Origin of the sequence: Streptomyces lunalinharesii (assembly GCF_039532155.1) — a bacterium.
In the GTDB taxonomy this organism is placed as follows: domain Bacteria; phylum Actinomycetota; class Actinomycetes; order Streptomycetales; family Streptomycetaceae; genus Streptomyces; species Streptomyces lunalinharesii.
The window spans coordinates 1-55,691 of sequence record NZ_BAAARK010000013.1 but is presented as its reverse complement, the minus strand read 5'-3'; the positions used below and the strand labels follow the sequence as shown (position 1 = coordinate 55,691).

Genomic DNA, 55,691 nt, shown 5'->3' with positions numbered 1-55,691 from the left:
ACCGCCGCGACGCCCTCGGTCCGCATCGCGCTGACCGCCGACGAACGCGGCCTTCAAGGCCGCCACGACCCCCGCGTGCTGCGCGGCGCACCCGCCGGCCCCCAGGACGGCGCGGACGACCTGCTCACCGCCGCCCGCACCGGTGGACCGGCGCCCGCCGTCCCGGAGCCGGCCGCCGCCGACACCGCGCTCATCAGTTACACCTCCGGCACCAGCGGCACCCCCAAGGGCGCCATCAACACCCACGGCAACATCAGCTACAACGCGGAACGGCAGCGCACCGGCCTCGGCCTCCCCGAGGGCGCCACCTACTTCGCCCTCGCCCCGCTCTTCCACATCACCGGCATGGTCTGCGAGTTCGCCGCCTGCCTCGCCACCGTCGGCACCCTGGCCCTGGCCTACCGCTTCGAGGCCGGCACCGTCCTGGACGCCTTCCTGGAGCACCGGCCGGCCTTCACCGTCGGCCCGTCCACCGCCTACATGGCGCTCATGGCCCACCCGGACGTCACCCCCGGGCACTTCGCCTCCTTCCACTGCATGAGCTCCGGCGGCGCACCGCTGCCGCCGGCCCTCGTCGAGAGGTTCCGCGCCGACTTCGGGCCCTACGTGCACAACGGCTACGGCCTGACCGAGTGCACCGCGCCCTGCGCCAGCGTCCCGCCCGGGCGCCAGGCCCCCGTCGACGAGGTCTCCGGCACGCTCGCGGTGGGCGTCCCGGGCCCGGACACCGTCGTGCGGATCGTCGACGACGCCGGCCGCGACCTGCCGTTCGGCGAGCAGGGCGAGATCGCGGTCCGCGGTCCGCAGGTCGTGCCCGGGTACTGGCGGCGGCCGGACGCCACCGCCGAGACCCTCCCGGACGGTGAACTGCGCACCGGCGACATCGGGTTCATGGACCGGGACGGCTGGCTCTACGTCGTCGACCGCAAGAAGGACATGATCAACGCGGCAGGTTTCAAGGTCTGGCCCCGCGAGGTCGAGGACGTCCTCTACACCCACCCCGCGGTGCGCGAGGCCGCCGTCGTCGGGGTGCCCGACCCGTACCGCGGGGAGACGGTCAAGGCGTACGTCAGTCTCCGTCCGGGCGCGTCGCCCGCCCCGGAGGAACTCGCCGCCTACTGCAGGGAACGACTCGCGGCCTACAAATACCCCCGCGTGGTGGAGGTCCTGCCGGAGCTGCCCAAGACCGCGAGTGGCAAGATCCTCCGACGGGAGCTGCGCCAGCGCGCATGACGGAACGCACGTAAGGAACAGGTGAGAGCGATGGCCAGCATCAAGGAAGGCGCCAGCGGCGGCGGCGCGGCGAAGCCCGTCGCGCAACGACTGCTGGCCACCGCCACCAGGCTCTTCGCGGAGCAGGGCTACGACCGCACCTCGGTCCAGGAGATCGTGGACGCGGCGGGCGTCACCAAGGGCGCCCTCTACCACTACTTCGGTTCCAAGGAGGACCTGCTCCACGAGGTCTACGGGCGGGTGCTGCGGCTCCAGCAGGAGCGGCTGGACCGGTTCGCGGACGCCGACGCGCCGGTGGAGCAGCGGCTGCGGGACGCCGCCGCCGACGTGGTGGTCACCACCATCGAGAACCTCGACGACACGAAGATCTTCTTCCGCTCGATGCACCACCTGAGCCCGGAGAAGGACAAGCAGGTACGGGCCGAACGGCGGCGCTACCACGAGCGGTTCCGGGCGCTGGTCGAAGAGGGCCAGCACACCGGGGTGTTCAGCGCGGACGTCCCCGCCGACCTGGTCGTCGACTACCACTTCGGTTCGGTGCACCACCTGGGCACCTGGTACCGCGAGGACGGGCCGCTGAGCCCCCAGCAGGTCGCCGACCACCTGGCCGGTCTCCTCCTGCGGGCCCTGCGGCCGTAACGGGCACGCCTTCGCCCGCGTAACGGGCACGGCCTCCTCCGCGGAATACCCCCGCCCCCACCCGGCGTTGTGGCCCCACAGGGGGCGCACCCGACCCCTACGGGGAGTGTTCGATCGCGCCCTACGGGTCCCAGCCTGACTGGCTACTACGTCCCGGTGGCGGCCGTGGGTGCCGTGGGTGCCGTGGGTGCGGTCGGGGTGTGGACATGTGTGGCGAGCCAGGAAAGCGCGTCAGAGAAGGCGCTGGCTGCCAACTGCCAGGTGTGGCCGCCTGGTTGGTAGTGCAGGCTGCAGGAGACGCCCTTTTTGCCGGCGGCGGCGCAGAGCTTCTGCGCGTCGGCCGTCTGACCGCCCATCCCATCGCCGGGGATGTCGCGTCCGCCAAAGCCCATGGGGCCCGAGCGGGACATGGTGCCGCCGTGCCTGTGCTGGCCTTGGTGTCCGCCCTGCCGACCGCCGGATCCGCCGTGACTGTTGTTGTTCGGGCCGCCCCATCTGCCCGGTCCGCCGGGCCCGCCGCTGGTGGAGTTGTCGAACCAGCCGGCGGTGTCGGTGTAGCGGGCGTGCGCTGCCAGCACGGTCAACGGGTCGAACTTCGCCCACGCTGCCTGGCTGCCCCCGTACAGATCCTTGATGGTCAGTTGCTTGGTGCCGACGATCGGACCCTCGTCGCCCGCGATGTCCTCGAAGCTGCTGAACAGCTCCGGGTGCATGACGGCGAGATCGACCGCGCAGGTGCCGCCCATGGAAAAGCCCACGACCCCCCAGTCAGCCGCGGCGGCCGAGGCGCCGAAGTGGGAAATGACGTAGGGCCGGACGTCTTTGGTGAGGTGGTCGGCGGCGTTGCCGCGCGGGCCGTTGACGCATTCCGTGTCGTTGTTGAAACTGCCCCCCGAGTCCGCGAACACCAGGATGGGGGCCTGTCCGTGGTGTGCCTTGGCGTAGGAGTCGATGGTGGCGATCGCACCACCGGTGCGGATCCAGTCGGCGGGCGTGTTGAACTCGCCCCCGATCATCATCAGCACCGGCAGCTGCGGATGGTGGGCCCCCTCAAACCAGGCAGGAGGCAGGTACACGTACTCCTCGCGGTGCGTGAAGTGGCTCGCGGTGTCCGGGATGTCCACTCCCACCACGCGACCGGTGGCCATCGTGTTCCCCTTGGTCTGCAACGCGCTCAGCTGCGAGGCGTCGACCTGGTCGGGCAGCGGTCCGGCGGTGATCTGCGACCACGCCTCCTGCACGGTCGGGAAGTACCCCACCCACTGGTTCAGCACCAGCCCCGTGCACAGCAGGCCCAGCGGGATCACCGGTACCGACAGCAGGCGCCGCCACCAGCGCGCGCCCCGCCAGCCCAACACCGCGACGGCCAGCGCCGCCGCAGTGATCCCGATCCACACCCACAGCGAGAACGGCGCCGGATCGGTGGCCAGCGCGTTGGTGTCCACGTACCACCACGCAAGCAGCGCGACGAGCAGCCCCACACCGGCGGAAACCGGTAGCCACAGCAATCTCCAGCGCCGGGTACGCCAGCCGACCACGACGACGAGCAGCGCCCCGGCGGTGATCTGGAGCGTCAGCGGCAACCAGCCGCCCAACAGTGATACGCCGGCATGCCAGGCAGGTGCGGGCGCGCTTCCATGCGATGGTGCAGAGAGGTACACAAGCAGCCAGCCTGCCTGTGTCCGACAAGCACCCACCATATTGACCGAATGAGGAACTGGTGAGAATTCCCTTTAAGTCGGGTGGCCGGGTCATGGCGCCATGACCCGGCCACCCGACTGGGCTCCCCGTCTTACGGGCCCTCGCCCCACAGGCAAGGCGCGCCCCGCCCGCAGCCCACCACCCCGTCCTACAGGTACCGCTTCAACTCGCGCCGTGCCAGCGAGCGTTGGTGCACCTCGTCGGGGCCGTCGGCCAGCCGCAGTGTCCGGGCGGCGGCCCACAGTTCGGCCAGGGGGAAGTCCTGGCTGACCCCGCCCGCGCCGTGCAGCTGCACCGCCTTGTCGAGGATGTCCACGACCGTGCGCGGGGTGGCGATCTTGATGGCCTGGATCTCGGTGTGCGCGCCCTTGTTGCCGACGGTGTCCATCAGCCATGCGGTCTTCAGCACCAGCAGCCGCAGCTGTTCCACCGCCACCCGGGCGTCCGCGATCCACTCCTGGACCACGCCCTGCTGCGCCAGCGGCTTGCCGAACGCGGTACGGGACGCCGCCCGCCGGCACATCAGCTCGATCGCCCGCTCCGCCATCCCGATCAGCCGCATGCAGTGGTGGATCCGGCCGGGCCCCAGCCGCGCCTGCGCGATGCCGAAGCCGCCGCCCTCCGTGCCGATGAGGTTGCCCACCGGCACCCGGACGTCGTCGAACACGACCTCCGCGTGCCCGCCGTGGTAGTGGTCCTCGTAGCCGTAGACCTGCATGGCGCGCTTGACGGTCAGGCCGGGGGTGTCCCGCGGCACCAGCACCATCGACTGCTGCCGGCGGAGGTCCGGGCCGTCCGGGTCGGTCTTGCCCATCACGATGAAGATCTGGCACAGCGGGTTCATGGCCCCGGAGATGTACCACTTGCGGCCGTTGATGACGTAGTCGTCGCCGTCCCGCTCGATGCGGGTCTCGATGTTGGTGGCGTCCGACGAGGCCACCTCCGGCTCGGTCATCGCGAACGCGGAGCGGATCTCGCCCGCCAACAACGGCTCCAGCCACCGCTTCTGCTGCGCGTCGTCGCCGAACTGCGCCAGCACCTCCATGTTGCCGGTGTCCGGCGCCGCGCAGTTCAGCGCGGTCGGCGCCAACTGCGGGCTGCGACCGGTGATCTCGGCCAGCGGCGCGTACTGGAGGTTGGTCAGCCCCGCGCCGTGCTCCGCGCCCGGCAGGCCGTGCTGGTCCACGAAGAACAGGTTCCACAGGCCCTGCCGGCGCGCCTCGGCCTTGAGGTCCTCCACCACCTGCGGGGTGTCCCACGGCGAGGCCAGCGCGGCCCGCTGCTCGTCCGCGACCCGCTCCGCCGGGTACACCCAGTCGGTCATGAACGCGTCGAGCCGGCCGCGCAGTTCCTCGGTGCGCGCGTCGAATGCGAAGTCCATCGGTGCCTCAGCCTTCCTTGAGGGTGGTCAGTCCGCGGTCGATGAAGACGGGCACCAGCTCGCCGATCCGGTCGAAGCCCGCGCCGACCGTCTGGCCCAGCGTGTAGCGGTAGTGGATGCCTTCGAGGATCACGGCGAGCTTGAACCACGCGAACGCGGTGTACCAGGCGATCCGTCCGACGTCCCGGCCGGAGCGCTCGGCGTAGCGGGCGATCAGCTCGTCCGGGTCGGGGTGGCCCGGTGCGCCGCTGGTGGTGCTGACCGGCGATCCGGGCAGGCCCAGGTCGGTGCAGTACATCGCCAGCAGCCCGAGGTCGGTCAACGGGTCGCCCAGCGTGGACATCTCCCAGTCCAGCACCGCGGTGATGGTGTCGCCGGCGCCCACCAGGACGTTGTCCAGCCGGTAGTCGCCGTGCACCACGGTCGGCGCGGGGGAGGCGGGCAGCGCCCGGCCCAGCGCCTCGTGGAGCGCGTCGATGCCGGGCAGGTCGCGGTTCTTGGAGGCCGCCAGCTGCTTGCCCCAGCGCCGCAACTGGCGCTCCAGGAAGCCGTCCGGGCGCCCGAAGTCGCCCAGTCCGGCCGCCGCCGGATCCACCGCGTGCAGCTCCACCAGCGTGTCGACGAGGGACAGCACCACCGCCCGGGTCCGCTCCGGCCCGAGCGGGGCCAGCTGTTCCACGGTCCGGTACGGGGTGCCGGCCACCAGCTCCATCACGTAGAACGGCGCGCCGATGACGGACTCGTCCGTGCACAGCAGCAGCGCCTCGGGCACCGGCACCGCGGTGTCGTGCAGCGCGCTGATCACCCGGTGCTCGCGCCGCATGTCGTGCGCGGTGGCCAGCACGTGGCCGAGCGGCGGGCGGCGGACCACCCAGGAGGCGGTGCCGTCGGTGACCCGGTAGGTGAGGTTGGAGCGCCCGCCCTCGATGAGCTGCGCGCCGAGCGGCCCGGAGACCAGGCCCGGCCGCTCCCGGTCCAGGTGCGCCCGCAGGCGCTCCGGATCGAGGCCGGGGGGCGCCTGTCCGGCGGCCGGCGGGGGCGGGGTGCCGTTGCTCATCGTGCTTCCTCCGTACGGAGTGGACGGTCGGACGGTCCAGGGCCGGCGGGCCCGTCCCGCCTGATCATGCCGACTAGTCGGTATGGCGTCCAGTGTCCGTCCGTGGGGCGTCGGTCACCCGATGCGTTTGCGCCACCCCGAGCCCACCCCGCGCCCACCCCGCGCCCGCCCCGGCCGGCTCAGGCGTGGCAGGCCGGCGCCACCCCGCCGTTGAACTCCGCCATCGCCCCGAACCCGGCCACCGCGTCCAGCGGCGCACCCGGCGCTGCCCCGTCCAGCTCCGCGTACGCCCGCAGGAGGTTGGCCACCAGCCGCTCGCGCTCCTTCAGCTCCGCGAACGCGCCCAGCTCCGCCTCCCGGGCCACCTCCAGTGGCGTCCGCCCGGCCGCCCGCCCGGCGCTGGCCAGCTCCGCCACGAACCGCAGGTACCGTTCGACCTCGTCGTAGACCTCCGGTCCGGCCACCGGCCCGTGTCCGGGCACGACCGTCTCCGCGCCCAGCGACCGCAGCACCTCGATCGCCCGCAGCGATCCGGTCAGCGAGCCCATGAAGAGGAACGGGGTGCCCCCGTTGAAGATCAGGTCCCCGGTGAACACCACCCGCTGCTGCGGCAGCCAGACGATGGCGTCGCCGGGCGTGTGCGCCACCCCCGGGTGGATCAGCTGCACCTCGACGCCGCCGGCGTGCACCGTCAGCCGGTCCTCGAAGGTGACCTCGGGCGGGGTCAGGACGATGTCGCCGTACGGCACCTCGGGCCACACCGCGTGCAGTTGGTGGCCGGCGGCCAGCAACTCCCGGCGGCAGGCCGCGTGTCCGATGACCGTCGCCTCGGGGAACACGCCGTTGCCGTAGGTGTGGTCGCCGTGGTGGTGGGTGTTGACGAGGGTCCGCGGGGTGGGCGCGCCGCTCTCCGCGATCCGGCGGCGCAGCAGCCGGGCCCGGGCTTCGGTGGCGGCGGTGTCCACGACCAGGGTGGCGGTGCCGTCGGTGACGAAGCCCGCGTTGTTCAGGCACCAGCCGCCGTCCGGCTGGATGAACGCGTGCACGCCCGGGGCGAGTTCGGTGAGGTAGGGCTCGGGGAGGCCGCCGTCGGTGTCGGCGGCGGTCTCGGGAGCCTGCTGGTGGTCCGTCATGTCCCGCTTTCGGGTGGGGGGTGGCTCGGTCCCGCGCGGACGTCGCGGCCGCCGGTCGGGACCGGCGCCGGCCTGGTGCCGCGCGGCCCCGCCGTGACGATCCGTCTGCCGCGCGGCACTCGTAACGGTACCTTCGGGCCCGACCTCACCGTCCCGGCGCCAGCAGTGCCGCTCCGCACACCGCGAGTGCGACCGTGCAGCCGGCCACCAGCAGGGCCGGGCGCGGCGCCAGGGCGGCCGGGCGGCCGACCGTCAGCGCCCGCATCCGGCGGTGCGCGACGACCGCGAACGCCCACCACAGCAGCGCCACCAGCACCATGAGCACCGCTTCGACCGGGCCCGGCGCGCCACCGCGCAGCACCTGCCGGCCGGCCAGCACCGCCGCCACGGCGGCCGACAGCACCGTCCGCCGCCACGCCAGCCGGGTCCGCTCCGGCTGGAGTCCAGGGTCCCGGTCCGCGGCCGGCGGCGGTGTCCCGCCGCCCCGCCCGGCTTCCCCGGGTGCGCCCACCGCCCCGGCCCCCGTCAGTCGGTCCGCCCGAGCAGCGTCAGCGCCACCACCGCCACCGCGAGCCCTGCGACGCACAGCGCCAACACGGTGGGGAAGCGGGAGAGCGGCAGGTCCTCGCCGCGCCGCATCGCGCGCTCGCAGCGCACCCAGTGGTTGACCGCCCGCAGCGCGCACAGCGCCCCGCCGACCAGCAGGACGACGGTGAAGGCGAGCCGCAGGCTGCCGTGCAGCCGGGGCAGGAACTGGTCGACCGCGAAGCCCCCGCCGATCAGCGCCAGTCCGGTGCGCAGCCAGGCGAGGAAGGTGCGTTCGTTGGCGAGCGAGGAGCGGTAGTCGGGCGTGCTGCCCTCCTCGCGCACCCGCTCCGGGAAGAACCACAGCCGGAGCCCGGGGCGCATCGGATCAGACCTCCCCGGCCGCCTGCCGGGCGAGCAGTTCCCGGTACGCGGCCAGCCCGTCCGGGGTCCACGACCAGACGTCCAACTGCCGGGCCAACTCCTCCTCCGGCAGGAAGGCGTGCCAGTCGATCTCCGACTCCTGGGGCGCCACCGGCAGCGTGCAGCGCACCTGGTAGACCGCCGACCACCAGGTGTGCTCGGGGGTCTCGTACAGGAAGCGGAACAGCGGCTCCGGACAGGGCAGTCCGGACACCCCCAGTTCCTCCTCGGCCTCCCGCAACGCCGCCTCGTCGTACGTCTCGCCGGTGCCCACCACCCCGCCCACGAACATGTCGTAGTGCGAGGGGAACACCAGCTTCTGCGGCGTCCGCCGGTGCACGAACACCCGGTCTTCGGCGTCCCGGACCAGGACGAACGCGCACCGGGTGCGCAGGCGGCGGGCGTAGGTCTCCGCCCGCGGGGCCTGCCCCACGACCCGGTCCTGTTCGTCGACGACATCGAGGACTTCGTCCGCGTCGAGCGGCGTGTGCGCGGTGTGCGGTGGGTGATCGGTCATGGGGCCATGGAACCACCCGTGGCGGCCCGCGCACCTGCCGGGGCGCGCCGCCACGGGTCGCCGGCTCACTGCCCCATGACGTACTTCACGGTCGGGCCGGTGGTCCAGCCGCCGTCCACCGCAAGTTCGGCGCCGGTGATGTACGAGGCGGCGTCGGAGAGCAGGAAGACCACCGCACCGGCGATCTCGTGGGCCTCACCGACCCGGCCCATCGGGGTGTTGGGGTAGTTGCCCTCGCCCACCTGGATGCCGACCTGGGCGGTCATCGGGGTGTAGGTCATGCCGGGGTGCACGGAGTTCACCCGGACCCGGGCGGTGCCCCACTCGACCGCGCCGATCTTGGTCAGACCGCGGACGCCCCACTTCGACGCGCCGTAGCCGCCGGTCATCGCCAGGCCCATCAGCCCGGCCGCGGAGGAGATGTTCACGATCGACCCGGCGCCGCGCTCCTTCATCGCCGGCTGCACGGTCTTCATGCCGATGAAGACGCCGGTGAGGTTGACGTCGAGGACCTTGCGGAAGAAGTCGACGGAGACCGTCTCCAGCGGTGCACCGGTCGATATCCCGGCGTTGTTCACCAGCCCGTCGATCCCGCCGAACTCCGCCACCGCGAAGTCCGCGACCCGCTGCCAGTCCTCCTCGGAGGTCACGTCGTGGGTCAGGAAGCGGGCCCGCTCGCCCAGGCGGGCCGCGGTCGCGGCGCCCTCCTCCTTCAGGACGTCGGTGATCACGACGTTGGCGCCGGCCGCGACGGCCTGCTCGGCGGCCGCGGCGCCCAGCCCGCGGGCCGCGCCGGTGAGGATGACGGTCTTGCCGCTCAGGTCCGCGGCGGGGGCCGCCTGGATGGGCTCACTCATGGGGAACTCCTTCGGTTCGCGGGGCGGCGGCGAGCAGGAACGCGGTCGTCGTCCCGGTGAGATCGGCGAGGAACAGTTCCTCGCCCGTCAGGGATGCGGCACCGTCCAGGTAGTGCCGGGCCCGGTCGGCCATCGCCGCGCCGATCAACGTCAGCGCGAGGTCCAGCCGCTCCAGCCGCACCGCCTCCGGCAGTCCGGCGGCGGCCAGCGCCTCCTCGACCCGGCAGATCAGCCGCCAGTACGCGGTGCCGGCGAGGGTCGGGTGCGGGACCCGGGTGCGGACCCCGCTCTCGTGGCTGAGCTGCGCGGAGATCCGCAGGCAGCGCCGGCCCCGGTCGCTGCGCAACTCGGTGGCCTCGGCGGTCACCAGCAGCGCGATCAACTCCCGCAGCGCCGGTCCGTCGTCCGCGGCCGCGGCCAGCAGCGGCGCCAGGGCCGCCTCCGTACGGGCCAGTCGGCCGGCCATGACGGCGTCCAGCAGTCCGGCCCGGGAGCCGAAGTGGTACTGCACCGCCGACGGATTGCTCTGGCCGGCCAGCGTGACGATGTCGCGGATCTGCGCACCGTCCACGCCTTGCGCCGCGAAGACTTCCTCGGCGGCGCGGATCAGCTTCTCCCGGGTCTCGGGGCCTGATGTCCTGGGCATGTTCCCGATTCTAATGCTGGACATTAATAAACCGCGAAGGGGGCGTCGGAAGTTCTTCGACGGGCGTGTCGGCGGGCCCTCGGGCGGGACGGGAAGCCGTGCCGTCCGGCGCGGCCGTCGGGGCGGGGCGGCCGCGGCGTCTCAGCGCGGCGGGCACTCCTGCGCGGCGCTGCCGGGCCCGGCCCCTGGCGGCATGGCCGGATGGCTGCCGATCAGGACGATCCCCGCCACCACCGCGGCGATGCCGGCCGCCTGGAAGGCCAGCGCTCCGGTCGTCACCCGGAGCTGGTCGCCCAGGAAGCCCACCCCGCACAGGATTCCGGCCAGCGGCTGGGCGGCGGTCAGCGCCGGCAGCGACATCCGCAGCGGCGCCGACTCGAAGGCGCTCTGCACCAGCACCAGTGCCACCACCCCCAGCACCACGATCGCGTACGGCTGCCAACTCGTCAGGAGTGCGTGCCAGCCGCCCGCGGTGAACCGCAGCCCGCTGATCCGGGTCAGCGCGTCCTGGAGGCCGTAGAGCAGCCCCGCCGCCACGCCGAGGAGCGCGGCCTCCAGGCTGACGTGCACCCGCTCCCGTTTGGCGACCGCCGCCAGCACCAGGGCGGTGGCCAGCACCCCGCCCATGATCAGCCACTGGGCCAGCTGGCCCACCTCGCTGTTGTGCCCGCCGTGCGGTTGCCCGGCCACGATGAACGCGGTCACTCCGCCCGCCAGCAGGAACAGGCCGGCCCACCCGCTGCGGCCCAGCCGCTGCCGGGAGACCCGCCGCGCCAGCGCCATCGCGAACAGCAGGTTGGTCGCCATCAACGGTTCGACGAGGGTGATGTCCCCCATCCCCAGCGCCACCGCGCCCAGCGCCATCCCCGCCACCATCAGCGCGATGCCGGCCACCCACCGGGGCATCCGGACCAGGTCGAGCAGCAGCCGGAAGGAGAGGTAGTCCTGCGGCGGGGCGTGCTGGGCCGCGAGCTGCTGGAAGACGAACCCGGTGCCCAGACAGCATGCCGCGGCAAGGGCGAGCAGGATCACCGTCACGTCGCACACCTCGTATCGCGCGGGGCGGGGGATGCGCCCGAGGATAGTCAGCCGCGATGGCCGAAACGCGTCCCTCGACCCCGCCATTCTCGCGCGTACCCGTCTGTACCACCGGTGGTCGTCCGGGCGGCGCCCCCGTCCGCTGCGCCGGCCGGCCCGCATCCCCGGCCCGCTTCCCCCGACGCGCGTCGACCCGCCACCGCTCCGCCCCTTGCGGAGACTCATGTGCAGCGACTCATGTGCAGAGACTCGTTTGCAGAGACTCGTTTGCAGAGACTCGTTTGCAGAGAAACCTATGCAGAGAACTCTCTGCATCTCTACGCTGGCGCCATGACCGACGACGACGCGCGCCCCGAAGAGCCGCCCCCCGCGCCCCGCCCCACCCGCCGGATGGACGCCCGCAGCCTGCGCGGCCTCGCCCATCCGCTGCGGATGCGCATCCTGGAACTCCTCACCCTCGACGGTCCGGACACCGCCACCGGCCTGGCCCGCCGGCTCGGCGAGAACACCGGCACGGTCAGCTGGCACCTCCGCCACCTCGCCGACCACGACTTCATCGAGGAGGAGACCGGCCGCGGCACCAAGCGCGAGCGCTGGTGGCGGGCGGTGCCGGTCTCCCGTCAGCTGAACACCACCGACTTCCGCGACGACCCGGACGCCCGCGGCCCGCTGTCGCTCTACGTCCACGAACTCGTCCAGCAGCACTTCCAACAGGTCACCGGCTACCTCGCCGAGGACTGGGGGCCGCAGTGGAAGGACGCCGGCATGGTCGCGCAGTGGCACGACCTGACCCTGACGCCCGACCAACTCGCGGCCATGAACCGGGAGTTGGAACAGGTCGTGCTCCGGCACCGGGCCGCCGCCGAGCGCGCCGAACCGGACCGCGCGGCGTCCGCGGCTCCCGAGGCGTCGGCCGCGCGGCCCGTCATCGTCCAGCTCCAGTCCTTCCCCCGCAGGCCCGGTCCGGGCCGGCCCGGGGGCGACGGGCGGACCGGGTCGTGAGCGGCCTGCTGCGGCGGCACCGGGACTTCCGGCTGCTCTGGTGCGGCGAGAGCGCGGGGAAGTTCGGCGCCGCGGTCACCGGCGTGGCGATGCCGCTGACCGCCGTCGCCGCGCTGGGCGCGGACACCTTCTCGGTCGGCGTGCTGGGTGCCTGCGGCTGGCTGCCCTGGCTGCTGATCGGGCTACCGGTCGGGGTCTGGGTGGACCGGGTGCGCCGCCGCCCGCTGATGGTGGGCGCCGCCGCACTCTCGACGCTGGTGTTCGCCGCCGTCCCGGTCATCGCCTGGTGCGGCGGGCTCAGCCTCGCCCTGTTGACCGGCGCGGCCCTGCTGAGCGGCGCCGCGGCGGTCGTCTTCCAGACCGCGTACAGCGCCTACCTCCCCGGCCTCCTCGCCCCCGCCGACCAGGCCGAGGGCAACGCCAAACTGCACGGCAGCGCCTCGGCCGCGCAGCTCGCCGGGCAGGGCGCGGGCGGCTTCCTGGTGCAACTCGCCGGCGCCGCCAACGGGTTGCTGGCCAACGCGGCCACGTTCCTGGTCTCCCTGCTGTGCCTGGGGGGCATCCGGCACCGGGAGCCGCGCCCGGCCGACGCCGGCGCGCGCGCCCCGCGGTCCCTGCGCGCCGAGGTCGCCGAGGGGCTGCGGTGGGTGTCCGGGGATGTCTGGCTGCGCACGCTGACGCTCTTCGGCGCCGCCTCCAACCTGTCCCTGATGGGATATCAGTCGATCCTGCCGGTCTTCCTGGTCCGCGAGGTCGGACTGTCGCCCGGCACCGTCGGCACCCTGCTGGCGGTGGCCGGCACCGGCGGCATCGCGGGCGCCTTCGCCGTCCGTCGGGTCGCCGCCCGGATCGGCACCGCCCGGGCCACCCTGGTCTTCGAACTCGGCCTGCCCGTACTGGCGTTGCTGATCCCGCTCGCCACCGCCGGGCCCGGCGCCGCGCTGTTCGTGGTCGGCAGCTTCGGGGTCTCGGCGGGCGTGGTCGGCGGCAACGTCCTCAAGGCGGGCTTCCAGCAGGCGTACTGCCCGCCCGCGCTGCTCGGCCGGATCACCGCCAGCGCCGCCTTCCTCAACTACGGCACGCTGCCCCTCGGCGCGCTGCTCGGAGGCGCGCTGGGCGCGGCGCTGGGCGTCCGCCCGGCCCTGTGGATCACCACCGCCGGCGTGCCACTGGCCGCCCTGATCCTCGTCGCCTCCCCGGTCCGCACCGCCCGCGACCTGCCGTCCCGCCACTCGGCACGGGACACCGACGGCCCCGACGCCGACCTGCTCGCCCGCTCCTGACCGCCCCGCGGGCCGCCCGGTCCGCGACGGCCTGACCGCGCCGCCCCGCCGAGGGGCCTCACCCGGACCGCCGCCGGCCCTCCCGCACGTCCCGCGGCGCACCGCCCCTCGGAACCGGCGCACCGCCCCTCGGAACCGGCGCACCGACCAGCACGCCCTCGGGCACCCCCACCACCTCGCCGCCCCCGGGATCGAAGCGGTAGCCGGCGCCCCACACCTCCGTCAGCAGCCGCGCCGCGGCCGGCTCCCGGTCCACCTCCGCGCGCAGCCGCGCCACCCGCGCCGCCACCGTCGACAGATCGCCGAAGTCCCGCCCCCACACCTGCCGGAGCAACTGTTCCCGGGAGAAGACCCGCCCGGGGTGCCGCATCAAGAACGCCAACAGCGCGAACTCGTGGGAGGAGAGGGCAAGTTCGCGGCCGGCCCGGGCGGCCCGTCCGGTCCTGGAGTCCGCGCTCAGGTCACCGGCCCGCAGCACCGCCGCACCGGCGGTCGGGGTCGCCCGGTCGGCCCGGTGCAGCGCCGCCGTCACCCGCGCCACCGACCCCCGCGCCGGCCCGGCCCCGGCACGTCCCGCGGCGTCCGCCGCCGTTCCCGCGGCCCCGGTCAACGGCACCAGCAGGACGGACACCCCGTCGCCGCCGCGCCGCAACCGGCGGCGCAGGTGCAGCGCCTCGATGCCCGGCAGCGCCGGGTCGAGCACCACGGCGTGCGGGTGGAAGTCGGCGGCCAGTGCGAGTGCGGTGAAGCCGTCGGTGGCGTACGCGGTGGTGTGGCCGGCGCCGGCGAGCGCGGCGGTGACCGCCGTGGCGACGGCCGGGTCGTCCGCGACGACCAGGACGCGGTGCGGCGGCCCGGGGGAGCCGGCCGGGGGAGCCGGCGGCGCGCGGTGCACGGCTCAGCCCGCCGGACCCGGGCGGCGCGCTCGGGGGCGCGTCATCAGGCGAGGGCTCATGACTCCAGCCAACACCCGCCCGCGCGCCGCCGCGCGCCGGGACCGGCCCCGGCCCGGGGCGCCGGCTACTTCTCCAGCTGTTCCCGCACCCGGCGGGACACCGTCAGCGCGTACAGGTCCAGGACGCCGGGCGGCTCGGCGAGGCCCGGCCCGCCGGCCTGTATCCAGGCGGCGATGTCGGCCAGCGCGTCGTCGTCGTTGACCAGCCCCAGCCACACCGGTCGGCCGCCTGCCGCCCGGCCGGCCGGCGAGGGCTGCACCACGACCACGTTCGCCTGGTCGCAGACGTCCAGGCACTCCGAGGCCCGGACCGGCGCCGCCCCGTCCAGCGCCGCCCGCAGCCGGGGTATCTGCCCGGCGTGGTCGACCCCCGGGATCTTCGCCGCGTCCCCGCAGCAGCAGCCGCGGCAGACGGTCACCCGGCACTGTTGCGCGGTGGCCCGCCCCGCCCGTCCGGCCCGCTTTTCGATCATCCGGCCATGCTACGTGCCGGCCCCGCACCACCCGTCGGCCCCCGGCCACCGGTCCCTCCACCCCCGGGCGCCGCCCCGGCCCCCTTCGTCGCCCACACCACGGCCGTGCGCGACATTGCCAGGCCCGTTCCTGGATAGGAATCGGAGCATGTCCCTGACCAATTCACCGACTCCGGCCGGCCCCGACTCCGAGCGGGCCGCCCGGCCGCCCGCTCCGGACGCGATACCCGGCCCCGCGGGCCTCCCCGTGATCGGCTCGCTGCTCGACCTCCGCCGCGACTCCCTGGGCGCCTTCTTGAAGGCCCAGCGCGAACACGGCGATGTGGTCCGGCTGGAGGCCGGCCCGCCCGGACTGCGCAGCGTCTTCTACGCCGTCTTCGCGCCCGAGGGCGTCCAGCAGGTGCTCGGCACCCAGGCCGCCAACTTCCGCAAGGACCACCCGCTCTACGAAGAGGTCCGCCAGTCGTTCGGCAACGGCCTGCTCACCAGCCAGGACGACGACTACCTCCGACAGCGACGGCTGGTGCAACCGCTGTTCACCAAGCGCCGGGTCGACGGCTACGCCGCGGCCGTGACCACCGAGGCCGACGCCGTCACCGCCCGCTGGCGGTCCGGTGAGGACGACGTGGTCGACCTCGTCGCCGAGATGAACCGGCTCGCCCTGCGCACCGTCGCCCGGATCCTCTTCGGCCTCGACGTCGAGGCCGCGGTGGAAACCATCCACCGCTGCGCCCCCGTCATCAACGACTACGTGGTCCGGCGCGCCTACACCCCCCTGAAGGTCCCCCGCGACTGGCCCACCCCCAGGAACCTCAACCACCGCAAGGTCACCACCGAACTCAACGCGCTGTGCGACCGGATCATCGCCGAACGCCGGACGGCCGCCGCCGCCCCGGCCGCGGACCACAACGACCTGCTCTCCCTGCTCGTCACGGCCGGCAACGAGGAGGACGGCACCCTCGACGCCACCGAGGTCCGCGAACAGGTCCTGATCTTCCTCCTGGCCGGCCACGAGACCACCGCCACCTCCATGGCCTTCGCCCTCCACCTGCTCGCCCGGCACCCCGCCGAGCAGACCCGGATCCGCGCCGAACTCACCCGCGTCCTCGGCGACCGCACGCCCACCGCCGCCGACCTGGACCGACTGCCGCGCCTCACCCAGGCGTTCAAGGAGGCCATGCGGCTCTACCCGGCGGCCGCCGTGGTGGGCCGCCGCGCCGTCGAGGCCACCGAGGTCGCCGGCCACCGCCTCCCGGCCGGCGCCGACGTCGTCGTCGCCCCGTGGGTCACCCACCGCCACCCGGGCCTGTGGGAGGACCCCGAGCGGTTCGACCCGGACCGCTTCGCCCCCGAACGCGAGGCCGAGCGCCACCGCTACGCCTGGTTCCCGTTCGGCGGCGGCCCGCGCGCCTGCATCGGCCAGCACTTCTCCATGCTGGAGTCCGTGCTGGCGCTGGCGACCCTGCTGCGCTCCCACGAGCTGACGGCCGTCGACCAGGACGTGCCGGTCGCCGCCGGCATCACCCTCCAGGCGACCGGCCCGGCCCGGGTGCGTCTGCGCGCCGTCTGACGGCCCGGGCGAGGACGCACCCGCGCACCGGAACTCGCGTGGGCGTCCTCGCCCGCCGGCCCCCACGGCCCTCTCCGTCCACCCCGCCGGGCACCGCCCGGCGGGACTCCCACCCGACAGGAGAAGGCCGTTGCCCGTCCGAGGCCCGCAAAACACCGCGCCCGCGCACACCTCCCAGGAGCCCCACACGTCACAGCCCGCCGCCACCCCCACCGCGGCCGTCGTCTGCACCCGCCGCCGGACCCACGACCGCCCGACCCGGCCGCGCCCTAGAAGTGCCGCACCAACTCCCCGAACTCCGCCAACCGCAGCACCTTCGCATCGTCCGGGTCCACCTCCTCGTGCTCCAGCACCCAGGTGTGGACGTGCGGGATGAACACCGCGTTCAACCCCGCCGACCGGGCCGGCAGGATGTCCGACTTCGGCGAGTTCCCGATCATCCACGTCCGCTCCGGCACCAACCCGTAGGCCCGCGTCAGCTCCTCGTACGTGGCGACGTCCTTCTCCGGCACGATGTGCACCCCGCGGAAGTGCCCGGTCAGCCCCGAAGCGGTCACCTTCCGCTGCTGCTCTTCCTGATCCCCCTTGGTCAGCAGCAGCAACTCGTGCCGCCCCGCCAGCTCCGCCAACGTCTCGGCCACCCCCGGCATCAACTCCACGTGCTCGCCCGCGAACGCCGCCTCCCACGCCGCGATCCGGGTCCGCTCCGCCGCGGTGGCCGCCCGCCCCCGCACCCGCTCCAGGCACTCCCCGAGGCTCCGCAGGAACACCGTGCTCCCGTACCCCAGCGTCACCGCGTTCGCCGCCTCGATCCCGTCGAGCACGGCCCGCACCGCCGCCCGGTCCAACCCCGGCCCCGCCAGCCACCCCGTGAACTCGTCGATTACCCGCTCGAAGATCACGTTGTTCTCCCACAACGTGTCGTCCGCATCAAAGATCAACACCACACCCACCCCTCTCGCCGACCAAGAACGGGGGCACCCTACGCACCACCCCGCACCCCCGCACCGGAAATTCCGCACGGCCGGCAGCCACCACGCCCCAGCCCCCGAAGACGCGAGGGAGGACCCCAAAACGACAACAGACCCCGGATCCGAAGATCCAGGGCCTGCGTGCCATGTGGTGTCCGAGGGGGGACTTGAACTCTCGCCTCGGGCACCAGCCCATTGGCTATGTGACCTGCGGCGATGCGCGGGAATCGCCGCAGAGTTGACAGTCCCTGCTGGTCATGCTTTTCCGCTGTTTCAGGCTGTTTCGGACCGCTGTTGGTCATGCGTTGGTCACGTAGCCAACCGAGAAAGACAGGGGTCAAGGCCGATGGTTGTAGCGGTCCATCGCGGCCTTCGAAGTGGATGCGTCCTTGAAGGTCAGTTCCCAAGGCCCGGTGTTCACATCGAAGTCCTTGCCGAACCCGACCCACTTCCCGGTCATCTTGCGCCCGGTCGGTTCGAGGAGCAGTTGCAGAGCCCCGTGATAGACCGCCCCGGCGTAGTACCCGTCGCCGGCCGTCTCCTCGCGCCACGAGCCCGTCACCACGTTTCCGTCCACGGTCAGGTCCATGGTCAGCGGAGAGTCGGGATTGGAGGACGCTTCCGGCAGGGACCGCACCGTGAGTTTGTTGCGGTGCTGGATGACCACAACGAAATGTTCGCCGGTGAAGTCAGCCCCTCGCCCCGACGAGTGGTACTCGTACCGGGAAAGCCAGATGCCCGACAGGGTGCCGTGATCGTTGTGCTTGGTCATGGGGACAGCACCTCCTGGGGCTGATGTGGCTCCCATCTCTACCACCTCTCCACGTGCCGATTCCTGCCCATTGGCAGGCGCCTGGGCCGCCGCCCGAGTGCCGAAGACCGGTGTCGCGAACCCTAGGGCCTCGATGGGCAGGCCCGTTACGCGCTCCAGTGATCTGATGTAGATCTTCCGAGGCATCCGGACGTCTCCGGACTCCCAGCGCTGCACGTTCCGTTTGGCACAGTAGTTCGGCTCGCCATGCTCCCGCCCATCTTCGCGTATGGCCTGGGCCAACTCGTCCTGAGACATGCGCAGGCTGACTCTGACAGCGTGAAGGATCGTGTTCGGTTCACCCACGCCTCCGACGGTAGGACGCAAGGTGACAATTGGTCTCGCGTTTCGGCAAACAAATGACGCCGAACTGACGCCTTGACGGTCGCCGCGCCGCCCCTCCCGGATGCCCGATGCTCAACGAACCCAGCGTCGAGGCAGGGAGATTGCATGATTGAGCCCGCGTCAGAAAACCGAACCCCCACCCAGGCCGCCCAAGAGGCGGTTGCCGACCTGAGGACGGCCGCGAAGGCAGCAGGGGTGCCGTTCCCCAGCCTGCGGCTTGACCCGAAGCCCTTGGGTGAGGACGGAGCGCTTACCCACCTGATCGACACCGGCCGCATCAACATCGGCACCGCCCGGAAGCTGACGAGGATTCTCAGGGCGGCGCGGTGATGAGCAGAGGCCGCCACGCGCCCACGAGGCTTACGTCGTTACGGGGACTGCGGGTGTCCTGTGATGGTTGGTTCTGGGGCGGAATCCTGGCCGTCATGGTGTGGGGCGGCTGCGTCGCCTTCCTGATCGTGGCAGCTACCGGACGGCTCGCCTAGGACGCCAGTGAGTTCCCGCTCCCCGGCCGATCAATCGCCCGGAGGGGCGCGGGATGCAACGCTGCCAGACGATGTGCCATAGGCCTCAATCGTGCACATTTTCGGGCGTGTTGAAGAACTAGGCTCCTCAGCGACATCCACCCGACAGAGACGAGCACTCCATGGGTTCCACCGAGTTCGAGGCCAGGGCGTTGAACATCGACGTTGAAGCCATCACCACGACGATCAAGCAGCGTGGCGGCGTACACGTCGCGGACCGCTTGATGCGGAGGTATGTGTACGACGTGGTCCCCGGTGAGCAGGGGCGCTGGATCAGGCTGCGGCACACCGGTTCCGAGGTCACGCTCTGCGTCAAGCACATCACCTCCGACGCGATCGACGGCACACACGAGGAGGAAGTGACCGTCTCCAGCTTCGAGGACACGAACACGCTCTTGCAGCTCATGGGCTTCACCGCGAAGGCGTATCAAGAGAACCGTCGGACCTCATACGTCCTGGACGGAGTGCGCCTTGAGATCGATGAATGGCCGCTCATTCCACCGTATTTGGAGATCGAGGGCGACAGCGTCGAGGACGTCACGGCCACGTTCAAGATGCTCGGCCTGGCCCCGGACGGCCTCACCGCCGTGAACACCATCGGGATCTATGCCCAGTACGGCATCGATCTTGAGCAGATCAAGGAACTGCGATTCCCTGACTAGGCCCACCCCCGTGGGAGGAATGCTGTGAACCAGGATGACTTAGCCGGCCTACCCGTCTCCGTGGTGCCGGACCGCACAATACGAGTGAAGATCATCGACGCCTGCGGGTTGGCCTGCGGGTTCTGCCACAACGAAGGAACACCGGTCGCCACCGACAACATCGGACGGCGGCCGCAGGAATTCACCGGTGCGCCCGGCAAGACAGGGCGTGTCTCCATCTACCTGCGCACCAACGGGGCGGACTTCCTTCCCGCTCGGATCGAGCCGGACGCCGACTTCGCCTTGGCCCTGGCGGCCATGCGAGGTGCGATAGAGACCAACGAGGTTCACTTCACCGGTGGGGAGCCCACACTCCACCCGAGGCTTCCTGACCTCGTGGCCAGGGCGCGTCAACTGGGCCTGACTGTCGGACTCACCTCCAACGGTGAGAACGGTGCCGCCGTCCTGGAGGACTGCGCGAAGGCGGGGCTCGACCGCATCAACCTTTCCGTGTTCGGAACCACGGCGGATGAACTCGCCGCCGCCCAGGCGCCACGCTTGGGTTCGGTGAAGCTCGCGGAGCGGAAGATCGCAGCACTGCACGACACCATCGACTCTGCACTGAAGAGCGGCGTGAAGGTCTCAGCCAACCTGGTTGTCCCTGACATCAGCCACGCCTCCAGGGTTCTGCGAGTCATCGAGGAATACGGCCGCAGCGTCGTGGTCCGGATGCTGGTCAACCTTGAAGACGGTGGCGCCTCCCTCGCCGCGATGAGGGAGGTGCTGAACACCCTTGGAGCGGTGCCTGTACGTCACGTCTTCACGGCCGGCACCTCGGATCAGCGCACCCGCTACCGGCTACCCGACGGCCGAACGCTCTACGCCAAATCGATTCGGCCGGTACGACTGCCGGAGACCTGCGACGGATGCCGCTTCAACAACGGTGTCGACTGTGAAGAGGGGTACTACGGAATCCGCTTGTATCGAGCGCACAACGGTCCTTTTATGGTGGGGGTGTGCATCCAAAGAATGGACCTCTGCGTCACCCTCGGAGAGTTCGTCATGAGCAAGATGCGCGACGAGGTGCGCTACCTACGGGATCAAGAATTGCTGCGCCTGCGGATTGACCACAGGTCTCAGATACAGGAAGCGGCGTAAGCACCGCTCGAACTGTGGAAGCAAGCAATGAAAGCCCCCGTATCGCGGGGGCTTTCATTGCTTCGATGAGGTGCTAGAGGAGAGCGACGAAGGGATTGGAAGCGCCCATGCTCTCTACCCGCTCCACCGGGGCCTGCTCGGATGCCGTTGGACAGGCGGCAAGTTGGACAACCGAGGCGCGCTTCACCACCCGCGCCGGGACGCCCGGCTGGGAGTCCTCGGAACGGTCACTGCGGAGCGTGAAAACGGTGGCCGGGCGGCCGGTCTTCCCGGACCGGTCGACGGTTACGAAGATATCGGGCAGTGCCTTGACCTCTGCTGCGGTCGCTCCTACGTACGGAAGGATCTGAGAGGACGTGGCCCGGCCGCCGTGCATCTCGATCCGGGTGCGGACTTTCTCCGCCAGGCTGAGCGGCTGCCGCTTGCGAATCGGCGACAAGCTGTCGCCCATTCCCGTGATGCTCACGGCGTCCCGCACTGAGCGGCGCACCAGGGAGAACGCGGCCGACAACATCCCATCCGTGACCATGTCGGAGCATTCGGAGGCGGCCAGGCATGCCGCAACCCTGAGTGTCTGTTCTGCGGTCCGCTCGATGAACACGGCCTGCCCCTCGGGCAGGGTCTCTCCCAGGATGCGGGCGTACCGGCGCACGATCCTCCACATCGGACGGGCGTCCTCGGAGAGAGCGATCATGCGGGGGCGGGCGGTGGCCCACATCAAACCGCACATCGGTGACAAGAAGCTGAACGAGATCACCGACGACACGTTGAATGACCTGTACCGGATGCTGGAGTCGGCGCCGTGCCCGACCAACAAGGGCAAGCCCTTGGGGGCCAAGTCCGTGCGGCACGTGCACAACATCCTGTCCGGCGCGCTCGGTGCGGCCGTGCCCAAGCTGATACCGAGCAATCCGGCCGCCACCGCCAACCCGCCCACGGGTCGGGAGATCCGGGCCCAGGAACGCGACTTCCCCACCCTCGACGACGGCGGGACCACCCGGTTCCTGTCCTCGGTGTGGGAGCCGCGCGGCAACCGGGCCTGTGACGGTGGCCTGACCCATCACTGCCTGCGGGATGCTCCGCTGTGGACCGTCTACGCCGCCACCGGAGTGCGGCGCAGTGAAGCCCTGGGAATGAAGTGGTCCCTCATCAACTGGGATGAGGGCTCCATCGAACTGGGCTGGGTCGTGGTCGAGGAAGGCAACGCCTACCGGCTGCGGAAGCTCACCAAAGACGGCGACGCCAACGCCTTGATCTACGTGGACCAGTCCGTGATGAACGTCCTCAAGTGGCAGAGAGCGCGAAAGGAAGTCGAGCGGGAACATCTCGGGGCGGTCTGGACGGATCATGACCTCGTGTTCGCCCGTGACGGCTTCAAGCTCTACCGGGGCGAAGCGGGCGGCCCGCAGGACCCCGAGAAGGTCTCGGCACGGTGGCGGACTCTCCGGAACCGGTTGCACCTGCCGGATGACTTCCGGATCCACGACTGGAGGCACAGCAAGGTCACTAACGATCTGGAGGCCGGGGAGAACCCCGTAGAGGTCTCCGCCAACGTCCGGCATCACTCGCCGGGCTACACCATGGCCCGCTACGGCCACAGCAGGAAGAACGGAGCCCGGAAGCTCGCCGCCTCCGGAGCCAACAGGCTCGGCCTGTCATCCCTGGTCTGACCTGGGGAATCTCTGGGCCGTTGGTCACGTGGTTGGTCACGCCACTGCCCAGAAAAGCAGAAAACCCCTGATGGACAGGGGTCTCAGCTGGTGTCCGAGGGGGGACTTGAACCCCCACGCCCGATAAAGGGCACTAGCACCTCAAGCTAGCGCGTCTGCCATTCCGCCACCCGGACAAGGTGTCTGTCGTTGCGACCTCCGGGCCGTTCCGACGAGGAAAACAATAGCAAACGTTCAGGGGTGGTCGATCACCCCCGGTCCGGGGCCGCCGCGCGGCTGTGACCAGGGCATGTCGGGGACATTGCGGCCTTGGGCGGAGCGGGTGCGGGGTGGAGGATGGCGGTGGACCCCGCCGCGGGGTGCCCTCGGACGCCGCCGCGGCCGTGAACCAACAGGAGGCAGTGTGAGCCAGCTCCGCGAGCGAACGACGGAGAGGTGCGAGGCCCGTGCATGCGGGGCCGGACGAAGCGAGGTTTCGGCATGAGCGAGGCGCAGCCGTCCCGCACGGTCACCGGTGAGGACGAGGTGGTCGACCTCTGTCGGGACCTGATCAGGATGGACACCAGCAACTACGGGGACCACTCGGGACCGGGGGAGCGCGTCGCCGCCGAGTACGTCGCGGAGAAGCTCGCCGAGGTCGGCCTGGAGCCGCAGATCTTCGAGTCGCACAAGGGCCGGGCGTCGACCGTCGCGCGGATCGAGGGCGCGGACCGGTCGCGGCCGGCCCTGCTGATCCACGGGCACACCGACGTGGTGCCGGCCAACGCCGACGACTGGACCCACCACCCGTTCTCCGGGGAGATCGCCGACGGGTGCGTGTGGGGCCGCGGCGCGGTCGACATGAAGGACATGGACGCGATGACGCTCGCCGTCGTGCGGGACCGGCTGCGCACGGGCCGCAAGCCGCCGCGGGACATCGTGCTGGCGTTCCTCGCGGACGAGGAGGCCGGCGGCACCTACGGCGCGCGGTACCTCGTCGACCACCACCCCGAGTTGTTCGAGGGGGTGACCGAGGCGATCAGCGAGGTCGGCGGGTTCTCCTTCACCGTCAACGAGAACCTGCGGCTGTACCTGGTGGAGACGGCCCAGAAGGGCATGCACTGGATGAAGCTGACCGTGGCCGGCTCGGCCGGGCACGGTTCGATGATCCACCGGGACAACGCCATCACCGAACTGTCCGAGGCCGTGGGGAGGTTGGGCCGGCACGAGTTCCCGGTGCGGGTGACCAAGACGCTGCGGGCCTTCCTGGACGAGCTCGGGGACGCGCTGGGCACCGAGCTGGACCCGGAGAACATGGACGCCACGCTGGCCAAGCTCGGCGGCATCGCCAAGCTGATCGGCGCGTCGCTGCGGAACACCGCCAACCCCACGCAGCTGGGCGCCGGTTACAAGATCAACGTGATTCCGGGCGAGGCCACCGCCCACGTCGACGGCCGCTTCCTGCCCGGGTACGAGGAGGAGTTCCTGGCGGACCTGGACCGGATCCTCGGGCCGCGGGTCAAGCGCGAGGACATCCACGCGGACAAGGCGCTGGAGACCACGTTCGACGGCGCCCTGGTGGACGCGATGCAGTCGGCGCTCCAGGCCGAGGACCCGATCGCCCGGGCCGTGCCGTACATGCTCTCCGCGGGGACCGACGCCAAGTCCTTCGACGACCTGGGCATCCGCGGGTTCGGGTTCGCCCCCCTGAAGCTGCCGCCGGAGCTGGACTTCGCCGGGATGTTCCACGGGGTGGACGAGCGGGTGCCGGTGGACGGGCTGAAGTTCGGGGTGCGGGTGCTCGACCGGTTCATCGAGCAGAGCTGAGCGCGGCGCACCGCAGCGCGCCGGACGGAGAGGAAAGCACGTTCGGCCGGGGGAGGGGTGTGCGGGCGCGCGTGCGGCCGGCGGCGACGTCGACGGTGGGTCGCGCGTCCGCGTGCGCAGCGGTCGGCGGCTTCCTTGCGAGGTCGTGCGGGCCGGGAGCCGGCCCGCACGGCGCCGGGCGAAGAGTGTGAAGTCGAGGTGAACTTCCTGCCTTTCGCAGTGGCTTCGCTGAAAAGGGTGAATGCCGCGATGTGTTCGTAGCTTCAACGCCACGGCCTTCGTTGATCAGACTGCGGTCCGCGGCTGGGACCGCATTGCCTACTAGGAGGAACCATGATCAAGAAGGTCGTCGCCGCTGCCGCGATCGCCGGTGGAGTCGTCATCGCGGGTGCCGGCCTGGCCGTTGCCGATTCCGGCGCCCAGGGTGCTGCGGTGCACTCCCCGGGTGTGGTCTCCGGCAACGTCGTCCAGGTCCCGGTGCACATTCCCGTCAACGCGTGCGGCAACACGATCTCCGTGATCGGCCTGCTGAACCCGGCCTTCGGCAACACCTGCCTGAACGGCTGACGTTACCGATGACAACTCCGGCCCGTTGAGGGCCGGCCCGGTCCGGCTCCGGAATGTCCTTGCGGCATTCCGGAGCCGCTGGGCATTTTCGCGGCCGGGTGCATCCTCCACCTGAGGCGGTCCGCGGAGCGTGACGCTCACCTCCGCCGGCCGCCACCCGCCGCATTCCTGTAAGGCACAAGGCAGGGGAAGACTATGAGGCAGGTCGCACGAAAAGGCCTGATCACCATGGCGGCCGCAGGCGGCATGCTCGCCATGGCCGCCGGATACGCCCAAGCGGACTCCAACGCCGCGGGCGGTACGGCACATTCGCCGGGGGTCGGGTCGGGCAACACCGTCCAGGCCCCGATCGACGTCCCGGTCAACGTGTGCGGCAACACCGTCGACGTGGTCGGCGTGCTCAACCCGGCGTTCGGCAACCACTGCGCGAACGGCTCCGGCGGTCGGCACGCCAGCGGCCACGGGCGGGCGCACGACCAGGGGGGCACGCACCGGGGGACGTCCGGTGGGCACGGCGGGGCGACCGCCGTGGGCGGGGCGCAGGGTTCGCCCGGCGTCGCGTCCGGCAACACCGTCCAGGCGCCGATCGACGTTCCGGTCAACGTGTGCGGCAACAGCGTCGACGTGGTCGGCGCGCTCAACCCGTCCTTCGGTAACGACTGCGCCAACACCGCACCGTCGGGCCCGGGACGCCCGCACCACCCCGGACACCCGTCACAGCCCGGGCACCCGTCCCACCCGGGGCACCCTTCGCACCCCGGCCAGCCGTCGGAGCCCGGTACCCCGGGTACCCCCGGTACTCCCGGTCACCCGGGTACCCCGCACCAGCCGGGGACGCCGCACCAGCCCGGCAGCCCGCACGAGCCGCGGTCGTCCACCCCGCAGACGCCGGACGTCCCGGGCGTGCGGACGCAGACCGCCGGTGCTCCGCACGCCCGGATGGTGACGCCGGAGCACGGGGAGCAACTGGCGCACACCGGCGCCGGGGCCCTCGGGTACGCGATCCCGGCCAGTGCCGGCCTGCTGCTCGGCGGCGCCGTCCTCTACCGGCGGGCGCGCACCGCCCGTAGCTGAGCGGCGACCCCCGTGTGACAGCACGACGGAGCGGGCCCCGTACCTGATCGGGGCCCGCTCTGCTGCGATCACGCGCTCTCGGCACTCACCAGGTGGCGCGGAGCTGTCGGATGATCCGGCGGCGCAGCCGCACCCGACGGCTGCCGTCGGGATTGAGACGAAGTCGGTCCAACTCCCAGTGTCCGTACTCGGCGTGGTCGGTCAGCAGGCGGGTGGCGGCCTTGCGGGAGACGCCCCGAGGCACGTACACATCGCAGAATTCGTATTCCGGCATCGCATCTATTGTGCGGGACCGGCCCCGGTACGGATAGCGTCTGCACTATGTCTGATGCTGCGCAGCCTTCCGCTGCCGAGGTACGTGCCGCCGCTGAGGCGGTCAAAGCCGCGCTGGACCGTCACCTCGACGCGGTCGAGCGCCGCTCGGGGCCGGAGGACCCGGCCGTCTACGCCGCGTTCGACGAAGTCGCCGCGGCCGCTGAGGCCTATGACGAGCTGCTCTACGACGCCTACGACGAGGTCACCCCCTTCGAGATCCCCGGGAACGACGCCCTGCCCGCCTACGCGGGCCCCGAGGAGCCGAGCGCGCTGAGCGTGCTCATCCGGCGCGACTACACCGTCGCGAAGCCGCAGCGCCTGCTGCATCAGGCACAGCGCATCGCGGCGCTGGACCCGGACGCCGCCAGCGACGCGACCGGCCGCGCCGCCGACGCCGCCGCGGTGGTCGGCAGCAGCGTCCACGCCGCGCTGGGGGTGCTCTTCGGTGAGTACGAACCGGACGAGATCGCCTCCCGGCACCGGGAGTTCGGCCTGGAGGAGGGCGACTCCACGCTGTGGGTGGCGGCCGCGGACGAACCGGCGGAGCCGGGGGAGTGGCTCGCCGCGCCGTTCGACCACGCGGATCCGCAGCGGGTGGTGTGCCGCTTCGACGTCAGCTCGGTCTTCGACGAGGAACTCGACGACGACGATGACGAGGACGACCTCCTGGAGCCGGCCGACCGGACCCGGTGAGGCGCGGCGCGGCGGGCCCGCGGGACGGACGGCCGGTGTGCCGTCGCCCCGCGGGCCCTTCGCTGCTCGGGGTGCGTGCGGTCAGCCCGCCGTCGGGTCCGCCGTCTGCTCCTCGGCCTGCGACCGCAGCAGCGTCCGCAGCCGGGTGGTCCGCTCCTTGTGGGGCAGTTCGGCGACCGCCCGGGCGAGCGCCTGGTCCACGCCCTGGACCACCGACAGGTGCTGCTCGCCGCGGCTGAAGGCGGTGTGGACCCAGGCGCGGGTCAGTCCGCCGGCGGCGTCGCCGGGCAGCACCACGACCGCGGCGGGCCAGCGCGAGCCGGCCGCCTGGTGGGCGGTGAGCGCCCAACCGTGCCGGACGGCGCCCGACTCCACCTCCTCGCGGGGGACGACCACGGCGGTGCCCTCGCAGTCGAGGCGCAGGCCCTCGGCGTCGGCGCCGGTGACCGTGCCGGTCAGCGTCCGGCCCAGGGCCGGGGCGTAGGCCACGCGGTCGCCGGAGTCGAAGCCGCCGAACCGGCCGGGGCCCGGGTTGAGGCGCTCCTTGAGCGCGGCGTTCAGCGCGCGGGTGCCGGCGGCGCCGCCGTGGCCGACGGTGATGACCTGCGTCTGGTCGGCGGGGATGCCCAGCGCCCGGGGCACCGAGTCGGCGACCAGCTGGACGGTGCGGTGCACCGCCTCGCCGGCGTCGCGGACCGGGACCGTCACCACCTCCTTGCCGGGCGCCTCGACCGCGTCGAACTCGCCGACGCCGATGCCCGACACCAGCTCGCCGATCGGGCCGAAGTCCGGGGTGCGGGAAGCGACCTGGGGGCAGAAGCGGGACTGCAGGACGTCCTGGAAGAGCCGGCCGGGGCCGGCGGACCACAGGCCGCCTGGGTCGCCGCTGAGCACCAGGCGCGTCCCGTCGGACAGCGACTCGACGAGCACGGCGGCGGTGTCCAGGTCGAGCTGCGGGGCGTCCAGCACCACGAGGAGGTCGAGGGCGAGCGCGCCGTCGGCGTCCCGGCCCGGGCCCTCCTGGCCGGACAGCAGGCCGGCGACGGTCACCGCGGCGTCCGCCCCGGCCGGCTCGTCGGCGGCGCCGTCCGCCGCGGCCTCGGCGAGGTGCGCGGCCAGCCGTCGGCGGCCGTCCGCGGTGTGGGTCGCGCCGAGCGCCCGCAGCCCGAGGGCGCGGGCCGCGGTGATCAGCGCGGCGGGTTCGGCGCGGGCCGCCTCGCCGCCGGTGTGCGTCGTCAGGCCGCTGGAGGCGACGGTCTGGATCAGCTCGGCGGCGGAGGCCGACGGGGCGGCCGTCGCGACGGCCGCCCAGGCGCCGGCGGAGGGGCGGACGCGGGTGTCCGCCGTGTCGTCCGCCGCGCCGTCCTCCGGGGTGGCGGCTCCGGGGCCGTCCTCGGTCGCGGTGTCCTGGGGCGCCGTGGCGTCGGCGTCGGCGTCGGCGTTGGTGCCGGCCTCGGCGGCGTCGGTGGTGGCGCCCGGCACGGGGGTCGTCGGCTCGTCCGCCGGCCGTTCGAAGGTGTTCAGCAGCCGGGCCAGGCCGTCGGCGACGCTCTCCTCGGCCATCGCGAGCCGGTCCAGGCCGAGCAGGACGCGGACCGGCTGCTCCTCGTCGTCGTCCGCGGCGGCCCGGGCGCGGCCCGGGGTCTCCAGCGCGTCCTGGAAGACCAGCACCGCGCCGTCCGCGATGGCGCCCTGCAGGGCCTCGTCCGGGTCGGGTACGGCGCGCTGGGCGAGGGCGGTGCGCAGCGCGGACGCCTCCAGGGCGGAGTGGCCGGCGAGGGCGGCCTGCTCCAGCAACCAGCCGATCAGTGCCTGGGCGCGCCGCTCGTCGCCCGGTCCGCAGGCGGCGCCGAGCAGGGCCCGGGCGAAGCCGTCGGCCTGCTCGGGGCGGACGCCGGGGACCGCGAGCAGCTGCCAGGGATCCTCGGTCAGTGCCTCGGCGGCCTGCTGGCCGAGCGTCTCCGCGGCCCGCTGCGCGAGCGCTTCGGGGGCGCCGCCGGCCGCGAGCACCTGCCGCACGCCCTCGATGCCGGGGGCCGGGGCGACGGCGGGGCGGGCCGGGGGGAGCGCGGGAGCGGGCGCGGCGTCCCGGGCGGCGGGCTCGGGTGCGGTCGGACGGGTCGGGGCGGGCGGTGGCCCGGCGGGGTGCGGGGCGGTGGCCGCGGGAGCCGGGCCCGCCGGGGTCGACTGCCCGGCCGGGCCCGGGCCTTCCGTCCCGCCGGTCGCGGGGCGGGCGGCGGGTGCGGCGGGCTTGCCGGCCCGCGGGGCCTCGGCGAAGAACGACGCGGCGGAGCGCTCTCCGCTCTCCACGGCCCGCACCGCCGCCGCCAGCGCCGCCACCGAGGCGGCGGGGCCGGACTGGGGGGCGCCCTCGGCGCCGGCCGCGTTGCCGGCCGTGCCGACCGCCTGGTCACCGGGCGCGGCAGCCTCCTGCTCGGGCGGGTTGTCGCCGGCGCGGTCGGTACTCACAGCGTGCTCCAGTCGTGGTCGGGATAGTGGTGCACCGGAGCCGACACATCGTCCAGCGCCCGGCGGATCTCGTCAGGAAGACTAAGCGCCTCCACTGACAATGCGGCTCTGAGCTGCTGCGCGGTGCGGGCGCCGAGGAGCGGGGCGGTGACGCCCGGGCGGTCGCGGATCCAGGAGAGCGCGACGTGCAGGGGCGTGACGGCGAGTCCGTCGGCGGCCGTGGCGACCGCGTCGACGACCCGGCTCGCGGTGTCGTCCAAATAGGGCGCGACGAACGGCGCGAGGTGGTCCGAGGCGCCGCGGGAGTCGGCGGGAGTGGCGTGGCGGTACTTGCCGGTGAGCACGCCGCGGCCGAGCGGGGACGAGGGCAGCACGCCGATGCCCAGGTCCCGGGCGGCGGGCAGCACTTCGCGCTCGACGCCGCGCTGGACGAGGGAGTACTCCATCTGCGTGCTCGCCAGCCGGTTGCGGACGTCGGGGGCGGCCAGTTGCCAGGTGGCGGCCTTGGCGAGCTGCCAGCCGGAGAAGTTCGCCAGGCCCACGTAGCGCGCCCGGCCGGTCGTGACCGCCAGGTCGAGCGCCTGGAGGGTCTCCTCCAGCGGGGTGCGCGGATCGAAGGCGTGCAGCTGCCAGAGGTCCACGTAGTCGGTGCCCAGGCGGGCGAGGGAGGCGTCCAGGGCGGTGAGCAGGTGGCGGCGCGAGCCGTCGACCCGGCGGTCCGCGGCGAGGACGCTGCCGGCCTTGGTGGCGATGACGAGGTCGGGGCGCGGCACCAGCCCCTGGAGCAGCCGGCCGAGGAGGTACTCGGCGCCGCCGTCGGCGTAGATGTCGGCGGTGTCGACGAGGGTGCCGCCGGCCTCCCAGAACGTCTTGAGCTGCTCCGCGGCGTCCTGTTCGCCGGTGTCGCGTGCCCAGTTCAGGGTGCCCAGCCCGAGGCGGGACACGCGCAGGCCCGTGCGGCCGAGGTGCCTTTGCTCCATGCGCCCAGACACTACGCGCCGTGCCGCACGATCAGGGGACCTGTGGACAACGGCACCGCGACGGCTCCAGGACCGGCCGCCGCCCACCGATGACGGCCCCCGCACCCGCGCGCTAGAGTCCCCGGAACAGCGACGTTACTGATGGGTAAGGGGAGCGGTATGAGGCTTGGCATCAACCTCGGTTACTGGGGCGCCGGCATGGACTCCGACAATCTCGCGGTGGCGCAGGAGGCCGACCGCCTCGGTTACGCGGTCTGCTGGGCGGCCGAGGCGTACGGCTCCGACGCCCCCACGGTGCTGTCCTGGGTGGCCGCGCAGACCGAGCGGATCGACGTCGGCTCGGCGATCTTCCAGATCCCGGCCCGCACGCCGGCGATGACCGCGATGACCGCGGCGACCCTGGACTCGCTCTCCGGCGGTCGCTTCCGGCTCGGCCTGGGCGTCTCCGGCCCGCAGGTCTCCGAGGGCTGGTACGGCGTGAAGTTCGACAAGCCGCTGGCCCGCACCCGTGAGTACGTGGAGATCGTCCGCAAGGCGATGACCCGCGAGCGGCTGTCCTACGAGGGCCAGCACTGGACGCTCCCGCTGCCGGACGGCCCGGGCAAGCCGCTCAAGCTCACCGTCCACCCGCAGCGCGAGCACATCCCGCTCTACATCGCCGCGATCGGGCCCAAGAACCTCCGGCAGACCGGTGAGATCGCCGACGGCGCGCTGCTGATCTTCCCCTCCGCCGACCACCTGGAGGAGACCGCCCTTGGCCACCTGCGGGCGGGCCGGGAGGCGGCCGGCGCGACGATGGACGGCTTCGACGTCTGCCCCACCCTCCCGCTGGCGGTCGGCGCGGACGCGGACGTCAGCGCGCTCGCCGACCAGTTCCGCCCGTACACCGCGCTGTACGTCGGCGGCATGGGCAGCCGGAAGCAGAACTTCTACAACCAGCTGGCGCAGCGGATGGGGTACGAGAAGGAGGCCGCCGAGATCCAGGACAAGTACCTGTCCGGTGACAAGGCCGGCGCCGCCGCGGCGATCCCCGAGCGGCTCATCGACCAGACCACCCTGCTCGGTTCGGTCGACCGGATCGCCGAGCGGATGCAGGCGTACGCGGCGGTCGGCGTGACCACCCTGACGCTCGCTCCGGCCGGTTTCACCCTCGACGAGCGGGTGGCCTCGCTGCGTGCGGGCGTCGAGGCGCTGGAGCGCGCCGGCCTGGCGTAACCCCCCCCGACGTCCGGGACGCGCGAAGGCCCGGTGCCTGGGCACCGGGCCTGTCGGGGAGCACTGCGGCCGTGGTGGGGGCTCGGGGGTCTTCCCCGCCACGGCCGTCACGAACTCAACGGCTCAGCCGCAGGCGGGTTACGGGCCCGGCGTCGACCCGGTCAGGCGAACGGGCGCACGGGGCACCGCCCCCGGTTGCCCGCGCCGGAACACGGTATTTGGCTTTCCGATTACGGGCGTGTCCGTTCGGAGGTGACGCTGATGTTCTCGGCCAGGAGCCTGTTCCAGGAGATCGTCGACAACGACGCCTCCTACCGCCTCTTCTGCTCCATCGCGGCCAGCGGAGAGGCCCAAGGGGGTTGGGAGAACGGCCGGATCGCCGCGCTGCTCCCGACGTCCCAGCGCGCGCTGGCGCCCAAGGTCGCCCGGCACGGCGCCGACGAGGACAAGCACGGCCGGATCTTCCACGCCCTTCTTCGCAAGCGCGGCCTGACGCCCGTCGAGGTCCCGGCGGCCACCGACTACACCGTGCTGCTGGAGCGCCGCGGCGTCGGACTGGCCCACGCCAAGCTCCACCGCGAGGAGCCGCTCACCGAACGGGACGTCATCACCTACCTCGCCCACAGCCGGGTCACCGAACAGCGCGCGGCCGAGCAGATGCTGCTGCTGCGCAGGTTCTTCGGCGACCACCCCGAGGTCGGCCGGGCGGTCACGATGATCTGCCGCGACGAGGAGAACCACCTCGCCTACTGCCACGAGGAGCTGCTGCGCCTGGCCCGGGCCGGGCACGGGCGGACCATCCAGCGGAGCCTTCGGGAGTGCGCGCTCGCGGAGATCGCCGTGCACCGGGACGTCAGCCTGGCCGTCATGGCGCACATGGGCCGCCTGCTGCGCTGGCGGCCGCTGAAGTCCGCGCTGCTCACGGCCGGGATCACGGTCCACTACGGCTACGAGCGGCTGCTCGGCTGGCGGCGGATGGTCCGCCTAGCCATGCCCGAGCGGCGCGACGCGCTGGGCGGTCCGGCCACCACCGCACCGGAGTCGGCCTGACCGGCGTGCCGGGCCGGGCGCCTCACAGCCAGCCGCGGCGCTTGAACAACCGGTAGAGCGACACCTCGATGACGGCCATCAGCAGCAGGATCGTCGGATAGCCCAGCGACCAGGACAGTTCCGGCATGTCGTGGAAGTTCATGCCGTAGATGCCGGCGATCAGCGTCGGCACCGCGGCCAGCGCCGCCCACGCCGAGATCTTGCGCATGTCGTCGTTCTGCCGGACTCCCATCTGCGCCAGATGGGCGGCGAGGATGTCCGACAGCAGCCGGTCCAGGCCCTCCACCGACTCGTTGACGCGGGTGAGGTGGTCGTCGACGTCCCGGAAGAACGGCCGGGCGTGGTCGTGGATGAACGGCACGCGGGTGTCCTGCAGCCGGCTCATCGGGTCGACCAACGGCACGGTGGCCCGGCGGAATTCGAGGACCTCGCGCTTGAACGCGTAGATCTGCGCGGCGGTGTTCCGGGTCTCCCGGCGGATCGGGGCGAACACCTCCGCCTCCAACTCCTCCATGTCCACCTGGAGTTCGCCGGCGACCTCCAGGTAGTGGTCCACCACCGCGTCGCTGACCGCGTACAGCACCGCGCCGGGGCCGTGCCGGAGGATCTCCGGGTGCCGTTCCAACCGCTGCCGGACCGTCGCCAGCGGGCTGGCCGTGCCGTGCCTGACGGTGACCACGAACGAGTCGCCGACGAAGAGCATCAGCTCCGAGGCGGTCACGGTGTCGGCCGTGACGTCGTAGGTGATCGGCTTCAGCACCATGAACAGCGAGTCGTCGTAGACCTCCAGCTTGGGCCGCTGGTGCGCCTTCAGGGCGTCCTCCACGGCCAGCGGATGCAGGCCGAACTCGCTGCTGACCTGGTCGAACTCGTGTTGGGTCGGCTCGTGCATGCCCAGCCACAGGAAGGAGTGGCCCTCCGCCCGGGCCGCGTCCAGCGCGCGGGAGAAGTCCGTCGCGCACTCGCTGCGGCGGCCCTCGCGGTAGATGGCGCAGTCCACGATCACACCAGGCATTCTCGCCCGTCGCCGGGGCCCCTGCCAGGGAAGCGAGCCAGTTGCCGGGGGCCTGCCCTAGGGTTGCGGTCATGCCCACGCTGATCCTGGTGCGGCACGGCCGCTCCACCGCCAACACCTCCGGGATACTCGCCGGTCGGACCCCCGGCGTCGCCCTCGACGAGCGCGGCGCCGCGCAGGCCGCGGCGCTGCCCGCCCGGCTCGCGGGAGTCCCGCTGGCCGCCGCCGTCTCCAGCCCGCTCCAGCGCTGCCTGGAGACCCTGGCGCCGCTGCTGGCCGACCGTCCCGAGCTGCGCCTGGAGACCGACGAACGGATCACCGAGTGCGACTACGGCGACTGGTCGGGCCGCAAGCTCGCCGAGCTGACCGACGAGCCGCTGATGGAGACCGTCCAACAGCACCCCTCCGCGGCCGCCTTCCCCGGCGGCGAGCCGATGCGGGAGATGCAGGCCCGCGCGGTGCATGCGGTGCGGGACTGGAACGCCCGCGTCGAGGAGCGGGCCGGCGCCGAGGCGACCTATCTGATGTGCTCGCACGGTGACATCATCAAGTCCCTGGTCGCGGACGCGCTCGGCATGCACCTGGACCTCTTCCAGCGGATCTCCGTCGAGCCGTGCTCGGTGACCGTGATCCGCTACACCCGGCTCCGCCCCTACCTGGTGCGGCTGGGCGACACCGGTGACCTCGCGTCGCTGCTGCCCCGTGCGGACGGCGGGGCGGGGAGCGAGCGGGACGCGGCCGTCGGGGGCGGTGCGGGCGCAGCGTGATCAGCCGGCGCAGTAGGGTGGTGCGGCGGCGCTGCGACGCCCGTGTGATCCGCGCAGTACCCCGCCGGGTCACCGCGACCGCAGCACCCGCGCTGACCCAGCAGTCGACACAATCGGAGCAGGACGTTGTCCCGTCAGGTGTTCTTCTACGACCTACCGGACCGTTTCGTGGCCGGTACGGTCGGGCTGCCTGGCCGCCGTAGCTTCTTCCTCCAGGCCACCGCGGGCGGTCGGACCACCAGCGTCGCCCTGGAGAAGACGCAGGTGGCGGCGCTCGCCGAGCGGATCGACGAACTGCTGGACGAGGTGGTGCGGCGCAGCGGCGGCAGCGCCCCGGTGCCCGCCGTCTCGCCGTCCGAGATGACCGACACCGCGCCGCTGGAGTCGCCGGTGGAGGAGGAGTTCCGGGTCGGCACCATGGCGCTGGCCTGGGACGGCGAGGACGAGCGGATGATCGTCGAGGCCCAGGCGCTGGTCGAGCTGGAGGCCGACAGCGACGAGGACCTCGCCGACGCCGAGGAGCGGCTGCTCCAGGACGACGAGAACGGCCCGCCGATGCTGCGGGTGCGGTTGACCGGCACCATGGCCCGGGCGTTCGCCAAGCGGGCCCTGGACGTCGTCAACGCCGGCCGCCCGCCGTGCCCGCTGTGCAGCCTGCCGCTCGATCCGGAGGGACACGTATGCCCGCGCCAGAACGGATACCGGCGGGACGCCTGAGCCCCATGGAGCCCACCGTCGAACCGGCCGGCCCGGACGCCGCCCCCACCACCCCGGCGGAGCCCGTCGGCAGCCTGGCGCCGGCGCTGCTCGCCGAGGGCGAGCTGACCGTCCGCGGCCAGATCCAGGACGCCTCCAACGCCGTGCTGTACTGCACCGTCGCGCTCGACGGACGCAGCGCCGCCTGCGTCTACAAGCCGGTCCGCGGCGAGCGCCCGCTGTGGGACTTCCCGGACGGCACGCTCGCCCAGCGCGAGGTCGCCGCGTACGAGGTCTCCCGGGCCTGTGGCTGGGACCTGATCCCCACCACGGTGCTGCGGGACGGCCCCTACGGGACGGGCATGGTCCAGGAGTGGATAGCGCCGCCCGGGGACGGCGACGTGGTGCCGGAGCTGCTGGCGCTGGTCGCGGAGGACGAGCCGGCGCCGGGGTGGAAGGCGGTCGGGCCGGCGGAGATCGGCGCGGGCCGCACCGCGTTGCTGGTCCACGCCGACCACCCGCGGCTGCGCCGGCTGGCCGTCCTGGACGCGGTGATCAACAACGGCGACCGCAAGGGCGGCCACCTGCTTCCCGGTGCCGGCGGCGCCTTCTTCGCGATCGACCACGGTGTGACGTTCAACGCGGCCGACAAGCTGCGCACGCTCCTGTGGGGCTGGGCCGGGGAGCCGCTGACCGACGAGGCGCTGACGGTGCTGCGCGGGGTGCGGACCGAGCTGGCGGACGGTGCGCCGCTCGGCGCCCGGCTGGCCGAACTGATCACGGACGCCGAGCTGGCGGCGCTGCGGGCGCGGGTGGACGGGCTGCTGAGCAGCGGGCGGCATCCGGAGCCGAGCGGGGAGTGGCCGGCCATTCCGTGGCCGCCGGTCTGAGCCCGGCGCCACCGGGCCCCGGTGCCCGCGCCGGCTCCACCGGAGCGGCTGGCGCACGTGCTGCCGCTCGCGCCTGGCACATCCGGCCGCGGAACACAAGACCGCCTTTCCGGCCAGAGAGCCCCCTCCGGTTCGTATGCGGAACATCCGTCCGGTTACGCTCAAGGCATGCATGCATGGCCCGCTTCTGAGGTCCCCGCCCTGCCCGGTCAGGGCCGCGACCTGAGGATCCACGACACCGCGACCGGCGGACGGGTAACCCTCGCCCCCGGTCCCGTCGCCCGTATCTACGTCTGCGGCATCACGCCGTACGACGCCACCCACATGGGGCACGCGGCGACCTACAACGCGTTCGACCTCGTTCAGCGCGTGTGGCTCGACACGAAGCGTCAGGTGCACTACGTGCAAAACGTCACCGACGTCGACGACCCCTTGCTGGAGCGGGCGGTGGCGACCGGCGACGACTGGACCGTGCTCGCCGAGCGCGAGACCGCCCTGTTCCGCGAGGACATGACGGCGTTGCGGATGCTGCCGCCGCGCCACTACATAGGCGCCGTCGAGGCGATACCCCGCATCGTGCCGCTGGTGGAGCGGCTGCGCGACGCCGGTGCCGCCTACGAGCTGGACGGCGACGTCTACTTCTCGGTCGCGTCCGACGCGCACTTCGGCGAGGTCTCCGGCCTGGACGCCGCGACCATGCGGCTGCTGTCCGCCGAGCGCGGCGGCGACCCGGACCGCGAGGGCAAGAAGAACCCCCTCGACCCGATGCTGTGGATGGCCGCCCGCGACGGCGAACCGAGCTGGGACGGCGGCTCGCTGGGCCGCGGCCGGCCCGGTTGGCACATCGAGTGCGTCGCCATCGCCCTGGAGCACCTCGGCATGGGCTTCGACGTCCAGGGCGGCGGCTCCGACCTCGCCTTCCCGCACCACGAGATGGGCGCCTCGCACGCCCAGGCCCTGACCGGCGAGCACCCCTTCGCCCAGGCGTACGTGCACGCCGGCATGGTGGCCCTGGACGGCGCGAAGATGTCCAAATCCAAGGGCAACCTGGTCTTCGTCTCCGCGCTGCGGCGCGCCGGCACCGACCCGGCCGCGATCCGTCTGGCGCTGCTGGCCCACCACTACCGCAGCGACTGGGAGTGGACCGACGCGGAGCTCACCGAGGCCGAGGCCCGGTTGGCGCGCTGGCGGTCCGCGGTCTCCCGTCCCGACGGGCCGCCGGCGGAGGCGCTCCTGGAGGAGGTCCGCGCGGCGCTCGCCGACGACCTGGACGCGCCGGCGGCGCTGGCCGCGGTGGACCGCTGGGCCGCCGGCCAGCAGGACGGCGGCGGCACGGACGAGGGCGCGCCCGGCCTCGTCTCCCGTGCGGTGGACGCACTGCTGGGCGTGGCGCTGTAAGGACGCCCGGCCGCGACCGGATCGCGTGAGGGGCGCCCCCGCCGGATGGCGGGGGCGCCCCTTCGTCGTGGCCGGCCCGCCGGCGGCCCGCGCGGGGCGGGCCGGGCGGCCGGTCAGTCCTCGGTGCCGGGTTCCGGCGGGCCGTCGCCGGTGGTGCGACCGTCGTCCGGTCCCTGGCCCGGCTCGTCGGCGTCCTCGCCGGTCTCCGGGGCGCCGGGTGCCGTCGGGGGCGCGGCGTCGTCCGACGCCCGGGGTTCGCGCGGCTCCTTGGGCGTGGCGCGCGGGGGACGGGTGCGGCCGCTGGCGGTGTCGCGGAGGTACGAGGCGTCCCGACCGTCGGCGAGGCCGCCCTCGGTCGCCACCCCCGGGCCGTCCTGCGGGTCGCGGCGGCGCAGGTAGCGCTCGAACTCGCGGGCGATGGCCTCGCCGGACGCCTCCGGGAGCTCGGCGGTGTCCCGGGCCTCCTCCAACGACTGGACGTACTCGGCGACCTCGCTGTCCTCGGCGGCGAGTTGGTCCACGCCCAGCTGCCAGGCGCGGGCGTCCTCGGTCAGCTCGCCGAGCGGGATCCGCAGGTCGAGCAGGTCCTCCAGGCGGTTGAGGAGGGCGAGGGTGGCCTTGGGGTTCGGCGGCTGGGAGACGTAGTGTGGCACCGCGGCCCACAGGCTGACCGCCGGGACGCCGGCGTGCGTGCACGCCTCCTGGAGGATGCCGACGATGCCCGTGGGGCCTTCGTAGCGGGACTCCTCCAGGTCCAGCCGGCGGGCCACGTCGGCGTCGGAGGTGACCCCGCTGACCGGCACCGGCCGGGTGTGCGGGGTGTCGCCCAGCAGGGAACCCAGCACCACCACCATCTCGACGCCCAACTCGTGGGCGAAGCCGAGGAGTTCGTTGCAGAACGAGCGCCAGCGCATGCTCGGCTCGATGCCGCGGACCAGGACCAGGTCGCGGGGGTTGCCCTTGCCGTCGGCGTCCGCGATCCGGACGACCGAGAGCCGCGTCGTGGGCCAGGTGATCTTGCGGACGCCGTTCTCCAGGAAGACCGTCGGGCGGTTCACTTGGAAGTCGTAGTAGTCCTCCGCGTCCAGCGCGGCGAAGACCTCGCCCTTCCACTCCCGGTCCAGGTGGGCGACCGCGGCGGAGGCGGCATCGCCGGCGTCGTTCCAGCCCTCGAACGCGGCCACCATGACCGGGTCGATCAGCTCGGGCACCCCCTCCAGCTCGATCACCCAGCCCCTCCTTCCGGCCGGCCCGACCGCCTGGGGCGGCCGCCGGCTGCAGTTCCGTTGCGTGCGTCCCCAAGACTACGGCGTCCGGGGTACCGATCCGCAGCCCCTTTGCGAGCGCGTGTACGGATAGGTCCGAGGTGTTGTGCGGTGGGGTGGGGGGCAGATCGGTCAACCACCCTGGCCGTCCCGGCGGATTCGGGTACGGGGTATGGACGCGGTCTTCGGGGCGGGGCTATACATCGGAGGACCGGGAAAGGTCCGATGTTCTCCCGCGACCTGCGCGTGACACGACATCCCCAGGGGGCGTGCCCATGGCCGGAACCGACACCGTCACCGGGCTGGAGGTCCACGACGTCCGCTTCCCCACCTCCGACCGGCTCCAGGGTTCGGACGCGATGCACCCCGACCCCGACTACTCCGCCGCCTACGTCGTGCTGCGCACCGCCGACGGGTCGGACGGCCACGGCCTGTGCTTCACCCTCGGACGCGGCAACGACGTCGTGGCCGCCGCGGTGCGGGCCCTGGCCCCGTACGTCGTCGGCCACCCCGCCCCGGTCACCGTCGGCCGGCTCGGGGCGCTGCACCGCGCCCTCACCCACGACTCCCAGCTGCGCTGGCTCGGCCCCGAGAAGGGGGTGGCGCAGATGGCCGCCGGGGCGGTGGTCAACGCGGCCTGGGACCTCGCCGCGCGCCGGGCCGGCCGCCCGGTCTGGGAGTTCCTGGCCGGCCTGACGCCCGAAGAGCTGGTCGGGCTGGTCGACTTCCGCTACCTCGCGGACGCGCTGACGCCCGCCGAGGCGCTGGCCCTGCTGCGGGCCGCCGAGCCCGGCCGGGCCGGGCGCACGGCCCGCCTCCAGGCCGAGGGCTACCCCGCCTACACCACCTCGCCCGGCTGGCTCGGCCACGACGACGCCACCCTGGTCCGGCTCGCCGAGGAAGCGGTGGCCGACGGCTTCGCGCAGATCAAGCTGAAGGTGGGCGCCGACCTCGACGACGACCTGCGGCGGCTGCGGCTGGTCCGGGCCGCGGTCGGCCCCGGCGTGCGGATCGCGGTCGACGCCAACCAGCGCTGGGAGGTGGCCGAGGCGGTCCGCTGGATGACCGCGCTGGCGCCCTACGCCCCGCACTGGATCGAGGAGCCGACCAGCCCGGACGACGTCCTGGGGCACGCCGCGGTGCGCGCCGGGCAGCCGGTGAAGGTCGCCACCGGCGAGCACGTCGCCAACCGGGTGGGGTTCAAGCAGCTGTTGCAGGCCGGCGCGGTGGACTTCGTACAGATCGACGCGGCCCGGGTGGCCGGGGTCAACGACAACCTGGCGGTGCTGCTGATGGCCGCGAAGTACGGGGTGCCGGTGTGCCCGCACGCCGGTGGCGTGGGGCTGTGCGAGCTGGTGCAGCACCTGGCGATGTTCGACTACGTGGCGGTGTCCGGGAGTTGGGAGGACCGGGTGATCGAGTACGTCGACCACCTGCACGAGCACTTCACCGATCCGGTGGTCGTCGCCCGCGGCCGCTACCGCGCACCGGCCGCCCCCGGGTTCTCCGCCCGGATGGCGCCGGCGTCGCTGGCCGCGTACCGGTACCCCGACGGGCCGGTGTGGCGGGCCCGCGGTGCGCGCCGGGACGCGGGGGTGCCGGCATGAGCGGGCCCGTCGCGCAGGACTTCGCGGGGCTGGCGGCCCTGGTCACCGGCGGTGGCTCGGGCATCGGGGCGGCCACCGCTGCGCTGCTGCTGGCCCGCGGCGCCCGGGTCGCCGTCGTGGACCGCGACCCCTCGGGGGCGCCGGCCGGGGCGTTGAAGATCGCCGCGGACGTCACCGACGACGCCGGTGTGCGGGCCGCGGTCGCGGTGGTGGTGGCGGAACTGGGCGCCCTGCACGCCCTCGTCGGCAACGCCGGGACCGGCGCCGTCGGCACCGTGGCGGACAACGACGACGAGGAGTGGCAGCACGTCCTGGACGTCAACGTGCTGGGGCTGGTGCGCACCGCCCGGGCCGCGCTGCCGCACCTGCGGCGGGCCGCGGCCGCGGCGCCCGGGGCGGTCTCCATCACGCACACCTGCTCCATCGCCGCCACCGCCGGACTGCCCCGGCGGGCGCTGTACGGCGCGAGCAAGGGGGCGGTGCTGGCGCTGACCCTGGCGATGGCCGCCGACCACCTGCGGGAGGGCATCCGGGTCAACTGCGTCAACCCCGGCACCGCGGACACGCCCTGGGTCGCCCGGCTGCTCGACCGGGCCGACGACCCGGCGGCCGAACGGGCCGCGCTGAACGCCCGTCAACCCATGGGGCGGATGGTCACCGCGGCCGAAGTCGCCGCGGCCATCGTCCACTTGGCGTCCCCGGCCGCCTCCGGCATCACCGGCACCGCGCTGGCCGTGGACGGCGGGATGCAGGGGCTGCGGCCCCGGCCGGCCGGTTGAGCCGCCGCGCCGGACGCCCGCCGCGGGCCGCCCGGTCCGCCCGGACCACCACGACCGAGGGACCACCGACCCGACGCGAGGGACCACCCATGAGACAGCGCACCCGCACCACCGGGGCGGCGGCCGGCGCCGCGGCGCTCGCCCTGGCCGTCCTGGCCGCGCTGACCGGCTGCAACCGCGGCAGCGCCGCCGCCGGCCGGATCGGCATCGACGTGCCCCGCACCGACACCGACTTCTGGAACTCCTACCAGCAGTACCTGGAGGCGGACCTGGCCCACGGCGGCCCGTCCGCGCTCCCGTTGGCCAACTCGCAGAACGACGTCGGCAAGGTCGTCTCCGACGTCCAGGCGCTGACCGCCCAGGGCGCCCGGGCGATCGTGATGGCCCCGCAGGACACCGGCGCCATCACCGCCGAACTCCGCCGCCTGGCCGCCAAGCGGATCCCGGTCGTCAGCGTCGACACCCGCCCCGACGACGGCCCGGTCTACATGGTCGTCCGGGCCGACAACCGGGCCTACGGGGAACGGTCCTGCGCGTACCTCGGCGCGCGGCTCGGCGGGCACGGGCGGGTCGCCGAACTCCAGGGCGACCTCAGCTCGATCAACGGCCGGGACCGTTCTGAGGCGTTCGCGTCCTGCATGCGGCGGAAGTTCCCCGGGATCACCGTCCACGAACTGGCCACGGACTGGAAGGGCGAGGTCGCCTCCGCCAAGCTCCAGAGCCTGTTGGCCCAGCACCCGGACCTCGACGGCGTCTACCTCCAGGCCGGCGGGGCCTTCCTCCAGCCGGTGCTGGCCCTGTTGCGCCAGCGCGGACTGCTCAAACCGGCCGGGACGCCGGGCCACCTCACCCTCGTCTCCAACGACGGCATCCCCGAGGAACTGGCCGCCATCCGGGCCGGCACCCTGGACGCCACCCTCTCCCAGCCCGCCGACCGCTACGCCGCATACGCCCTGTACTACGCCCGGGCGGCGCTCGCCGGCAAGACCTTCCGGCCCGGGCCCACCGACCACGGTTCGACCATCGTGCGGATCAAGAACGGCCTGGAGGACCAGCTCCCCGCGCCGCTGGTGACCAAGGACAACGTCGACGACCCGCACCTGTGGGCCAATCAGACGGAGCCCGGCAGGTGACGGCCGCCGCCCACGGTGGCCCGCCGCCCGAGCGGCGGGCGCCCGAAGAGCCGGCGCCCGAACCGCCGGCGTCCGGAGCGGCGGCCTCCGGGGCGCCCCCGGCCGTGCACGCCGAGGGCCTCGTCAAGCGCTACGGGCCCACCGTCGCCCTCGACGGCGTGCGGCTGACCGTGCGGGCCGGCGAGGCGCACGCCCTGGTCGGCCGCAACGGCGCCGGCAAGTCGACGCTGGTGTCGGTGCTGACCGGGCTGGTCCGGCCGGACGCCGGGCGGGTCAGCTTCGGCGGGGCCGCGGCGCCCGGCTGGGGCGACCCCGCCGCCTGGCAGCGCCAGGTCGCCTGCGTCCACCAGCGGTCGATGACGGTGCCCGGCCTGACGGTCGCGGAGAACCTCTTCCTCAACCACTTCCCCGGCGGGCCGGTCCTGCGGTGGCGGTCGGTGCGCGCCCGGGCCCGGGACCTGCTCGCCGGCTACGGCGTGGACGTCGACCCGGCCGCCCGGCTCGGTGAACTGGGCGTCGAGCAGCGCCAGTTCGTGGAGATCGCCCGGGCCCTGTCGCGCGGCGCCCGGCTGATCATCCTGGACGAGCCCACCGCCCGGCTGGACGCGGCCGGCATCGCCCGGCTCTTCGGCAAGGTGCGGGAACTGCGCGCCCAGGGAGTGGCGTTCCTGTTCATCTCGCACCACCTCCAGGAAGTCCATGCGCTCTGTGACACCGTTACAGTCCTGCGGGACGCGCGGTGGGTGCTGACCGCGCCGGTCGCTGCACTCGGCGAGGACGCGCTGGTGGCGGCGATGGCGGGGGAGGAGACCGGGCGCCGGAGCCCCGGCCGGCCCGAGCCGTCGCCGACCCGGGTCGGCGCGTCCACCGCCGGGCCCGCCACCGCGTCCACCGCCGGGCCCGCCGCCGGGGAGCCGCTGCTGCGGGCCGAAGGGCTGGTGTTGCGCGGGCACTTCGGGCCGCTCGACCTGACCGTGCGGGCCGGCGAGGTGGTGGGCCTGGCCGGCGCCGCGGCCGCCGGCACCACCGCGGTCGCCGAGGCGCTCGCCGGACTGCGCACCCCCGAGGCCGGGCGGATCACCGTCCGCGGCCGGCCGGTCCGCCCCGGGAGCGTGCCGCACGCCCTGGACGCCGGCATCGGCTACGTTCCCGAGGACCGGCACCGCGAGGGACTGGTCCCCGGCCGCAGCGTCGCCGAGAACGCCACCTTGACCGTCACCGCGCACCTGGGCCCGTGGGGGATCGTCCTGCCGGCCCGGACCCGCGCCTTCGCCCGGCGGATGATCGCGGCGCTGGACATCAAGACCACCGGGCCCGACCAGCCGGTCGCCGGGCTCTCCGGCGGCAACCAGCAGAAGGTGGTGGTCGCCCGCGCGCTGGCCCGCGACCCCGCCGTCCTGGTAGCCGTCCGCCCGACCAACGGCGTGGACGTCCGTTCCAAGGAGGCCCTGCTCGGCGTCGTGCGACAGGTCGCCGACGACGGCCGCGGCGCGCTGGTCGTCTCCGACGAGCCGGCCGACCTGCGGATCTGCGACCGGGTGGTGACGGTCGTCCGCGGCCGGACCCGGACGGAGTTCCGCCGCGGCTGGCACGAGGCGGAGCTGCTGGCCGCCATGGCGGGCGCCACCCCCGCCACCCCCGCCACTCCCGACCCGCCCACCGCACCGCCCACCGCGCCGAACCTCGCATCGGACCCCGCGCCGGACGCCCCTGCATCGGACGCCCCCGCACCGCCCGCCCCCGCGACGGAAGGGACCGCGCCATGACCGACACCACGGCACCACCGACCGCCGAGGCGCCGCCGGCCCGCCCGGTGCGCCGCCCCCGGACCGTGGCCGGCCGCTGGCGGGACCTCTCGCTCGTCCCGGTGATCCTGCTCCTCGGCGTCGTCGGCTTCGTCGTCTCGCCCGCCTTCCTCACCGAGGACAACCTCATCGGCGTCGTCCAACAGTCCACCGAACTGGGCCTGTTGGTGCTCGGCGAGGCGCTGGTGCTGATCAGCGGACGGATGGACCTGTCGCTGGAGTCGACCATCGGCCTGGCACCGGTGGTAGCCCTGTGGCTGGTGCTGCCCGCGCACGGCACCCGGTTCGCCGGCCTGGGGCTGCTGCCCTCCTGGAGCGCGGTACCGCTCTGCCTGGCCGTGGGCGCGGCCATCGGGGCCGCCAACGGCTTCCTCATCCTCCGGCTGCGGGTCAACGGCTTCATCGCCACCCTCGGCATGCTCACCATGCTGCGCGGCCTCCAGGTCGGCCTCTCCGAGGGCCGTTCCCTCAGCGACGTCCCGGACTCCTTCGGCTACCTGGGCCGGACCGCCTGGCTGGGCGTCCCCGCCGCCGTCTGGATCTGCCTGGCCCTCTTCGCCCTCGGCGGTGCGGCGCTCGGCTACCTCCGGCACGGCCGCGCCCTCTACGCGATCGGCGGCAACCCGGAGGCGGCCCGGGCGGCCGGCATCCGCACCGACCGGATCACCTGGACCGTCCTGGTCCTCGCCGGCGTCCTCGCGGCCTTCGCCGGCATCCTCTACACCGGCCACTACGGTGCGGTCTCCGCCAGTCAGGGCAGCGGCTGGATCTTCCAGGTGTTCGCCGCCGCGGTGATCGGCGGCATCAGCCTCAAGGGCGGCCGCGGCACCCTCTTCGGGGCGCTCACCGGCGTCCTCACCCTCCAACTCGTCATCAACGTGATGACCCTGGGCGGGGTGCCGCCACTGTGGACGCAGTTCCTCAACGGCGCGATCATCCTTCTCGCGCTGATCGTCTCCCGCTTCACCAGCGGCGAGAAGCAGGACTGACGGGCCGCCACGATGAGCCGACCGCCCCACGGGCCACGCCGACTCGGCCGCAGCGACGTCACCGTCCCCCCGCTGGGCCTGGGCTGCGCACCCCTGGGCAACCTCTACCGCGCCGTCCCGGAGGCGCGCGCCCGGGCCGTCGTCCGTACCGCCCTGGCCACCGGCGCCCACTACTTCGACACCGCCCCGCACTACGGCGTCGGCCTGTCCGAGGAGCGCCTCGGCCGGGCGCTGCGGGGCCTCGACCGGGCCGGCTACGTACTGTCCACCAAGGTCGGCCGCCGGCTGCGCCCGCTCGCCCCCGGCGAACGGCCGTCCGACGAGGGCTTCGTGGCCACCCCCGCCCGGGCCCGGGTGCGCGACCTCACCCGGGCCGGCATCCGGGCCACCCTGGAGGCGTCCCTGACCCGCCTCGGCGTGCGGGCGGTCGACGTCGTCTACCTCCACGACGTCGAACACCACCTCCGCGAGGTCTACGAGACCGGCTACCCGGCCCTGGCCGAACTCCGCGCCGAGGGCACCGTCCGCGCCATCGGCTTCGGCATGAACCACAGCGGCGTCCTGGCCCGCCTGGTCGCCGACCTCGACGTGGACGTGGTGCTCTGCGCCGGCCGCTGGACCCTGCTGGAACAGACCGCCGCCAGGGACCTGTTGCCGGTGTGCGCCCGGCGCGGCACCTCGGTGGTGGTCGGCGGGGTCTACAACTCCGGCCTGCTCGCCGACCCGACCCCCGGCGCCCCCTACGACTACGCCCCCGCACCGCCCGCGGTCCTCGACCGGGCGCGCCGACTCGCCGCGGTGTGCGCCGCGTTCGACGTCCCGCTCAAGGCCGCCGCGCTGCGCTTCCCGTTCGGGCACCCGGCCGTCGCCGCGGCCGTGGTCGGCGCCGCCTCGCCCGACGAGGCGGCCGAGAACGCGGCCCTGTTCCGCCACCCCGTTCCGCCCGGCCTCTGGCGCGCCCTCGTCGCCCACGGGCTGCTCGCCCCCGACCTGCCGCTGCCACCGGACGCCTGACGCCCCGCCCGCCGCACCGACCACCGGGAGCCGCCCCGATGCGCATCGACGCCCACCACCACCTGTGGGACCTCGGCCGCCGCGCCCAGCCCTGGATGGACGGGCCCTGGGCCGACCCGATCCGCCGCAGCTACGCCCCGGCCGACCTCGCCCCGCACCTCGCGGCGCACCACATCGCCGGCACCGTCCTGGTCCAGTCCTCGGCCTCCTGGCGGGAGACCGTCGAACTCCTCGCCCTGGCCGCCGGGGACGGGCCGGTGCGCGGCGTCGTCGGCTGGGCCGACCTCACCGCCGCCGGCCTGCCGGACGCGCTCGCGGCCCGGCCCGCCGGGCTCGTCGGCCTGCGCCACCAGGTCCAGGACGAACCCGACCCGGACTGGCTGGCCCGCCCCGACGTCCGGCGCGGCCTGCGCACCCTCGCCGCCCACCGACTCGTCTACGACCTGCTGGTCACCCCGCGCCAACTGCCCGCCGCCCAGGCCGCCGTGCGGGCCCTGCCGGAGCTGTCCTTCGTCCTGGACCACGCCGGCAAACCGGCGGTCGCCCGCGGCACGTGGCAGCCCTGGGCGGCCGCGCTCACCGCCCTCGCCCGCCTCCCGAACGTCACCTGCAAGCTCTCCGGCCTGGTCACCGAGGCCGACTGGCACGCCTGGCGGCCGGCGCAGCTGCTGCCGTACGCCCGGCACGTCCTGGACGCGTTCGGCCCGGAGCGGGTGATGTTCGGCTCCGACTGGCCGGTCTGCACCCTGGCCGCCGGCTACGGGGACGTCGTCGCCCTCGCCGAGGCCGCCACCGACCACCTCACCGGCCCGGAACGCGCCGCGGTCTTCGGCGCCACCGCGACCCGCGTCTACGGCCTCGACGCCCGGCCCCGGTCCGGCCCGTCACAAGCGTCCTAGGCGTCCGGATTCCGCCAGCACCGCCCACCGCGCTGCCGGAGGATCGAGCCGTACCGCGGCGGAAGCGCGTAAAGGGCCAGGAACCATCGCCTTTCAACCGCTACCGCACCAACACGGTACGACGCACGGCTCGAAGAGGAACGTGAGACGAAGGTGATGACGATGGCGACGACCACGGCGTCCGCTACCCCGGTGCCCGGCACCGGCCCCCTGTCCGGCAAGGCGGCCCTGGTGACCGGCGGCAGCCGGGGCATCGGTGCGGCGATCGCGGTGCGGCTGGCGGCCGACGGGGCGGCGGTCGCGCTGACCTACCAGCACCGGGACGACCTGGCCGCCGAGGTCGTCCGGCAGATCGAGCGGGCCGGCGGGCGGGCCTGGGCGGTCCGGGCGGACGGCGCGGACCCGGAGGCGGTGCGGGCCTCGGTCGCCGCCGCGGCCGACCGGTTCGGACGGTTGGACGTCCTCGTCAACAACGCGGGCGCCGGCGTCGTGGCCCCCTTCGAGGGGATCGCGCTCGACGACGTGGACCGGGTGCTGGCGCTCAACGTCCGAGCCCCCTTCCTCGCCGCCCAGGCCGCCGCCGCCCACCTGACCGAGGGTGGCCGGATCATCTCGATCGGCAGCTGCATGGCCGAACGGGCGGCCTTCCCCGGCGGCTCCCTCTACGCCACCAGCAAGGCCGCGCTCGGCGGCCTGACCAAGGCACTGGCCCGCGAGTTGGGGCCGCGCGGCATCACCGTCAACCTCGTCCTCCCGGGCCCGATCGACACCGACATGAACCCCGCGGACGGCGCGGGCGCCGCCCTCCAGGCCCAGTTGACGTCGCTCGGCACCTACGGGCAGCCGGCGGACGTGGCGTCGATGGTGGCCCACCTGGCGGGCGACGGCGGCCGGTACGTCACCGGCGCCGCGCTCGCCGTCGACGGCGGCTTCGCGGCCTGAGCGCCGGCTGCGGGCCTCCCCGAACCCTCACAACGAGGCCCGCAGCCACTGCTCCACGCTGGCGACGTGCACGGTCGCCCAGGCCCGCGCTGCCTCGGCGTCCCCGTCGCGCAACGCCCCGAGGATCGCCCGGTGCTCGGCGAGGGTGCGGGCGACCGCGCCCTCCTGGGTCAGCCCGCGCCAGATCCTGGCGCGGGTGGTCGGCCCGGACAGGCCGTCCAGCAGGGAGCAGAGCACCGCGTTGCCGGCCGCGGCGACGATCCGACGGTGGAACTCCAGGTCGCCGGCGATCAGGTCCTCCAGCGACGGCTCGGAACCCAGCGCGTCCAACGCGGCCTGGAGAGCGTCGAGTTCGGCCGTCGGGAGCCGGCCGGCCGCCATACCGGTGGCGGCCGGCTCCAGGATCCGGCGCACGGCGAGGAACTCCAGCACCGTGTCGTCGCGGTGGAAGTCCACCACGAAGCTCATCGCCTCCAGCAGGAGTTGCGGGTCCAGGCTGGTGACGTAGGTGCCGTCGCCCTGGCGGACGTCCAGGATCCGGATGAGCGCCAGCGCGCGCACCGCCTCCCGCAGGGAGTTGCGCGACAGGCCCAGTTCCGCGGCGAGTTCGCTCTCCCTGGGCAGCCGGTCGCCCGGCCGCAGCGCACCGGAGACGATCATCCCCTTGATCTTCTCGATGGCCTCGTCGGTGACCGCCATGGCCGCCCTCCCCGTCCGGACCCGCCCGGACGCCGCAGGGCGCCGCAGGGCGCGACCCCAGACATCCGATGTCTGGGGCATTATGACCCGCGGGCCCCGGTCAGTGCCCGCCCCCGGCCGCCCCGTTCCCGCCCGCCGGTTCCTCCCACAGCGTGCTGGGCGCCTCGCGGCGGACCACCGGGGCGACCTCCTCGGCGAACCGCTGCAACGTCTCCAACTGCTCGCCGTGCTCCAGGCCGAAGCCGTCGACGCTGATCGACTGGAGGTCGTGCCCGTACACCGCGTGGTAGCCGAGGATCTTGTCGATGACCTGCTGCGGCGAGCCGATCAGCTGCGGACCGTTCGCGATGGCGTCCTCGATGGTGCGGAACGGGGTGTTGTACCCGGCCTTGCCGGCCAGGTCCGGCCGGAAGGTCTGGGCGACCTTCGCTTCGTAGAGGTCCTTGTAGCGGGCGATCGCCGCCCGCTCGCTGTCGGCGAGCAGCAGCCCGCCGGAGCCGGCGGCCACCCGGGCCTGCGCCGGATCGTGGCCGTACGCGGCGAACCGCTCGCGGTAGTGCGCGATCAACTCGGCGTACGCGGCCCGCGGTTGGACGGCGTTGGCGGTGAACAGCGGATCGCCGTGCTGCGCCGCGAGCTCGGGGGAGTTGCGGCTGGTGGCCGAGCCGTGCCAGATCCGCGGCACACCGCCGTACGGGCGCGGCACGGTCGTCACGTCCTTCAGCGGCGGCCGGAACTCGCCCGACCAGTCGACGTGCTCCTCGCTCCACAGCCGGCGCAGCAGCGCGTACTTCTCGGCCTGGAGGTCCCACTGGCGCGCCTCGTCGAGCCCGAACAGGTCGAAGTGGCCGGCCTCCGCGCCCTTGCCGACGACGAGTTCGAGACGGCCGCGGGCGAGCTGGCTGAGGGTGGCGTAGTCCTCGGCGACCCGCACCGGGTCGAGGATCGCCACGACGGTCACCCCGGTCAGCAGCCGGATCCGGGAGGTCCGGGCGGCCAACGCCCCCAACACCACCGACGGGCTGGAGGACAGGAACGGCCCGGCGTGCCGTTCACCGACCGCGTACGCGTCGAAGCCGAGCCGTTCGGCCGCCACGGCGGTCTCGACGACCTCCGCGAACCGGTCGGCGGGGGCGGGCAGGCGACCGGTCAGCGGGTGCGGTGCGTGGCCGATCAGGGAGAGCACGGAGAATCGCATGGTGTCCTTCCGGCGTGGGGTTCCGGCCGGGCGGACGGGCGCACTGCCGGCCCGCCGGCGGGTCCTCCCACTGTGCGCGCCGGACGTTGCCGCGGTGTGTCGGCGCCGTGGCACCGTGCCGGGAAGCACCGCGGCGCGCGCCCCGTCCGGGACGCGCGCCGCGCGGTGCTCCGCAAATGGGCGGTGGGGCGGTCGCCGACCGCCCCACCGCCGTTCACCGATCCCTCGACCGGGGGACCGTCAGCCCTCCAACATGCCCTTGACGCGGGCCCGCACGTCCTCGGTGTCCAGGCCGCGGATGGTCAGCGTGGTGCGGCGACGCAGCACGTCGTCGACGGTCTCGGCCCACTCGTGGTCCCGGGCGTAGGCGACCTGCGCCCAGATCTCCGGGGCGTCCGGGTGGATCCGCTCGGCCAGCGCGGCGTCCTCGTTCGCCAGCCGGGCGATGTCGAACGACAGCGAGCCGTAGTGCGTGGCGAGGTGCCGCGCGGTGTCGGCGGCCATCCGGGGGCCGGGGGTGCCGCCGTCGACCAGCAGCCGGTGGGCGACCGCGTTGGGGTTGGCGATGCCGGGCAGCGGGAGCTTCTTCGGCAGCTGCGAGATCGGCTCCATGTCCTCGGCCAGCGGGTGGCCGGGCAGCGCGGCGAGCTTGTTCATCACCGTGCGGCCGATGTGCCGGAAGGTCGTCCACTTGCCGCCGGCCACCGACAGCATCCCGCCGCTGCCCTCGGTGACCACCGTCTCGCGCTTGGCCTTGGAGGTGTTGCCAGGGCCGCCGGGCAGCACCCGCAGACCGGCGAACGAGTAGGTGATCAGGTCGCGGGAGAGCTGCTGGTCACGGACGGAGAAGGCGGCCTCGTCCAGGATCTGGGCGGTGTCCTTCTCGGTGACCGAGACGTCCGCCGGGTCGCCCTCGTACTCCTCGTCGGTGGTGCCGAGCAGCAGCATGTCCTCCCAGGGGAGGGCGAAGGTGATGCGGTACTTGTCGATCGGGGTGGCCAGTGCGGCCTTCCAGGGGGCGGTGCGCTTGAGGACCAGGTGCGCGCCCTTGGACAGGCGGATGGAGGGGGCCGCGTGGGGGTCCTCCAGCTTGCGCAGGTGGTCCACCCAGGGGCCGGTGGCGTTGAGCACCAGGCGGGCGTTGACGCCGAACTCGCTGCCGTCCAGGCGGTCCTTGAGCTCGGCACCGGTGACCCGGCCCTGGGTGAAGCGCAGGCCGGTGACCTCGGAGTGGTTGAGGACCGTGGCGCCGGCCTCGACCGCCGCACGGACGGTCATCAGCGCCATCCGGGAGTCGTTCATCTGGTCGTCGCCGTACACGGCCACGGCCTTGAGGTTCTCCGTGCGCAGCTCCGGCACGTCCCGCTGGGCCTTGGCCGGGCTTATGACGTGGCCGACGCCGTCACCGAACGCGGACAGCGCGGAGTAGGCGAAGACGCCCGCGCCGAGCTTGGCCGCGCCGTGCGGGCCGCCCTTGTAGACCGGCAGGTAGAAGGTGAGCGGGTTGGCCAGGTGCGGGGCCACCTGGCGGGAGACCGCGCGCCGCTCGAAGTGGTTCTCCGCGACCAGCTTGACCGCGCCGGTCTGCAGGTAGCGCAGACCGCCGTGCAGCAGCTTGGAGGACGCGGAGGAGGTGGCGCCGGCGAAGTCGCCGGCGTCCACCAGGGCAACCCGCAGTCCGGCCTGCGCGGCATGCCAGGCGGTGGAGATGCCCAGGATGCCGCCGCCGATCACCAGGAGGTCGTACGTCGCCTTGGACAGCTGCTCCCGGGTTTCGGCGCGGCTCGGCAGGGAACCGGCGGCCGGGTGCGTCCCGAGGGCCGGGACGCTCTGCAGGGTGCTCATGATGTGCTCCTCATCAGCTCTCGTCGTCGAGCCAGCCCATGGTCCGCTCAACGGCCTTGAGCCAGTTCTTGTACTCGCGGTCACGGATGGCCGCGTCCATGCGGGGGGTCCACTCGGCGGCCCGACGCCAGTTGGCGCGCAGTTCGTCGGTGCTGGACCAGAAGCCGACGGCCAGACCGGCCGCGTAGGCAGCGCCGAGGCAGGTGGTCTCGGCGACCATCGGGCGCACCACGGGGGCGTCCAGGAAGTCCGAGATGGTCTGCATCAGCAGGTTGTTGGAGGTCATTCCGCCGTCGACCTTGAGTGCGGTCAGGTCGACACCGGAGTCCTTGGTCATGGCGTCGGTGATCTCGCGGGTCTGCCAGGCGGTGGCCTCAAGGACGGCACGGGCGATGTGCGCCTTGGTGACGTACCGGGTCAGGCCGGCGATGACGCCGCGGGCGTCCGAGCGCCAGTAGGGGGCGAAGAGGCCGGAGAAGGCCGGCACGAAGTAGGCGCCGCCGTTGTCCTCGACGGTGCTGGCCAGCGTCTCGATCTCGGCCGCGCTGTTGATGAGCCCCATCTGGTCGCGCATCCACTGGACGAGCGAGCCGGTGACGGCGATCGAGCCCTCCAGGGCGTAGACCGGCTGCTCGTCGCCGATCCGGTAGCCGACCGTGGTCAGCAGCCCGTTGTAGGAGTTCACCGGCTGGTGGCCGGTGTTCATCAGCATGAAGGTGCCGGTGCCGTAGGTGGACTTGGCCTCGCCCTCGGCGAAGCAGGTCTGGCCGAAGAGCGCGGCCTGCTGGTCGCCGAGCGCGGAGGCGACCGGGACGCCCTCGAGCACTCCGGCGACGGTGGTGCCGTAGACCTCGGCGGAGGAGCGGATCTCCGGCAGCAGGGCCGCCGGGATGTCCAGCGACGTGAGGATCTTCTCGTCCCACTGCAGGGTGTGCAGGTTCATCAGGAGGGTGCGCGAGGCGTTGGTCACGTCGGTGACGTGCCGACCGCCGTTGACGCCACCGGTGAGGTTCCAGATGACCCAGGAGTCCATGGTGCCGAAGAGGATCTCGCCGCGCTCGGCGCGCTCGCGCAGCCCCTCGACGTTGTCCAGCAGCCAGCGGATCTTCGGTCCGGCGAAGTACGAGGCCAGCGGCAGGCCGGTCTCCCGGCGGAAGCGGTCCTGGCCGACGTTGCGGCCCAGCTCCCGGCAGAGCCCGTCGGTGCGGGTGTCCTGCCAGACGATGGCGTTGTGGACCGGCTCACCGGTGTTCTTGTCCCAGAGCAGGGTGGTCTCGCGCTGGTTGGTGATGCCGATCGCCTTGACGTCGGCCGGGGTGAAGCCGGGGTTGCTCTGCGCGGCCTTGTCGATGGCGCCCTCGACGACCTGCTGGACGTTGGCCCAGATCTCGACCGCATCGTGTTCGACCCAGCCCGGCTTGGGGAAGATCTGCTCGTGTTCCTTCTGGTCGACCGAGACGATCCGGCCGTCCCGGTCGAAGACGATGCAGCGACTGGACGTGGTGCCCTGGTCGATCGCGGCGATGAACGGACCGTGGCCGTGCGAGGAGGTGCTGGGGGTGTCGCTCATGGTGTGCTCCAAGGTTCGGTGCGGGCGGCGGGGTGGACGGGGCGGGTCAGGCGAACGCCAACTGGTAGATGCCCCCGGCGAGGGCACCGCCGATCAGCGGGCCGACCACCGGGATCCAGGCGTAGCCCCAGTCGGAACCACCCTTGTTCGGCAGCGGCAGCAGCGCGTGCACGATGCGCGGACCGAGGTCGCGGACCGGGTTGATCGCGTACCCGGTCGGACCGCCCAGGGACAGGCCGATGCCGGTGACGACCAGGGCGACCAGCAGCGTGCCGATCGCGCCCACGCCCTTGCCGTTGTCGCTCAGCCCGAGGGTGAGGATCGCCAGCACGAGCACGATGGTGGCGATGATCTCGGTGACGAGGTTCTGCACCACGTTCCGGATCTCCGGGCCGGTGGAGAAGATGCCCAGCACCGGGCCGGCCTTCGGAGCGGCGGCCGGGTCGACCATGCCCTCCTCGCCGTTGTGACCGGCCAGCACCTCCGGGTCGGTCAGGTGCGCCCGGAACTGTCCGTAGTAGGCCAGCCACACCAGGACCGCACCGATCAGGGCGCCGAAGAGCTCACCGGCGAAGTACACCGGCACCTGGCTCCACTCGATGCCGCCCTTGATCGCGATGCCGATGGTGACGGCCGGGTTGAGGTGCGCGCCGGACTTGGCGGCGATGTAGGCACCCGTCAGGACGGCGAAGCCCCACCCGAAGGCGATGGCGACCCATCCGGCGTTGAACGCCTTGGAGCGTTTGAAGGTGACGGCGGCGCAGACACCACCGCCCATCAAGACCAGAACAGCGGTACCGATGGTCTCGCTGATGAAGATGTCGGAGCTGGACACCGCGACTCCTTTGTCCTTCGTCCAGGGGAAGGCGAACCCCGGGTCCCTCCGGTGGTCCGCACCCTCCGAGAGGGCGTTGGTCGGCCGGCGGCAGTCCACACCATAACGCTTATTGCCGTTAGGTGTTCGGCAATGCCGACCGACGAACGGCAGTTTTATTTACCTCCCAGACCTCGTCAAGGGTTCTATGGCGAAAAACTTAGGTGAACATTTGGGGCATAAGCGGTCAGAATCGCCCTGCGCCCAGGTCACGAGAGACCGCACGTGCGCAATCCCTCACAGCAGCGACGATTTCCGGCCGCAGTTCGCCGTCTCGGCAGACCCGCTCCACGGCCCCCGTGACCCCCACCGCACCCACCGGCATCCGCCGCCGGTCGTGGATCGGCGCGGCGATCGAGGCCACGCCCTCCCAGGTCTCCTCCACGTCCGCGGCCCAGCCGCGGGCCCGTGTGAGGTCCAGCACCGTCTCGAAGTCCGCCAGGCCGGTCGTGGTCCGCGGCGTGAACGCCTCCCGGTCGGTCTCCACGACCTCGCTGTGCGCCACCGGGTCGTAGGCCGACAGCACCTTCCCCAGCGCCGTGCTGTGCAGCGGCTGCATCGCGCCGACCTCCAGCACCTGCCGGCTGTCGTCGGGGCGGAAGACGTGGTGCACGATCAGGACGCCCTGCTGGTGCAGGACGCCGAGGTAGACGCTCTCCCCGCTGGACCGGGCCAGGTCGTCGGTCCACACCAGGGCGCGGGCCCGCAGCTCGTGGACGTCCAGGTAGCTGTTGCCCAGCCGCAGCAGCTCGGCGCCGAGCTGGTAGCGACCGGACGTCTGGTCCTGCTCCACGAAGCCCTCCTGCTGGAGCGTGCGCAGGATGCCGTGGGCGGTCCCCTTGGCCAGCCCCAAGGAGGAGGAGATGTCGGAGAGGCCCAGTCGCCGTTCTCCCCCCGCGAGCAGCCGCAGCATCGCGGCTGCTCGCTCCAGCGACTGGATGGTGCGTGCCATCGGGCGACCTCCGAAGTATCTGGTTCGACAATGCTGAACGATATCGGCCCATGCCGACCGTGGGGAGTGGGCCGGGCCTTCGACGATCATGGATAACGGACCGAGCCGCGCTCGGGAACCGCTGTCCACGCCGTGGAATGGGGAACACCTGTCCCGGCCCGGAAGCTACGCTGGCCAGGTGCGCCCCCTTCAGGAGGGGTGCAAAGCCGACAGCCGTCGCAACCACGGGAGCACCTCCATGGCTTCGAATACGCCCTCGTCCACCACCTCGTCCCGCGTCTCCGCGTTCCGTGAAGCGCTTGCTTCCCGGGTCGTGGTTGCCGACGGTGCGATGGGCACGATGTTGCAGGCGCAGGATCCGTCCATGGAGGACTTCGAGCAGTTGGAGGGCTGTAACGAGATCCTCAACCTCACCCGGCCGGACATCGTGCGTTCGGTGCACGAGGAGTATTTCGCGGTGGGTGTGGACTGTGTGGAGACCAACACCTTCGGTGCGAACTTCGCTGCGTTGGCGGAGTACGACATTGCCGAGCGGGTGTTCGAGCTGTCGCAGGCCGGTGCGGCGATCGCGCGGGAGGTGGCGGATGAGTTCACCGCGTCCACGGGGCAGCAGCGGTTCGTGTTGGGTTCGA

54 protein-coding genes and 1 tRNA gene (1 of these 55 running past the window's edge) are annotated in these 55,691 nt (G+C 73.0%); 28 read left to right on the top strand and 27 right to left on the bottom strand.

Translation table 11 applies throughout. The annotated features are described in order from the left end of the window. Positions 1–1,233: the 3' portion of a class I adenylate-forming enzyme family protein gene (locus ABD385_RS20825; RefSeq protein ID WP_344578266.1), read on the top strand. Its footprint begins 420 nt before the window's first position; only the last 1,233 of its 1,653 coding nucleotides appear in the window; its start codon lies beyond the left edge, outside the window; its stop codon occupies positions 1,231–1,233. 30 nt (positions 1,234–1,263) lie between these two features. Continuing rightward, positions 1,264–1,872 carry a TetR/AcrR family transcriptional regulator gene (locus ABD385_RS20820; protein WP_344578264.1) on the top strand — a complete coding sequence of 203 codons (609 nt, stop codon included), beginning with the start codon at positions 1,264–1,266 and terminating at the stop codon, positions 1,870–1,872. Positions 1,873–2,018: 146 nt separating this feature from the next. Here ABD385_RS20820 and ABD385_RS20815 read toward each other — a convergent pair whose 3' ends face one another. The 10 genes from ABD385_RS20815 to ABD385_RS20770 all read right to left on the bottom strand — a co-directional run bounded on the left by ABD385_RS20815 (position 2,019) and on the right by ABD385_RS20770 (position 11,150). Then, a complete protein-coding gene (locus ABD385_RS20815; RefSeq protein ID WP_344578261.1) occupies positions 2,019–3,467 on the bottom strand; it encodes an alpha/beta hydrolase in 1,449 nt (482 codons plus the stop codon). Positions 3,468–3,721: 254 nt separating this feature from the next. Continuing rightward, complete coding sequence (locus ABD385_RS20810; RefSeq protein WP_344578258.1) at positions 3,722–4,954, bottom strand: acyl-CoA dehydrogenase family protein; 1,233 nt, start codon at positions 4,952–4,954, stop codon at positions 3,722–3,724. 7 nt (positions 4,955–4,961) lie between these two features. After that, positions 4,962–6,011, bottom strand: coding sequence for a phosphotransferase family protein (locus ABD385_RS20805; RefSeq protein ID WP_344578250.1), 1,050 nt, complete (start codon positions 6,009–6,011; stop codon positions 4,962–4,964). A 179-nt stretch (positions 6,012–6,190) separates the two neighbouring features. Next, complete coding sequence (locus ABD385_RS20800) at positions 6,191–7,144, bottom strand: MBL fold metallo-hydrolase (protein ID WP_344578248.1); 954 nt, start codon at positions 7,142–7,144, stop codon at positions 6,191–6,193. 145 nt (positions 7,145–7,289) lie between these two features. Beyond that, a complete protein-coding gene (locus tag ABD385_RS20795; protein WP_344578245.1) occupies positions 7,290–7,655 on the bottom strand; it encodes a DUF202 domain-containing protein in 366 nt (121 codons plus the stop codon). 14 nt (positions 7,656–7,669) lie between these two features. Continuing rightward, positions 7,670–8,053: a YidH family protein gene (locus ABD385_RS20790; protein WP_344578242.1), complete on the bottom strand. Its 384-nt coding sequence runs from the start codon at positions 8,051–8,053 to the stop codon at positions 7,670–7,672. A gap of 4 nt (positions 8,054–8,057) precedes the next feature. Continuing rightward, positions 8,058–8,609 carry an NUDIX domain-containing protein gene (locus ABD385_RS20785; RefSeq protein ID WP_344578240.1) on the bottom strand — a complete coding sequence of 184 codons (552 nt, stop codon included), beginning with the start codon at positions 8,607–8,609 and terminating at the stop codon, positions 8,058–8,060. A 65-nt stretch (positions 8,610–8,674) separates the two neighbouring features. Further along, positions 8,675–9,466, bottom strand: a complete 792-nt coding sequence (locus ABD385_RS20780) for a glucose 1-dehydrogenase (protein WP_344578237.1) — start codon at positions 9,464–9,466, stop codon at positions 8,675–8,677. Then, positions 9,459–10,112 carry a TetR/AcrR family transcriptional regulator gene (locus tag ABD385_RS20775; RefSeq protein WP_344578234.1) on the bottom strand — a complete coding sequence of 218 codons (654 nt, stop codon included), beginning with the start codon at positions 10,110–10,112 and terminating at the stop codon, positions 9,459–9,461. The genes ABD385_RS20780 and ABD385_RS20775 overlap by 8 nt, the downstream gene beginning before the upstream one ends. 141 nt (positions 10,113–10,253) lie before the next feature. Next, positions 10,254–11,150 (bottom strand): DMT family transporter, encoded by an 897-nt coding sequence (locus ABD385_RS20770; RefSeq protein ID WP_344578231.1) that lies wholly within the window; start codon positions 11,148–11,150, stop codon positions 10,254–10,256. Positions 11,151–11,480: 330 nt separating this feature from the next. On the opposite strand from ABD385_RS20770, the gene ABD385_RS20765 reads away from it, so the two are divergent. Then, complete coding sequence (locus ABD385_RS20765) at positions 11,481–12,152, top strand: helix-turn-helix domain-containing protein (RefSeq protein ID WP_425585443.1); 672 nt, start codon at positions 11,481–11,483, stop codon at positions 12,150–12,152. Then, positions 12,149–13,435 (top strand): MFS transporter, encoded by a 1,287-nt coding sequence (locus ABD385_RS20760; RefSeq protein WP_344578228.1) that lies wholly within the window; start codon positions 12,149–12,151, stop codon positions 13,433–13,435. Before ABD385_RS20765 ends, ABD385_RS20760 begins: the two co-directional genes overlap by 4 nt. A 58-nt stretch (positions 13,436–13,493) precedes the next feature. Here the strand turns inward: ABD385_RS20760 and ABD385_RS20755 are convergent, their stop codons facing one another. Beyond that, complete coding sequence (locus ABD385_RS20755) at positions 13,494–14,330, bottom strand: winged helix-turn-helix transcriptional regulator (RefSeq protein ID WP_344578218.1); 837 nt, start codon at positions 14,328–14,330, stop codon at positions 13,494–13,496. Positions 14,331–14,455: 125 nt separating this feature from the next. Further along, positions 14,456–14,863, bottom strand: coding sequence for a (2Fe-2S) ferredoxin domain-containing protein (locus ABD385_RS20750; protein WP_344578215.1), 408 nt, complete (start codon positions 14,861–14,863; stop codon positions 14,456–14,458). Between the two features lie 148 nt (positions 14,864–15,011). Here ABD385_RS20750 and ABD385_RS20745 point away from each other — a divergent pair, with 148 nt between their 5' ends. Beyond that, a complete protein-coding gene (locus ABD385_RS20745; protein WP_344578213.1) occupies positions 15,012–16,433 on the top strand; it encodes a cytochrome P450 in 1,422 nt (473 codons plus the stop codon). A gap of 269 nt (positions 16,434–16,702) precedes the next feature. Here the strand turns inward: ABD385_RS20745 and ABD385_RS20740 are convergent, their stop codons facing one another. Together ABD385_RS20740 and ABD385_RS20735 are read right to left on the bottom strand one after the other, a co-directional pair. Beyond that, positions 16,703–17,386: an HAD family hydrolase gene (locus ABD385_RS20740; RefSeq protein WP_344578210.1), complete on the bottom strand. Its 684-nt coding sequence runs from the start codon at positions 17,384–17,386 to the stop codon at positions 16,703–16,705. Positions 17,387–17,741: 355 nt separating this feature from the next. Beyond that, a complete protein-coding gene (locus ABD385_RS20735; protein ID WP_344578514.1) occupies positions 17,742–18,473 on the bottom strand; it encodes an XRE family transcriptional regulator in 732 nt (243 codons plus the stop codon). Between the two features lie 192 nt (positions 18,474–18,665). On the opposite strand from ABD385_RS20735, the gene ABD385_RS20730 reads away from it, so the two are divergent. The 3 genes from ABD385_RS20730 (at position 18,666) to ABD385_RS20720 (ending at position 20,883) form a co-directional block, all read left to right on the top strand. After that, positions 18,666–18,890, top strand: coding sequence for a hypothetical protein (locus ABD385_RS20730; protein ID WP_344578208.1), 225 nt, complete (start codon positions 18,666–18,668; stop codon positions 18,888–18,890). A gap of 316 nt (positions 18,891–19,206) precedes the next feature. Next, positions 19,207–19,746: a class IV adenylate cyclase gene (locus tag ABD385_RS20725; RefSeq protein ID WP_344578205.1), complete on the top strand. Its 540-nt coding sequence runs from the start codon at positions 19,207–19,209 to the stop codon at positions 19,744–19,746. A 24-nt stretch (positions 19,747–19,770) separates the two neighbouring features. After that, a complete protein-coding gene (locus ABD385_RS20720; protein WP_344578202.1) occupies positions 19,771–20,883 on the top strand; it encodes a radical SAM protein in 1,113 nt (370 codons plus the stop codon). A gap of 73 nt (positions 20,884–20,956) precedes the next feature. On the opposite strand, the gene ABD385_RS20715 is transcribed toward ABD385_RS20720, so the two are convergent. Continuing rightward, the gene (locus ABD385_RS20715; protein ID WP_344578198.1) at positions 20,957–21,577 is read right to left on the bottom strand and encodes a hypothetical protein; all 621 of its coding nucleotides are present in this window, start codon (positions 21,575–21,577) and stop codon (positions 20,957–20,959) included. Here ABD385_RS20715 and ABD385_RS20710 point away from each other — a divergent pair. Then, on the top strand, positions 21,576–22,553 hold the full coding sequence (locus tag ABD385_RS20710) for a tyrosine-type recombinase/integrase (RefSeq protein ID WP_344578195.1): 978 nt from the start codon (positions 21,576–21,578) through the stop codon (positions 22,551–22,553). The two genes, ABD385_RS20715 and ABD385_RS20710, sit on opposite strands and share 2 nt — an antisense overlap. A gap of 88 nt (positions 22,554–22,641) precedes the next feature. Here ABD385_RS20710 and ABD385_RS20705 read toward each other — a convergent pair. Next, positions 22,642–22,729 (bottom strand) — tRNA-Leu (locus tag ABD385_RS20705). Positions 22,730–23,033: 304 nt separating this feature from the next. Here ABD385_RS20705 and ABD385_RS20700 point away from each other — a divergent pair. The 3 genes from ABD385_RS20700 to ABD385_RS20690 all read left to right on the top strand — a co-directional run bounded on the left by ABD385_RS20700 (position 23,034) and on the right by ABD385_RS20690 (position 26,000). Further along, positions 23,034–24,359, top strand: a complete 1,326-nt coding sequence (locus ABD385_RS20700; protein ID WP_344578189.1) for a M20/M25/M40 family metallo-hydrolase — start codon at positions 23,034–23,036, stop codon at positions 24,357–24,359. A gap of 333 nt (positions 24,360–24,692) precedes the next feature. Continuing rightward, positions 24,693–24,926, top strand: coding sequence for a chaplin ChpH (gene chpH, locus ABD385_RS20695; protein ID WP_344578186.1), 234 nt, complete (start codon positions 24,693–24,695; stop codon positions 24,924–24,926). Between the two features lie 228 nt (positions 24,927–25,154). Beyond that, positions 25,155–26,000 (top strand): chaplin, encoded by an 846-nt coding sequence (locus ABD385_RS20690; RefSeq protein WP_344578183.1) that lies wholly within the window; start codon positions 25,155–25,157, stop codon positions 25,998–26,000. Positions 26,001–26,085: 85 nt separating this feature from the next. Here the strand turns inward: ABD385_RS20690 and ABD385_RS20685 are convergent, their stop codons facing one another. Further along, entirely contained in the window at positions 26,086–26,274 is a 189-nt protein-coding gene (locus ABD385_RS20685; protein ID WP_018537156.1) for a DUF5703 family protein, read from the bottom strand. A gap of 47 nt (positions 26,275–26,321) precedes the next feature. On the opposite strand from ABD385_RS20685, the gene ABD385_RS20680 reads away from it, so the two are divergent. Beyond that, positions 26,322–27,008, top strand: a complete 687-nt coding sequence (locus ABD385_RS20680) for a hypothetical protein (protein WP_344578180.1) — start codon at positions 26,322–26,324, stop codon at positions 27,006–27,008. An 81-nt stretch (positions 27,009–27,089) separates the two neighbouring features. On the opposite strand, the gene ABD385_RS20675 is transcribed toward ABD385_RS20680, so the two are convergent. Further along, positions 27,090–29,477: a helix-hairpin-helix domain-containing protein gene (locus ABD385_RS20675; RefSeq protein WP_344578178.1), complete on the bottom strand. Its 2,388-nt coding sequence runs from the start codon at positions 29,475–29,477 to the stop codon at positions 27,090–27,092. Then, complete coding sequence (locus ABD385_RS20670) at positions 29,474–30,457, bottom strand: aldo/keto reductase (protein ID WP_344578177.1); 984 nt, start codon at positions 30,455–30,457, stop codon at positions 29,474–29,476. Before ABD385_RS20670 ends, ABD385_RS20675 begins: the two co-directional genes overlap by 4 nt. A 159-nt stretch (positions 30,458–30,616) precedes the next feature. Here ABD385_RS20670 and ABD385_RS20665 point away from each other — a divergent pair, with 159 nt between their 5' ends. Both ABD385_RS20665 and ABD385_RS20660 read left to right on the top strand, forming a co-directional pair. After that, entirely contained in the window at positions 30,617–31,672 is a 1,056-nt protein-coding gene (locus ABD385_RS20665) for an LLM class F420-dependent oxidoreductase (protein WP_344578176.1), read from the top strand. A gap of 261 nt (positions 31,673–31,933) precedes the next feature. After that, a complete protein-coding gene (locus ABD385_RS20660) occupies positions 31,934–32,722 on the top strand; it encodes a ferritin-like domain-containing protein (RefSeq protein WP_344578174.1) in 789 nt (262 codons plus the stop codon). 22 nt (positions 32,723–32,744) lie between these two features. On the opposite strand, the gene corA is transcribed toward ABD385_RS20660, so the two are convergent. Further along, complete coding sequence (gene corA, locus ABD385_RS20655) at positions 32,745–33,737, bottom strand: magnesium/cobalt transporter CorA (protein ID WP_344578171.1); 993 nt, start codon at positions 33,735–33,737, stop codon at positions 32,745–32,747. A gap of 71 nt (positions 33,738–33,808) precedes the next feature. Here corA and ABD385_RS20650 point away from each other — a divergent pair, with 71 nt between their 5' ends. The 4 genes from ABD385_RS20650 (at position 33,809) to mshC (ending at position 37,488) form a co-directional block, all read left to right on the top strand. Next, a complete protein-coding gene (locus tag ABD385_RS20650; protein ID WP_344578169.1) occupies positions 33,809–34,504 on the top strand; it encodes a histidine phosphatase family protein in 696 nt (231 codons plus the stop codon). A gap of 126 nt (positions 34,505–34,630) precedes the next feature. Then, positions 34,631–35,221 (top strand): DUF3090 domain-containing protein, encoded by a 591-nt coding sequence (locus ABD385_RS20645; protein ID WP_016570982.1) that lies wholly within the window; start codon positions 34,631–34,633, stop codon positions 35,219–35,221. Beyond that, the gene (locus tag ABD385_RS20640) at positions 35,185–36,090 is read left to right on the top strand and encodes an SCO1664 family protein (protein WP_344578168.1); all 906 of its coding nucleotides are present in this window, start codon (positions 35,185–35,187) and stop codon (positions 36,088–36,090) included. Before ABD385_RS20645 ends, ABD385_RS20640 begins: the two co-directional genes overlap by 37 nt. Positions 36,091–36,258: 168 nt before the next feature. Continuing rightward, positions 36,259–37,488, top strand: coding sequence for a cysteine--1-D-myo-inosityl 2-amino-2-deoxy-alpha-D-glucopyranoside ligase (mshC, locus tag ABD385_RS20635; protein WP_344578166.1), 1,230 nt, complete (start codon positions 36,259–36,261; stop codon positions 37,486–37,488). 113 nt (positions 37,489–37,601) lie between these two features. Here the strand turns inward: mshC and ABD385_RS20630 are convergent, their stop codons facing one another. Then, on the bottom strand, positions 37,602–38,717 hold the full coding sequence (locus ABD385_RS20630) for a PAC2 family protein (RefSeq protein ID WP_344578164.1): 1,116 nt from the start codon (positions 38,715–38,717) through the stop codon (positions 37,602–37,604). Between the two features lie 311 nt (positions 38,718–39,028). On the opposite strand from ABD385_RS20630, the gene ABD385_RS20625 reads away from it, so the two are divergent. From ABD385_RS20625 to ABD385_RS20590, 8 genes are all read left to right on the top strand, one after another. Then, positions 39,029–40,360: an enolase C-terminal domain-like protein gene (locus ABD385_RS20625; protein ID WP_344578163.1), complete on the top strand. Its 1,332-nt coding sequence runs from the start codon at positions 39,029–39,031 to the stop codon at positions 40,358–40,360. Next, positions 40,357–41,139: an SDR family NAD(P)-dependent oxidoreductase gene (locus tag ABD385_RS20620; protein WP_344578161.1), complete on the top strand. Its 783-nt coding sequence runs from the start codon at positions 40,357–40,359 to the stop codon at positions 41,137–41,139. Before ABD385_RS20625 ends, ABD385_RS20620 begins: the two co-directional genes overlap by 4 nt. An 89-nt stretch (positions 41,140–41,228) precedes the next feature. Then, positions 41,229–42,272, top strand: coding sequence for a sugar ABC transporter substrate-binding protein (locus ABD385_RS20615; RefSeq protein ID WP_344578160.1), 1,044 nt, complete (start codon positions 41,229–41,231; stop codon positions 42,270–42,272). After that, entirely contained in the window at positions 42,269–44,038 is a 1,770-nt protein-coding gene (locus tag ABD385_RS20610) for a sugar ABC transporter ATP-binding protein (RefSeq protein WP_425585442.1), read from the top strand. The genes ABD385_RS20615 and ABD385_RS20610 overlap by 4 nt, the downstream gene beginning before the upstream one ends. Next, on the top strand, positions 44,035–45,066 hold the full coding sequence (locus tag ABD385_RS20605; protein WP_344578159.1) for an ABC transporter permease: 1,032 nt from the start codon (positions 44,035–44,037) through the stop codon (positions 45,064–45,066). Before ABD385_RS20610 ends, ABD385_RS20605 begins: the two co-directional genes overlap by 4 nt. A 12-nt stretch (positions 45,067–45,078) precedes the next feature. Beyond that, positions 45,079–46,080, top strand: a complete 1,002-nt coding sequence (locus ABD385_RS20600; RefSeq protein ID WP_344578157.1) for an aldo/keto reductase — start codon at positions 45,079–45,081, stop codon at positions 46,078–46,080. Between the two features lie 38 nt (positions 46,081–46,118). Further along, entirely contained in the window at positions 46,119–46,979 is an 861-nt protein-coding gene (locus tag ABD385_RS20595; RefSeq protein WP_344578156.1) for an amidohydrolase family protein, read from the top strand. 156 nt (positions 46,980–47,135) lie between these two features. Next, positions 47,136–47,921, top strand: a complete 786-nt coding sequence (locus ABD385_RS20590) for an SDR family oxidoreductase (RefSeq protein ID WP_344578154.1) — start codon at positions 47,136–47,138, stop codon at positions 47,919–47,921. Between the two features lie 27 nt (positions 47,922–47,948). Here ABD385_RS20590 and ABD385_RS20585 read toward each other — a convergent pair whose 3' ends face one another. The 6 genes from ABD385_RS20585 to ABD385_RS20560 all read right to left on the bottom strand — a co-directional run bounded on the left by ABD385_RS20585 (position 47,949) and on the right by ABD385_RS20560 (position 55,059). Next, positions 47,949–48,620, bottom strand: coding sequence for a FadR/GntR family transcriptional regulator (locus tag ABD385_RS20585; protein WP_344578152.1), 672 nt, complete (start codon positions 48,618–48,620; stop codon positions 47,949–47,951). A 100-nt stretch (positions 48,621–48,720) separates the two neighbouring features. Continuing rightward, positions 48,721–49,818: an LLM class flavin-dependent oxidoreductase gene (locus tag ABD385_RS20580; RefSeq protein ID WP_344578150.1), complete on the bottom strand. Its 1,098-nt coding sequence runs from the start codon at positions 49,816–49,818 to the stop codon at positions 48,721–48,723. A 240-nt stretch (positions 49,819–50,058) separates the two neighbouring features. Beyond that, positions 50,059–51,663, bottom strand: a complete 1,605-nt coding sequence (locus ABD385_RS20575) for a glycerol-3-phosphate dehydrogenase/oxidase (RefSeq protein WP_344578149.1) — start codon at positions 51,661–51,663, stop codon at positions 50,059–50,061. A 13-nt stretch (positions 51,664–51,676) separates the two neighbouring features. Continuing rightward, positions 51,677–53,233, bottom strand: a complete 1,557-nt coding sequence (gene glpK, locus ABD385_RS20570; protein WP_344578147.1) for a glycerol kinase GlpK — start codon at positions 53,231–53,233, stop codon at positions 51,677–51,679. 46 nt (positions 53,234–53,279) lie between these two features. After that, on the bottom strand, positions 53,280–54,068 hold the full coding sequence (locus ABD385_RS20565; RefSeq protein ID WP_344578146.1) for an MIP/aquaporin family protein: 789 nt from the start codon (positions 54,066–54,068) through the stop codon (positions 53,280–53,282). Between the two features lie 226 nt (positions 54,069–54,294). Further along, entirely contained in the window at positions 54,295–55,059 is a 765-nt protein-coding gene (locus tag ABD385_RS20560; protein ID WP_344578144.1) for an IclR family transcriptional regulator, read from the bottom strand. 238 nt (positions 55,060–55,297) lie between these two features. Between ABD385_RS20560 and ABD385_RS20555 the strand changes: the two genes are divergently transcribed. After that, positions 55,298–55,691, top strand: a 394-nt coding sequence (locus tag ABD385_RS20555; protein WP_344578510.1) for a homocysteine S-methyltransferase family protein, incomplete at its 3' end; no start/stop codon positions are given.

Bases quoted from the DNA above. Each gene is read 5' to 3' on its own strand.
- ABD385_RS20820 (WP_344578264.1), top strand. From the start codon at position 1,264: ATGGCCAGCATCAAGGAAGGCGCCAGCGGCGGCGGCGCGGCGAAGCCC.
- ABD385_RS20810 (WP_344578258.1), bottom strand. From the start codon at position 4,954: ATGGACTTCGCATTCGACGCGCGCACCGAGGAACTGCGCGGCCGGCTC.
- ABD385_RS20805 (WP_344578250.1), bottom strand. From the start codon at position 6,011: ATGAGCAACGGCACCCCGCCCCCGCCGGCCGCCGGACAGGCGCCCCCC.
- ABD385_RS20800 (WP_344578248.1), bottom strand. From the start codon at position 7,144: ATGACGGACCACCAGCAGGCTCCCGAGACCGCCGCCGACACCGACGGC.
- ABD385_RS20790 (WP_344578242.1), bottom strand. From the start codon at position 8,053: ATGCGCCCCGGGCTCCGGCTGTGGTTCTTCCCGGAGCGGGTGCGCGAG.
- ABD385_RS20785 (WP_344578240.1), bottom strand. From the start codon at position 8,609: ATGACCGATCACCCACCGCACACCGCGCACACGCCGCTCGACGCGGAC.
- ABD385_RS20780 (WP_344578237.1), bottom strand. From the start codon at position 9,466: ATGAGTGAGCCCATCCAGGCGGCCCCCGCCGCGGACCTGAGCGGCAAG.
- ABD385_RS20775 (WP_344578234.1), bottom strand. From the start codon at position 10,112: ATGCCCAGGACATCAGGCCCCGAGACCCGGGAGAAGCTGATCCGCGCC.
- ABD385_RS20765 (WP_425585443.1), top strand. From the start codon at position 11,481: ATGACCGACGACGACGCGCGCCCCGAAGAGCCGCCCCCCGCGCCCCGC.
- ABD385_RS20750 (WP_344578215.1), bottom strand. From the start codon at position 14,863: ATGATCGAAAAGCGGGCCGGACGGGCGGGGCGGGCCACCGCGCAACAG.
- ABD385_RS20745 (WP_344578213.1), top strand. From the start codon at position 15,012: ATGTCCCTGACCAATTCACCGACTCCGGCCGGCCCCGACTCCGAGCGG.
- ABD385_RS20735 (WP_344578514.1), bottom strand. From the start codon at position 18,473: ATGTCTCAGGACGAGTTGGCCCAGGCCATACGCGAAGATGGGCGGGAG.
- ABD385_RS20730 (WP_344578208.1), top strand. From the start codon at position 18,666: ATGATTGAGCCCGCGTCAGAAAACCGAACCCCCACCCAGGCCGCCCAA.
- ABD385_RS20725 (WP_344578205.1), top strand. From the start codon at position 19,207: ATGGGTTCCACCGAGTTCGAGGCCAGGGCGTTGAACATCGACGTTGAA.
- ABD385_RS20710 (WP_344578195.1), top strand. From the start codon at position 21,576: ATGCGGGGGCGGGCGGTGGCCCACATCAAACCGCACATCGGTGACAAG.
- ABD385_RS20715 (WP_344578198.1), bottom strand. From the start codon at position 21,577: ATGATCGCTCTCTCCGAGGACGCCCGTCCGATGTGGAGGATCGTGCGC.
- ABD385_RS20700 (WP_344578189.1), top strand. From the start codon at position 23,034: ATGAGCGAGGCGCAGCCGTCCCGCACGGTCACCGGTGAGGACGAGGTG.
- chpH (WP_344578186.1), top strand. From the start codon at position 24,693: ATGATCAAGAAGGTCGTCGCCGCTGCCGCGATCGCCGGTGGAGTCGTC.
- ABD385_RS20690 (WP_344578183.1), top strand. From the start codon at position 25,155: ATGGCGGCCGCAGGCGGCATGCTCGCCATGGCCGCCGGATACGCCCAA.
- ABD385_RS20685 (WP_018537156.1), bottom strand. From the start codon at position 26,274: ATGCCGGAATACGAATTCTGCGATGTGTACGTGCCTCGGGGCGTCTCC.
- ABD385_RS20680 (WP_344578180.1), top strand. From the start codon at position 26,322: ATGTCTGATGCTGCGCAGCCTTCCGCTGCCGAGGTACGTGCCGCCGCT.
- ABD385_RS20670 (WP_344578177.1), bottom strand. From the start codon at position 30,457: ATGGAGCAAAGGCACCTCGGCCGCACGGGCCTGCGCGTGTCCCGCCTC.
- ABD385_RS20665 (WP_344578176.1), top strand. From the start codon at position 30,617: ATGAGGCTTGGCATCAACCTCGGTTACTGGGGCGCCGGCATGGACTCC.
- ABD385_RS20660 (WP_344578174.1), top strand. From the start codon at position 31,934: ATGTTCTCGGCCAGGAGCCTGTTCCAGGAGATCGTCGACAACGACGCC.
- corA (WP_344578171.1), bottom strand. From the start codon at position 33,737: ATGCCTGGTGTGATCGTGGACTGCGCCATCTACCGCGAGGGCCGCCGC.
- ABD385_RS20650 (WP_344578169.1), top strand. From the start codon at position 33,809: ATGCCCACGCTGATCCTGGTGCGGCACGGCCGCTCCACCGCCAACACC.
- ABD385_RS20640 (WP_344578168.1), top strand. From the start codon at position 35,185: ATGCCCGCGCCAGAACGGATACCGGCGGGACGCCTGAGCCCCATGGAG.
- mshC (WP_344578166.1), top strand. From the start codon at position 36,259: ATGCATGCATGGCCCGCTTCTGAGGTCCCCGCCCTGCCCGGTCAGGGC.
- ABD385_RS20625 (WP_344578163.1), top strand. From the start codon at position 39,029: ATGGCCGGAACCGACACCGTCACCGGGCTGGAGGTCCACGACGTCCGC.
- ABD385_RS20620 (WP_344578161.1), top strand. From the start codon at position 40,357: ATGAGCGGGCCCGTCGCGCAGGACTTCGCGGGGCTGGCGGCCCTGGTC.
- ABD385_RS20615 (WP_344578160.1), top strand. From the start codon at position 41,229: ATGAGACAGCGCACCCGCACCACCGGGGCGGCGGCCGGCGCCGCGGCG.
- ABD385_RS20605 (WP_344578159.1), top strand. From the start codon at position 44,035: ATGACCGACACCACGGCACCACCGACCGCCGAGGCGCCGCCGGCCCGC.
- ABD385_RS20600 (WP_344578157.1), top strand. From the start codon at position 45,079: ATGAGCCGACCGCCCCACGGGCCACGCCGACTCGGCCGCAGCGACGTC.
- ABD385_RS20595 (WP_344578156.1), top strand. From the start codon at position 46,119: ATGCGCATCGACGCCCACCACCACCTGTGGGACCTCGGCCGCCGCGCC.
- ABD385_RS20590 (WP_344578154.1), top strand. From the start codon at position 47,136: ATGACGATGGCGACGACCACGGCGTCCGCTACCCCGGTGCCCGGCACC.
- ABD385_RS20585 (WP_344578152.1), bottom strand. From the start codon at position 48,620: ATGGCGGTCACCGACGAGGCCATCGAGAAGATCAAGGGGATGATCGTC.
- ABD385_RS20580 (WP_344578150.1), bottom strand. From the start codon at position 49,818: ATGCGATTCTCCGTGCTCTCCCTGATCGGCCACGCACCGCACCCGCTG.
- ABD385_RS20575 (WP_344578149.1), bottom strand. From the start codon at position 51,663: ATGAGCACCCTGCAGAGCGTCCCGGCCCTCGGGACGCACCCGGCCGCC.
- glpK (WP_344578147.1), bottom strand. From the start codon at position 53,233: ATGAGCGACACCCCCAGCACCTCCTCGCACGGCCACGGTCCGTTCATC.
- ABD385_RS20560 (WP_344578144.1), bottom strand. From the start codon at position 55,059: ATGGCACGCACCATCCAGTCGCTGGAGCGAGCAGCCGCGATGCTGCGG.